This window comes from Rathayibacter sp. AC182 (assembly GCF_979253875.1).
Window position 1 is genome coordinate 110984 of sequence record NZ_CEEDEK010000006.1, and the last position, 52760, is coordinate 163743.

A 52760-nucleotide genomic window follows, 5' to 3' on the forward strand; every position below is an offset into this window, starting at 1 on the left:
GCGAGAGGTAGGCGTCGGTGTTGTGCGCAGAGCACCAGCCCGGCGGCCTGGGTGAAGGAGACGGGGTTCGCGTCGACCGTGACGCTGACGGTCGTCCGGTGCTCGGTGAGGGGCTGGGCGATCAGGCTGTGCTCGCGGAGCGAATTCCAGGACCCTGGCGTCCGCGCAGTCCGGATCCATCCGGGTCGTGCGTCCTGGTCGATCCAGTCCCGCAAGGCGGGTGTCACGCAGCGTCCGCCACGGCCAGGGCAGGAGCGATCGCGGGGGCGTCGGACCGACCGCGGAGTGCAGGGACGTCCGGCAGGTCGAGTTCGATCCTCGGATGCCGGCCGCCTCCTTTCCAGCCGGGGCCAGCCGTCCCGCCAGGTCGATCTCCTGCAGGGCGCTCTCCCGGCCGAGGGTGTTGGGTGCGCCGTCCTTGGTGCGGATCGGTCGGCTGACGAGGGTGGCCGAGGTACCAGCGCCCTGACCGGCGTCCGGATCCAGTTCTCCGTGCCCGGCCTTCTGCTGGGGCCAGGATCGAAGAGCGTCGCGGGTCGTGAGCAGGGGGACGTCGTCGACCTCGTAGAGGTCCGTGGAGTGAGCGGCTCCGGGCCATGAGGACACCGTGCTCGATCCCGAAGTTCCCCCCTCGGCGAGGGTCGAGCCACGAACCAGCCGTCGTGGTGGATGATCTTGGGTCCACTCGACGAGGTCGGGACGCTGCAGGAGGGCGAGGTCGGGCCCGTCGTTGTGGAGGACCCCGCCGTCGTCCGCCGGCTCGGTGAGGACGATGCCGTCGAAGCGGTTCCACTCCGGGGCGGTGGTCGTTCTGGATGTTCGCCAGCCAGTGCCGACCCTCGTGATGGAACAGCGACGGATCGAACCCGAGACCGCTCACGCGCTGCGGCTCCGGACCACTCGCCGGGGAGACCGTCCACGTCCGGAGCGCGAGCGATGTAGGTCGCGGAGTTGAAATGCGGGCTCTGCAGCGGCTCCACGATCGAGTAGACCACCCGGAACACGCCGTCCGCGGAGGAGCGAAGGCGGGCGCCCAGATCCCGGCCGAGTCCGGGTAGCCCGTCAGCGACCGGCCGGGTGCCGCCGACTCGACGGCACCGTGGAACTCCCACGTCGTGAGGTCCCGCGATCGCTGGATCGGGATCGTGGGGAACCGCTCCGAAGGAGCTGACCGCGAGCAGGTACCAGTCCCCGACGCGGAGGAAGGAGGGATCCGGGCGAGAACCCGCGGACTACGGGGTTGGCCGTCGTCCCCATCACGCCCTCCTGTCGAGGTGGAGGATCCGGGCGCTCGGGCCGGGAGCGAGTGCGCACCTGCGCGAGGCCGTCCGCGGAGCCGATGGCCCGCTCGGCGTCACCGCGCGGGAGGCGATCGTCGGGCTCCCGTCGACGCGGAGGGAGAACTCCGTAGGCGTGCTCGCCGCGATCCGAGACGAACAGCGGCACGTCGTCACCGTCACGGAAGCCCGGCGACGACGAGCTCGTCCTCCACACTGGGCAGCCCGAGGGCCAGGGCGGCGTGGAAGCGCGCCGGGAGCAGCCGGTGCTCCTTCGCGAAGGCCACCGCGCCGGCGACCAGCGCGGACTGCGACGGCCGCAGCCGGTCGAGGAAGCCGGAGAGGATGAGCGTCCCGGCAGTCCCGTGACGAGGGTGGCTACACCGTCTCCTCCTCGGTCATCCCGGCGCTCCGGATAGGCCCGGTTGCCGCTCTGCTCGGGGAGGACCACGCCGCGGGACGATGCGGCGGCGATGACGGGGTAGCGGAGGAGGAAGTCCTGCTGGTCCGACGTCGACTGCAGGTCGTTCTCGACGAGGTAGGCGTAGTCCATCCGCATCGCTCCGGAGGAGCAGTTCTCGAGGATCAGATCCGGATCGCCGCTCGCGGATACCCCTCCAGCCAGCCGACGAAGGCCCGGCTGTGCGCGGAGGCCGTCGCCGGCCGCCGTGGCGTCCCGCTCGGTTCCCCGCTCCCGGGTTGACGTTGTAGTCGAGCTTGAGGGTATCCGATGCCGTAGTCGCGGACGAGTCCGTCCACGACCGCGTCGAGATCGAGCCCGGGCGGCCGGGTGCCGGTGGAAGTCGAGGTGGAAGCGCTCGTGCTCGAGGACCCGAGTGCCGAAGCGCTGGAAGAACGCCTCCTCGGGGAGGCTGCTCGCCATCGGACTCGTGACTCCGACCACCTCGGGCTCCAGCCACGTGCCGGCGATCCGCATCCCGGCTGACCGGATCTCGTCGAGGATCGAGGAATCCGCCGTCGGAGGCCGGTCGGATTCTCGAGCCCACTCCCCCACCGAGTTCCACCAGTCGCCGGGCCCGGCCGAACCAGCCGGCATCGATGCAGAACACCTCGGCGCCCGCCGCGGCCGCTCCCGCGATGAGGGGCCGGGCTTCCTCGCTCGTCCGGGTCCCCCATCAGCGTGTTCATGAAGTCGTTGTAGATCACCGGCAGACCGCGGATCCCGCCGTGGCGGGCGACGAGCCACCGCCGGTACTGCGTGAGCTCGGTCAGCGCCGCGTCTCTCTCCCCGTCGACGGCGGCTTGACCACTGGCGGCCGGCGCGGCGGTGAACAACGGAGATCCCCGGGGAGGCGAGGCGGTGGGCGAAGTGGTGCTCGAGGTCCGCGGGACCGGCCAGGCTCAAGGAAGCCCCCATCCAGGGCGGAGCCGAGGGACCACTGCCAGGCCGTGCCCGATTCGATCTGCCAGGCCGAGGCTCGACGAGGTGCCCGGATCGACGACGACGCCGAGCGGGAGGGTGCTCTCGGTCGGCCAGGCGCCGTGGCTGGTGAGGGCGAACCGGCCCCGGCCGTCCTGCGCGTGGATGCCCAGCGAGAGCGCGGGGACGCGGTCGCGGAGGAGGTCCTCGTGCCAGCGGCTCTCGGCCAGCCACTCGCTGTCGGCCCAGGCGAGCACCATCCGGGTCGAGGTCGGCTTCGGCGCGGCCGATGCCGATCACCGCCGACGTGACGGCGGTCAGCTCGGCCGGGCGCTGAGCCGGCGTTCGCGACGTGCTGTGTGATCCGGAGCGCGCGGAGACTGCCGCGTGGTCGGGTGAACGTGCTGACGGCGCGTGCTCCCGATCCCGCGGGTCGGACTGGGTGACGGTCACCTCCAAGGCGTCCTCCAGCTCCCTCTCGACGAGGGAGTCCTGTCGGAGACGCTCCCCGACGGCGGAGCGGACGTAGCTCTGGCTCGTCCGGGCGCGCTGCTCGTCGGCGGTGAAGACCTCGACGACGGGCCGCCAGGACACCAGCGAAGGAGTGGTGCCGGCGAACCCGCACTCGAACTCGACCGGGCCGTCGAGGCCTCCCGAAGGAGGATCCGGCACCGCTGCCGTCGCCGGCCGACGGTACGGACGTCTGCTTCCACGGAGTCCCCGCTCATGCGATCGTCCGCGAGCGGATTCGGCGGCCACGGGGAACGCGGGCGGGAGTCCCGTCGCGCAGCCCGCCTCGCCTCCTCCACCACGGCCTCCCCGAGGAGCAGGAGCTCGGTCCCGCGGGACCCGGCGATGTGCGGAGTGACGAGCACGTTGGGGAAGGCGAAGAACGGATGGTCCTCGTTCAGCGGTTCGGGATCCGTCACGTCGAGCACGGCATCCAGTCGACCGCTGCGCAGTTCTCCGAGGAGCGCGTCCTGGTCGATCAGCGCCTGCCGGGCCGTGTTGATGAAGGTCGCGCCGTCGCCCGGGAGGCCGAGCTTTCCCGCCGACCGAGCAGGCCTCGTGTCGAGGGCAAGGTCGGGCGCGTGCAGGGAAGGGCGCGACCCGGGATCGGGTCAGCAGCTCGTCGAGCTCGACCTTCTCGACACCGAGCACGGCGGCCTCTTCGTGTGAGAGATACGGGTCGGACACCAGCACCCGGTACGAGGAACGGGCTGAGGAGACGGATGAGATGCCGTCCTGTGCGCGACGCGCTCGATGATCCCCACGGTGGAGCGGTAGGCGCCGATCTGCGGGTACTCGTTCTCGAGGTCGATGAAGGACTGGCGGCGGGCGTACTTCCTGCGCGATCGGCAGCACCTTCTTCCCCGCAGAGGAGGACCATCGCGAGGGCGTACTCGGCGACCGGGACCGCGTTGGCGTCCGCTGCGGTCGTCACGGGGATCCCGCGGTCCACACGCCTCGGGGGTGGTCGTTCCTTTCTGCGGAACCGCCGGCGTGCAGGATCGCTCGCAGCCGGGGCATGCGGTCGAGGACGCGGCCGTCGAGCGCGGGGCGGGCCATCCTGGGCTTGACGAGCACCTCGATCTCGGCCAGGACCTCGTCGGCTTCGCTCGAAGTAGTCCGAGACGGTCCGGGTCAGATCGATGTCGACGAGCCGTTCGAGCTTCGCGCGCAGAGTCCGTCGTCGAACAAGACGGTACTGCAGGTCGGACTGCATCGCCAATGCCGCTTTCATGCGGATGCTCCTTGTCTTCCAGGCCGCGCAGAAGACGGTCGTGGTGGCTGAGTGAAGGGCGGACTAGCTGCAGGGAGCGGAACGCGCTCTCTTGGTAGAGTCCGCAGAACGAACAAGGGACGAGCGAGGGAACAGATGCCGCACGAGGGAACCGCTATCCGTACCGAAGCCCCGCCACCCTGGAGGACGTGTCGCCGCTCTGGCGGGCGTGTCGAGGGCGGCCGCGTCCCGGAGTCTGAACCACGTCCGCCCCGGACGGTGGGCGCGGCGAACCGGAAGAAGGTGGAGGCCGCGGCGGCCGAGCTGGGATACGTGGTCAACGCCTCCGCGCAGACCGGCCATCGCGAGGAGCCGCTCGAGAGCATCGCGTTCGTCGTGAACGCGATCCCGGACGACTACCTCTCGCCCATCGCCGCCGGCGTCTTCCACGCCGCCGATGCCGCCGACCTCATGGTGACGATGGTCTCCACGAACGAGAGCGCGGCGCGTGCGCGGCGCATCGTCTCGGTGTTCCGCGGGCTGCGTCCCCGCCTCCTGGTCCTCGCCGGCGGTCGGCACGTCGACGACGCGGCCTTCGGGCCCGTCGTCGACGAACTCCGGGCCTTCGAGGCCGATGGTGGCCGCGTCGTGGTCATCGGGCTGGTCGAGGGCTTCCCCTTCGACACCGTCTCGATCGACAACATCGGCGTCGGCCGGGCGATCGCCCGCGCCTTCCTCGACCTCGGCCACGAGCAGTTCACCGTCTTCGCCGGACCGGCCAAGGCCGTCACGCCGCGCGACGCGGCGGACGGCATCCTGGCGGAGTTCGCCGACGCCGGCATCCGCCTCCCGCCCGATCGCATCATCGCCGGCGCCGTTCTCCCGAGAGGGCGGCTACGTCGCGGCCGGCGAGTTCCTCCGGCGCCGCAGCGACGCCGGAGGACGATCCTCGCGACGGCGGACGCCGTCGCCCTCGGTGCGATCGCCCGCTTGCGCGAAGCCGGCGTGAAGCTCCCCGGCGACGTCGCGATCTCCGGGGTGGACGACCTCCTCGCGCTGCGGGACGTTGACGCCCGCGCTCACGACCGTCCGCCTCCCCCTGGGACGAGGTGCGGCGTGATCGCGCTCGAGCTCGGCCTCGAGCCGGCGCCGACGGACGGGCCCCGCACTCGCACGCTCTCCGGTCATGTCGTCCTCCGGGAGAGCAGCCCCCGCCTCGTCCCCGGCGGGTGACGGCTCGTGACGAGGCCCGGTGAGCGCGCTCGATGGCGACCATCGTCGCGCGGAGGTCCGCGCGGTCGCGGAGGGGCGCGCACTCACCGGTCGCCTCACTTCGCCGCGAGGTAGGCGTTCGCCTGCTTCTCGAGCTCGGCCTGCACCTTGTCGAGACCGGCGGCCTCGACCGCCTTCTTGAGGTCGTCGAGGCCCTTGTCGACGTCGACCGCGCCCGCGTAGAGCGGGTTGCCGTACTGCGCCAGCGCCTGGGTGATCTGCGCGTTCTCGGCCTCGACGGGGGCGAGGTCGGGGATGAACGAGGCGAACGGATCCGTCGTGAAGTTCTCGTAGTCCTTCGCCCAGAGGAAGTTCTGCTTCTCGGACTCGGCGATGGTGCTCGGGAGACGCTCGAGCGGGACGCGCCAGCTGAGGGCGTAGCCGGGGAAGTTGTTGTAGTCCGAGATCGACTCGAAGCTGTCCTCGCCCACGGCGTTCCAGTCCTTCCCCTCGACGCCGTACTCGAGCAGGTCGTGGTTCTCGGCGATGGAGACCCAGTCGAGCAGCTGCAGCGCCTGCTCCTGGTTCTTGCTCGCCTTGTTGACGACGACGATGTTGTCCGCCTGGAACAGCTGGTTCGGCTTCGCGTCGAGCCCCTCGGCGAAGGGGCATGACGTCCAGCAGGGAGGCGCCGGGCACGGCCTTGAGCAGGCCGGGCAGGTTGGTGGTGGTCGCGGTGCCGTCCGTGATGGCCCAGGTCGAGGCTGCAGCTCCGCTCTGGAACTGGGACTGGACCGTCGCCGCGTCGATGTTGAGCATGTCGGCGTTGATGATGCCGTCGAGGTAGTACTGGCGGGTCGCGCGCAGGGCTTCGACGTACGGCTCGTGCTCCCAGAACGGGACGAGCTTCGAGGACCCGGTGGCGGTGGCGTCGGCGGCGGGGACGGGCATGAGCGAGTCGGCGAGAAGTAGACCGGGATCATGTCGGGCTTCTCCCAGCCCTGACGGTAGAACACGCCCGTGGGCGCGCCGATGGACGAGAAGGTGCTGAGGCCGCGCCACGTAGGGGGTGATGCCCTCCTTCTGCTTGACGTCGTACCAGAACTTCTCGAGCGCGTCGTAGGAGTCGATGGTGCCGCCTGCGTACGTGTCCGCGAGGTCCCCGCGCACGCTGTAGTGGTGGATGCGTCCGGCCGAGTTGACCGCCGGCAGCCGCACGGCATCTCCGTCGCTCCAGCGGTTGGCTTCAGAGCCTCGGTCGAGATCGTCGACGCGAGGTTCGAGTACGTTCCGGAAGCGAGCTGCGAGCTCAGACCGGTGAGGGCCCCGTCCGAGATCAGCTTCGAGATGTTCAGCCAGCGGGCGCTGAGCGCCGTGGCGAAGTTCTCGCCTGCGGTGAACTTGAGGAGCGACTGGTTGGAGTAGTTCTGCCAGTTGATGAACTCGGGCTTGATGGTGAAGCCCTGGTCCTTCTCGAGCTTCGTGTTGACCGCGGCGAGGACGCTGCTCCAGCCGGTGGGTGCGACGCCCGGCAGCAGCAGGCTGAGCTCGCTCGACGAGCCGGAGGAGCCGCCTCCGCCCGTGCAGGCGGCGAGGGGAGCAGCGCGGCTGCGCCGGCTCCTCCCGCGAGGAAGCCGCGCCGGGAGAAGCCGCGACCAGCAGCAGTGGTGATCGGTGCCATGAGGAGTTCCTTTCGAATGTGATCGCCGGCTGCCGAGCGCAGGCTCGGTCGGCGGGCCTCCGTGAGGGAGGTCGCGTGGGTGGAGAGCAGTGCGAGGGCGTCAGCCCTTCGTCGCTCCGAGGGTGAGGCCCTTGACGAAGTACCGCTGGGCGAAGGGGTAGGCGAAGAGGATGGGGGCGATCGTCACGACCGTCATGGCGAGACGGATCTGGTAGGCGGGTGCCGTTCCGGTCTGCGACAGGTTGTTGGCGTTGCCGATGCTCGCGATGGTTCTGCAGCACGAGCTGGAGCGGAGTACTAGTCGACGTCCGTGATGAACAGCAGGGCGTGGAACCAGTCGTTCCAGTAGGTGACCCCGTAGAACAGGGCGATGACGGCGAGCACCGGCTTCGAGAGCGGAAGCACGATCTGGAAGAAGACGCGCAGCTCGCCTGCGCCGTCGATCTTCGCCGAGTCGAGGATCTCGACGGGCACGGCCCTGAAGAAGGACACCTGCACGAAGACGAGGAAGGGAGCGAGTGCGAGAGGCAGGATCACGGAGAAGAGGGAGTTCTGCAGCTGCAGCACCTGCGTGACCAGGATGTAGAGCGGGACGAGCCCTCCGGTGAAGAGCATGGGGATGTAGGCGAACACGGCAAGCGACGTGCTCAGGCGCGGAAGGCCGCGCGATGACCCGAGTGCCGGAGGCTCGACCGCGGCGATCGCGGTTCCGACGACGGTGATGAAGATCGACGCGCCGTACGCCATCCACAGCCGGCCCCCGCGAAGAGAGTCGCGTAGGCCTCGACCGAGAACGGGGTGGGCCAGAACAGAGTACCCGGTGCGGGAGAGCACGGATTCGTCGGTGAAGGATCCGGCGACGACCATCCAGAACGGGATCAGGCAGGCGAGAGCGAACAGCGACGTCCCCACGTAGCTGATGATCGTGAACGTCTCCGGACGCCGGCGGGGTCGACTCGGCACGGTCGTCGGCGTCCCCTGGTCATCGGGGAGGGCCGTCGGGACATCGGGGGTCAGGACAGTGCTCATAGCAGCGAGGTCTCCTTGGCGTAGCGCCGCTGCACGAGCGTCGCGAGGACGACGAGGACGAATCCGACGACGGACTGGAACAGCCCGATCGCTGCGGTGGTCCCGAAGTCGCCCAGGGTTCTGAGGGAGCGGAAGACGTAGGTGTCGATGACGTCGGTGGACGAGAAGAGGGTCCGTTGTCACCGACGATCGCGTAGATGGTGCCGAAGTCTCCGTAGAAGATGCGTCCGACGCCGAGGACGAGCAGGATCGCCGCGGTCGGCATGAGCAGTGGCGTGGTGATGCGCAGGGCCATCTGCCAGCGCGAGGAGCTCGTCGATCTGGCCGGCCTCGTACACCTCCTCAGGGATTGCGGTGAGCGCCGCGAGGAAGATCACCGAGAGGTACCCGCCCTGCTGCCAGACCTTGACGATGGTGAGGATCCACGGCCACGGACCGAGGCTCGGTGTACCAGCTGATCGACGAGTGCTCGAAGACATTCAGCATGTCGTTGACCATGCCGCCGCGTCCGCCGACTCCGGCGAGGTAGGACTGCAGGAAGATGCTGACCACGATGGGCGAGACGAAGTACGGGATGAAGATCACCGACTGCAGGAACTTCTTCGTCGTCTTCCCGCGGATCTCGTTGAGCATCAGCGCGAGGAGGATCCCGGAGAGGGCGTCGCTGCGAGGAAGAGGACGTTGAGGAACAGGGTGTTGGCGAGGATCCAGCCGGCGTCGCCCGAGGTGAAGAAGAAGGCGAAGTTGTCGAATCCGACGAACGGCGAGCCGAAGATCCCCGAGCTCACGGAGAAGTCCTGGAACGCCACGATCAGGCCGGCCATCGGCGCGTAGGAGAACACCAGGAACAGGATGATCGCGGGTACCGCGAGGATCCGACAGTCCGTAGTCCCGCGGCTGGCGTCCGCCGTTGCCGAGGCGCTTGGGCCGACGACCCTGCTTCCGGCTCACGGCGACATCCGCTCCGAGCGCCGACTGGTGACCGTCCGTGGTGATGGTGGTCGTCATCGCGTCCACCCCGCGCCGGGTCCGCTCGCTCCGCGCTCATGGGCGCGGCACGCGGAGGCGGCCTCGTTGTCTTCAGCATCATTGCTCCTTGTGGTCCTGGGGCGCCGGCCGGTCGGATCTCCTCCGCCGGAATGCGTTTTCCAATAGTGGAGCCGCTCCGTTCCGGATGTCAAGGAAAGCCGCATAAAATAGCGCCGTGACTCTGGAGAGCGGTATCCAGGCGCATCCTACGCCTCCTGCAAACTCCGTCCCGGCGGAGCGAGGTCCGCGTCGGCAGCGCGGCCCTGCGCGTCCACCGCTTCCCGGGCCAGTGGGGCGCCGCTTCGTCCTCGTGCACGGATGGGGCTGCAGCTCGGCGAGCTGGGAGGAGTCGATCGAGGGGCTCCTCGACCTGGGCGACGTCGTCGCGCTGGACCTCCGCGGCCACGGCGGATCGGAGGCCGGTTCCGAGCTGCGCGCCTCGATCCCGCGCGCCGGCGAGGACGTGCTCGAGGTCGTCGACACGCTCGGTCCGGGCCGGGGTCGCGCTGATCGGCCGCTCGATGGGTGGCCGCGGTGGTCACGGCAGCGGCGGTGTCCGAGCCGCGCTCGATCGACTCGCTCGTCGTGATCGATCCCGCCTACGGGGCGGACGACGAGGGAGATGGGCAGTGCGCCGGCGCGGCTGCACAGTACCGCGCCGCCAGGTCCCGGGAAGGCCGCGGCCGACGTCGGCCGAGCCTTCTCCTCCGACGCCCCCGAAGCCCTGATCGGCGGGGCGCGGAAAGACCTGCTGCGTGCGTCTCCTCGCGTCCTCGCCGACGCCCTTCGAAGTCGCTCTACCTCGCTCCGGAGTCGTTCGGCGCGGCTGACGCCGCCGTCGAGTACCTGCACGGAGGCGACGCCAGCCGACGCTCGCGCTGTACCCGACCCGCGACCGCGCGGCGACAGAGCACCGCGCCGCCGACGGGAGCGGCCCGGTCTCGATCCGCATCGCCCCCGATGCAGAGCCACTTCCTCCACGAGGAGGCGCCGACGTGGTTCGTGTCCACCGTCCGCGACTGGACCACTGGTGCAGACCTCCCATCTCCGACCCGGTGATCCGACGACGCTGCCGTTGCCGACGTGAGCGGATCCGCTCCGTGCAGCAACGGCGGCGACGTCAGCAGCGGGCAGCGCTCAGCGAGGAACGGTCTCGTACCCCGCCTACCGCGAGGCGTCGTACGGAGCCGTGAGGGTCCGATCCGCTTCACCGGGGCGCGTGATGACGACGGTCGCTAGCTGCGCGGGAACCGTCTTCTTCTTCGTGGGGATGGTCACGCTCTCGGTGGCGCCCGGAGCGATGCTCTCGATCGTCGTCGTTCCGTAGGCCTTCGTCCGGACGACGGCGCCGACCGCACTCTCCCGGGTTGGTGACGGCGACCACGAGGACGACCTTCTTCTTGACGATCTCCGTGTGCGCGGCCGCCGAGACCGTCAGCGGGGCTGCGGGCTTCGCGGTGACGGTCACCGTCGGAAGGGTGACCGAGATGCCGTCGACGGCCGCGGTGACGATCGCCTCCCCGGGTTCGGCAGCGGCGGTGAGTGGTGCGCGTGCTCGGCGCGTCCGGAGGCATCGGTGGTGCCTGTCGACGTCGTTCCTCCGTCGGTGAAGCGTCGCCGCGCCGCGTCGACGGTGAAGAGGACGTCGCGGCCTGCTGCGGGCGAGCCGTCGGCGCGATGTGCTTCGATCCCTCGAGCGGCGATCGCGGTGCCCACCTCGACGCTCTGGGAAGCCCCCGTGCTGATGGCCGAGGTCGCCAGTGCAGGGGGTCGGGGAGGGCGCGATCGCGCCGAACAGCGGCCGGATCTCGGCGATGTTGATCCAGGTGTTGTTGGCGATCCTCAGATACCGGAACGGAGCCGGGTCGGCGTTGGTCGGCACGCCAGCTGCTGCCCAGGCAAGCGTTCCCTTGGCCGAGGTGGTGATCGTCGTCCAGGGTGAGGTGCGGTCGAGGCCTCGGGTGCAGACTCGGGCCCGGCTGGTGCCGTTGGAGTCCTGGCGCGAGCGGCTCAGCGCGCTCCGGGTCGAAGTTCTCGTCCTCTCCCGCGTCCATCACGAGGTAGTAGGCACCGCCCACCGCGCCGATGTCCGAGAAGGTGCTCGCCACCGAGTCGGTCATGCGCTGCAGGTGCACACGGTCTTCGCCGTCTCGGCCGTGCCGGTGAGGCCGACCGTGGTGACCCGCGAGGAGATCCGAGATCAGACGGTCACCGGCGCTGACGGTAACCGTCGATCCGTCGGTGGTGGTGGTCGATGGTCGCCCTGCCCGCTCCCGGCCGTGGTGTACTCGACCCGCGACGCGACCCTCGATCCCACTGCGGCCGTGGCGGGGACGACCGCGGATGCACTCCACGCCGTTCCGGATCCGGTGACAGCGGCGGGCACTCCCGCGAGGGTGACGCGGGCACCGGAAGAGGTTCGGTACCGGAGATCGCCAGAGTGACGGTGTCTCCGGCAACGGCGAGCTTGGGAACGCTGTTGCTGCTCGTGAGCGTCGAGGAGGTGGCGATGAACGACGCCGGTGGCGCGACATGGGTGCCGAACAGTCGCAGTTCCGCGATGTTGATCCAGTCGCCGTTCGCAATCTTGAGGTAGCGGAACGCCGGAGGTGCTGCTCACCGCGAGCGTCTGCCAGTCGAGAGTGGCGGCCGCGTTCCCCGTCAGCACGTCGTCCACGTGGTGAGGTCGTTCGATCCTTCGAGGTGGAGGCGTCCCGCTCGGCTGGTGCCCCAGGAGTCCCTGGCGGACCTGCAGCTCGACTCGCGAGAGCGCGATCGAGGCCGCCCTCCCGAGTGTCGAGGATCGCGGCGAACGCTACGCCGTTGTCCTGCCCGATGTCGGAGAAGGTCGCGCGGTCGCCGTCCAGGGCGTCTTCGTGATCTGGGAAGCGCGACTCGGGTCGAGCTCGCCGGCGGAGGTTGATCGATGTCGACGATGCCCGGAAGCCCGCGGATCATCGTGGTCTCGTTCGAGGAAGGAACAGTGTGGAGCCGTCGGACGTCACGACGAGCGGATCGGCCGAGGTCCCGTCGGCGAGACGATATCCGATGCTGAACGCGACCGGCCGCCCGGACGTGACATCAGCGAGGCTTGGGACTGCTGTCGCGGGCCAGGAGCGCGGGCCGCCCGAGATGGTCCGCCTCGGCCCCTTCGATCGTCCCTCGGACGTCCGTCACGTTCTGGGACGTGGTGAACGAGAGCGTGACGGTGTCACCGTTCGCCGCCCGCCCCTTCGAAGGATTCGAGGACGTGATCGTCGCGGAGGAGACCGCGGAGGCCGCTTCGACCCGTTCGCCGTCGATCCGGAACTCGCCCACGCTGAGGATGCCCGAGAAGTTCGAGTCCTGGAGCTTGAGGAAGCGGAAGGACGAGTCCCGGTGCTCCTGGGCGACGGCGAGGATCTCGCTCGCGTTCGTGTTCGTCGTCGAGGCAGGGGTCAGCTTCGTCCAGGTGACGTTGTCGTTCGATCCGTAGACAGCGGTACCTGCCAGCCGGCTCCCCACAGGTAGCGGGCCTGGAGGCTGAACGCATCGGCTCGGACGCGGTAGGCGGTTCCGAAGTCGAGCGTCATCGAGTCGACCGAGAGGTCCCCGGAGAAGGTCTCGGCGTCGAAGTCGAGCAGGTTGCCCAGCTTCGCGGACCCGATGGACGAGGTGGCGATGTCGACGTAGTCGAGGGAGCCGTCGGAGGCGCGCGGGGAGAGCAGGGCCAGAGCGGCCGTCGCTTTCTGGAGTTCGAGCAGCGCAGCGTCGGACGCACTGCTGCTGGAGGCCACGAGAGCGTCGGCGGTAGCGAGGGCGCTGTCATAGGCCGTTCGAGTCGTCGAGGTGTACACCGCCTGTTCGTCGAACGCTGCTCGTGCACGGGCGATCGCGGCGGGCCGATCGGCGACGACCTCGATCGTCACTGCGAGGGCGGCTTCGGTGGTTCCGTCGTCCGCCTGCACGACGAGGCGGGACGTGCCTGGAGCGTTCGGAGTCCAGGTGAAGGCTCCGGTCGAGCCGTTCAGCACGGCGCCGCTGGGCAGGTCGTGGCCTGTGTAGGCGAGGGCCTCCCGGATCCTTCGCGGACAGGTCGGCGCTCAGCGCCTGCCTGCGCTCCGATCACCGTGGTCGACGCACCGCGGTCGAAGACCGGCGGGGTCAGGGTGTCGCCGGCCTGGACGTCGACCTTGTCCAGATCGATGGCGCAGTCGGCGTCGCTGGTCGTGCAGCTGCTCGTGAAGGTGTAGTACGCGAGGTGGTTGTCGCCCATCTCGGGGAGAGGACGACGGACTGATTCATGTCGTAGCTGATCCAGCGCCACTGTCCCTCCGTGTCGGGGACGCTGACCGTCTGGTACGGGTCGACGTCGGGGAGCCTGCTGACTTTGAGGGTGGCGGGCTCGGTGGTGCGCACGCGGACACCGACGGGGCTGTAGGAGGTCCGGGGGCCGTAGACGAGCGAGCGGACGGCGACGACCGTCCCGTCCTCACCGGGCGTCACTCGGAGGACTGCTCCGGAATCGACGGCAGTCGCGTCACCGAGATGACCGATCCCTTCTGCTCGAAGGTGACGGGCGACCCGTTCTGAGGGGGATCCGCATCGGCTGAGGCGGCGGCGGGAGCGCGAGCCGGTACTCGGCGCCGGGCATGCTGCCACCCAGAAGGTGCGCCGGCCGTCGGTGTCGCCGCTGACCGCGGTTCCGATCTCGGGCTGGGGAAGTTGTAGAACATCGCAGGGTCCTGCTGCTCGTGCTGCTGGGCGACATACGGGGCGATGGTCGCGGCATCGACGCCGAGCTCGCGCGCGTAGATGTTGTAGAGCTCGCTGAGCGAGTCGGACCAGCGACCGCGGTACCACTGCGAGAGCTTCGCCGGCCCACCGGTGATGTCCACGAAGGGGACGTCGTAGCCCATCATGAAGCCCACGAACTGGTTCACTCCGCGCAGGAGCCGGTAGTCCTTGAAGGCGTATGGAGAGACGGCGTCGGCCACGGTCGAGACGGTTCCGTCCTCCGGGTCGACCTTCGATGCCTTGAGAGTCCACGACGCGGGCGAGTGCGGTGAGGATGTTCACATCGCCGCCGCCGTGCGCCTGATCGCGTGCCATCTCCTGGTGCTGCACGAAGGAGTAGCCGTACGTGTTGTAGGGCGCATCGGCCGGGATCTCGCGGAAGATGCCGGTCAGTGCTCCGTTGATCGCCGGGTCAGGGGCGGTCGAGTTGACGGTGAACCACTCGACGCTCTCGTCGTAGCGGGCCTTGTCGTCGCGGAAGATGTAGCCGGCCATGGCGCCCAGCAGCGGGATGCTGAACTGGTTCATGTAGTAGCTGTTGTCGTGCAGGATCGTCTCCGTCATGGGGACGATGAAGTTGTCGCTCAGCTTCGCCTGGTCCTGGGCAGTCCACTCGAGCGGGTACGACAATGCGGCCTGCGTGAAGGTGGACGAGCGGATCAGCTCTGCAGCGGCGATGAGCTTGTAGAAGACGATGCCGGTCTTGATGTAGGAGTCCGGGTAGCGGACGTAGCCGGAGGGGTTCATGTTCTCCCACACCCGGAGGATCCGCAGCGCGTTCTCGCGATAGACCGCATCTCCGGTGAAGTAGTAGAGGACGGCCTGGGTGTATGCGCCCTCTGCGTCCGTCCAGAGGCCGGCTCGAAGTCGGACGCGTCGTCGTAACGGGCATCAGCCGGAGCGCTGTCCGAGGGCCCGAGGTTCGCCGAGCGCAGCGTCCGCGACGCGAAACTCGAGGAGAGCATCGCCGAGTAGTAGTCAGTCAAGGCGCCTGACCGGCGGGCTTCGCCCGCGTGCCCTCCAGCTCCGGCGCGGTCACGCCGAGGCGCAGGATGCTTGAGCCAGTCGGTCCGGTCGATGTCTGGAGGCTGATCGCGCTTGATATGGGCCGGAGCCTTCGGCAGCGGCGGCCAGAGGAGCGGTGCCTATCAGCCCGGATAAAAGGGAGGCGAGAAGGACGAACGCGCGGATGAGAACTGCAGGATTCGTCGAGATCTAGGGGTGCCATTCTGATCCTCCGTGGGACGGTGTGCGCGACGTTGCGACCGGGTTAAGGAAGCGCTCTCCACCTGTGGTGTCAAGCGTCGGTATGTCCTTGCTTCCGATTCTGCGTCGCGAGGAACTCGTTCTCCGACGCCGCTCAGCGCGGAGATGGCTGAGAGCGCTGAAGAGCGGCTCCGGGGCGATGGCGCGGATGCGGGCGCGGGCGTTCGGCCAGGCACGCGTTCCGGATTTGTGGCGCCCAACGGCTCTGAGGCCGTTGCTCGGCGGGGTGGAAGCGATGGTGACCGCGCAACGCCTCCCCCCGAAGAGTTTCGGAATCTCCCGGCTGCCTCACCTGGTGTCAGTCTGGTCCGCACTCACTCAAGGGAGTCTGAGAGGCATCGTCGCCTTCGCTACGTCGTGCACTCGGCTCATTCCGTCACCGCGCCCCGCCAGCTCTGCTGTTGGGTTCGCAGCTCGCGAATTGGATCCGACTAATGAGAACACTGCAAGCCACAGCCCTCGCCGCTACCGTCGCCCTCGGCCTGACCTCGCTGCGGCGGTCCCCGCCACGGCGTCGACCGACACCGGTCCCACCTCCGCGCGAACTGGCTGGGCCGGCCGAGGCTCGCGATCGGCTCCGGATCGATCAAAGCCCGCCGAGTGGACGACCGATGAGTCGCCCGTCCAACTACCTCGCCGAGCCGGCGTTCGCCGACACCCTCTCCGAGCAGTTCAGCGGCCTTTCCCCCGAGAACGAGCTGAAGTGAAGCTAACTTCACTCAGCCCCAGGAAGGGGTGTACGACCTTCGCTGGGCTCGATCGCCTGGTGGCGTTCGGCTGAGGAGCACGACATGGCCGTGAAGGCACACGGTCTGCCAGTCTCCACCTGCTGTAACCCCAGTGCGTCGAGGCGATCTACCGATCCCGACGAAGATGCGGGCCGCGATGACCGACCTTCACCACTGCGTGATGCAGCGCTGCGACGGGAAGATCGACCGCTGGGATGTGGTCTCCGAAGCCACTCGAGGTTCAGGGCACCGAGCTCCAGCCCCACGACCTTCTACAAGGTCCTCGGCCCGGGCTACATCGCGGACGCCTTCCGCATCGCTCGAGCAGCGGACCCGGACGCGCGGCTGTTCATCGATGAGAACCAGGTCGAGTTCGACCCGGCTAAGCGCCAGGCCTTCCTCGGGCTGCTGACCGGACTCGTTGCCGAAGGTGGTGCCCATCGACGGCGTCGCTCTTCAGATGCACGAGACCCTCGCGAGCCCGGTCTCCGGTGTCATTACCGAGATGGTCGGCTACCGCCACCCCGAGCTCTCGGGCTACGGCGTCGAGATCGCCGAGCTCGACGCTCACCGCGTGCGATCCGGTCCAGCAGGCGCAGGTCTACGGCGACGTCCTCGCCGGGGCTCTCGCTTGCCGGGGTGACCGAGGTCAGCACGTGGGGATTCACGGACAAGCACCTCTACACCTGGCTCCCGGGGTCCAGAAGCCGCTGCTGTTCGACGAGGAGTACAACCCCAAGCCCGCCTACTTCGCCTTCCGCGACGCTCTGCGGCAGGACTGGTGCAGCTTCGGCCGCTGCGCCCGGCGTGGCCACCCTGTCCAACACCGGATGGAAGTTCGGGCTGAGCGATGGCAGCTACGACGTCCAAGATGAGCCTCCGCAACGGTGCACCCGGTGGCTACTACCGTCTCTACGAGAACGACGTCCTGGTGTCGGCTCGGCGACTCGACCTCCATCAACGCCTCGTCGCACGTCGGCGACGACGTCCTTCTCCGACAAAGCCGACGGCAAGCGCAAGTACCGCGCCGAGCTCATCAGCTCGCAGGGTGTGACGTCGACAAAGACCACCACCGTGCTGGTGAAGAACCTCGCACCGACCAAGCCCGTAGTCAGCGTGGACAACAAGGATCAGGACGGAACGTTCGTAGCGACTGCGACACTGAAGTTCGGGATCAACGGGACCTCGTACGCCTTCAAGCTGGATGGCCAGGTCGTCGGATCGGGTCCGCTGAAGGCCGCCACGCCGAACAAGCAGACCGCGCGGGTGTCCCTCTCGGGCATCGCCGCCGGCCCGCACACACTCACCGCCGTCTTCACCAATGCGAAGGGATCGACGGAGTCCAAGAAGCCGGTCACCGTGACGGTGCGCTAGCCGTCAGACACGGGCCACTCCCGCCGCGCCGCTCGGTGACTACACGTCGCCGGGCGGTTCTTCGTCCCCCGCACATTACGAACGATCATGTTGCAGGGGCGGCTGCCGCCGACCCTCTAACGTCGAGATCGGTGGCCAGCTCGAGATCGACGGCTGACAGGATGCCCGCCTCTGATGTCCAGCAGGCTGCAGCAGCACGGCGGCTCCGATCTCCGCGATCGGCTGCCGGACCGTGGTGAGCGGGGGCGAGGCAAGTTTGGCTTCGACGAGGTCATCGAGCCCGATGACGCTGAGCTGCTCGGGGATACTCAGACCGAGTGCGTGCGCCGCGGTGTACACGCCCAGGGCCATGTTGTCGTTGCAGGCGAAGACAGCGGTGGGCCGGGCGCTCGACCGCAACAGCTCCGCGGCCACCTGAGCGGTGGCCTCTCACTAGCTCACCATCCGCCGTAGAGGACCATCGGTCGCGCGTCGGGCAGGCGTTCGCGGACGCTGGACAGGAGTCCTCCTGTGCGTTCGCGACGGTTGAGTGAGATGCGGATCTCCGGCGACCACCGCGAGGTGTGGCCGTGGTCGATCAGGTAGCTCGCGGCGTCGTGACCACCGGCCCAGTTCGACGCCCCGACGCTCGGTGCAGAGCGAACAGGAGTGCCGGCAGGGTCGATGAGGACGAACAGGATGCGCGCTCGGTCGAGGAGCCGTCGTTCGACGGCGGTCGGCTGCTCGACGGCAATCAGGGCACCACGTGAACGATGGTCCACCGAGCCGCTCCACCCACGAGCGCCCTCCCGGCTGTCCCCGTTGCGAACCATGATGATGACCAGGTCGAGCGCGCTATCCGCTGCCACACGCTCCAGCGCGCCTCCGATCAGCGCGCTGGCCCGGGGTCCCGGACTTGGCGGGGAGAACGAGGTCGACCAGCTGCTCGGCGTTGAGCGCGTCGACTGCCGCAGACGGCACGCGACGGTATCCGACCTGCGCGGTTGCCTCCTGAACGCGGCTCGCGAGTCTACCGGCGAGACATCACCGCGATCCGTTAGAGAACCTTCGAGACGGTAGGAACGGACACCCCGGCGACTCGGGCGATGTCACGAAGAGTCGGAGCTCGTGCGCCGGATGGTGTTCCCATGAGGACGAGGTATCCCCGCCGAAAGCTTGCGCAATGCCGAGTGTCCGCTTCCTTCCAAGTACTGAGAAACCCAGAGCTGACAGCGCGAAATTATTTCGGGAACGGGTTGCTCGATATCGCCGTCGCCCTACGGTGAAATCGTCTTCCCGCCGCCCCCGAGCGGGGCGGGAACCGCGCCCGAAGCCGCACCTCACGACACCGGAGTCCTCGATGAATCACCACTTGATCGCTGCGAGCGACCTCTTCGTTCCTCGGGGATTCACTCTGGGGGCAGCGACCGCGGCCTATCAGGTCGAGCGCAGCGGCGAAGGATGGCCGAGGCCCCTCGATCACGGGACACACCTTCAGCCACACCCCTGGTGCCACCTCGGGCGGCGCGACGGGTGATGTCGCTGCCGGACACTACGGCCACGTCGAGACCGACCTCGACATCATGACCTCGCTGAAGCTCGACGTGTGCCGATTCTCGATTCTCCATGGTCGCGGGTCATGCCGACCGGCGAGGGGGCTGTCTGGCTGAGGCGGGCCTGGCGTTTTACTCCAACCTGATCGACGGACTTCTTCACCGCGAAATCAGCCCTGTGGTCACGCTGAACCGCTGGGATCTCCCTCCAGGCCGCTCGAGGACGAGTACGGCGGCTGGCGAGGACGCGAGACCGCCCACGCCTTCGAACGCTACGCAGAGATCGTCGGGGCGGGGTTGCGGGAGACCGCCGTGGCCAGCGTCTGGTCCGCTCACAGCGAGACCCTGGAACAACTCGTTCGCAGGATACGGGCCGCGGCGTGTTCGCCCCCGGGGATGAAGAGTCCTTGAGGATGCGCTGAAAGCAGCTCCTCACCTCAACCTTGCGCACGGCCTCGCCGTTCAGGCACTGGGGCGCACGATCACCAAGGACGACGCGAAGGTGTCGATCGTCCTCAACATCTTCCGCGTCGAACCGGAAACGCCCGACGACGCGGAAGCTGCTGGCGCTGTTCGACGCCGTCGCCAACCGCGTGTTCACCGGACCAGTCCTCGAGGGCGCATACCCAGCAGATCTGCTCGAGGACACCAAGGCGTTTCACGGACTGGAGGTTCCTGCGTTCAGCCGGGCGACGAAACGATCTGCCACCAGCCCATCGATCTTCTCGGAGTGAACTACTACCGAGATCATGCATATCCGTAGCCGAGCCGACTACGACCCGGCTCGCGAGCAGAAGGGCGGGACCGAGTTTCCCGGCTCTGAGCGTGTCGAGCCGTTCCGGCCGGAAGGCTTTGGCCGCACAGCCATGGGCTGGACCGTGGAACCGTGGGGGCTCGAGAATCGCCTCGTCGCGCTCTCCGCGCAGTGGCCCACCCTTCCCATCATGGTGATGGAGGGCGGCGCGGCCTTCGATGACGTCGTCACCGAAGTCGACCCGGTCGGCCCGCGGCGCTTCGACCTCAATCGCACGCAGTACCTCGCCGAATCACCTCGCCGCCACACTGCGTGCGCGGGATCGAAGGCGCGAACGTAGCCGGCTATCTCGTGCTGGCCGGCTCTTGGACAACTTCGAGTGGGCGGCCCGCGGGTACGAGCACCGCCGTCGAGATCGTCCGAGTGGACTACGACACCCTTCGCCGCACCCCCAAGCTCCAGCGCCCACTGGGTCGCCTGGAAGTGTGCCGCACGCGCACCGTGCCGGCGCTCGCGACCGTCGACCTGAGCGCCTGAAGCGCCTTCACGCGTGGGGTTCCACGGTTCGCATCGGATCTCCCGTCGCGGACGAGGTCCGGCGCTGTCAGAGCGTGATCGGTGGGAGGGTGAAGCTCCTTGTGGGGCCGTTTCCTCCGCGGGCTCGGTGAGCCCCGCTCGTCTCGTCAACTGCGGGGCTGAGGACGGGGCCGCAGCGTGGAACGCGTTTCTGAAACGACGTCCGGGTTCTGCGCGGTGAGCGCCCACCAGGATCGGGCGGCGGCGACGAGCTTCCCAGTAGGCGTCTGACAGCTGCGACCGGATCCAGGTCGGGACGATACTGGCGCTGAACCTGGAGGCCGTCCATCACGGCGATCCCCAGCGCCGTGACCAGCTCGAGGGCGCACCCCGGGAGGAACCACGCCGTCATCGGTACCGGGCTCACGCGTTTGCTCCTGAGCAGCGCGATAGTGAGTCAACGAAATACTTGTGCGCCGGGTGCGCCAGGTCGATCGCCTCCGCGGCCAAGGCGATGTACAGCGACGTCAGACCCTCGTGCTCGGCCGCGCTGGCGAGCAACCTTCCGAGATCGCGTCGCAGCGATCTTGGCGTCAGCTGATGTCGGCGCAGTTGCTCGGCAACGAGACGCATCCCGGAGGTTCAGCACCTCCACGAGCAGGTCCTCTTTGGTCCGAGAAGCAATGCAGGAGCAGGGCCTGAGACAGACCGACGCGCTTGGCGAGCTCCCGCATGGAGGCGTGGGTGTACCCGGACTCGCCAAACAGCTGAGCCGCCGCCGTCACGATCTCACGACGGCGCTCCACGCCCTTGCGGTACGGTCCGCGCGTTCTCGGGCTGGTGGGCATGTCCCCCACGATAACCCCCGCTCAGAAGATCTCCACGAAAAGCTTGTCATGCGACCAGGTTAGGGCGCACACCTCATCTCCGTCACCACCGAACGGCACCCGATTGAACGTTGGGCCAAGCTCGAGGATCGGGGCGTCCATCGCAACAGCTCACGCATGGACACGGCTGCCCGAGCGACGCAGTTCCGAACGGTGTGGCCCCTCGCACACAAAGGAGCGGGAATGCGATCAATCCCGAAGGCCCTCGTGCTGCTAGCCGCGGCGCCCCTGGTATCTTCTGGCTGGCTGCTACAAGCCCGGCGGCTCGAAGAACGACTCCGGCGCGGACGGCGCGGTCACCCTGTCCGCGATCTCGACGTTCAGCGAGTGGGGGTACGACGACCTGATCAAGGAGTACCAGGAGCTCAACCCGGACATCACCATCGAGCAGAACAAGTTCGCCACCAGCGGCGAGGCAGGGCAGGAGGAAGTTCCAGACCTCGCTCGGCGCCGGATCCGGCCTCTCCGACATCGTCGGCGTGGACAACAGCTGGCTGCCTCAGGTGCTCGAGAGCGGCGACCGACTTCGTCGACCTCTCCTCGCCTGATGTCGAAGGCCGCTGGAGCCAGTGGAACGTCGACCTGCAGCCACGTCCACCGAGCGGCAAGCTCTCTGGGCTACCGCGACCGACATCGGCCCGTCGTCCATCACCTACCGTGCAGACCTCTTCGAGGCGGCCGGGCTGCCCAGCGACCGCGAGTCGGTCGCGGCGCTCTTCGGCGGAGACGAAGCGACCTCGGGAACGTTTCTTCGCCGTGGGCCGAGCAGTTCCAGGCCGCGGGCGCTGGAGGTGCCGTTCTACGACGCTTCGGCCTCGATGATCGCGACCAGCTGGGGCGACCGGTGCGAGGTGCTTGTGGGAGGACCCCGACAATGGAGATATCATCGCCGGCACCAACCCGGATCTGAAGAAGATCTACGACGCGGCGATGGAGCACGACGACCTCTCGGCTCACCTCGCGCGCTGGACCGAGGACTGGGACAGCTCGTTCCAGGGCGACGGCTTCGCCGTGATGCTCTCACCGTCTTGGATGCTCGGCGTCATCGAGGGCAACGCGGCCGGCGTGACCGGCTGGGACGTCGCCGACGTCTTCTTCCCCGGCGGCGGCGGCAACGGCGGTGGCCTCCTACCTGACCGTGCCGACGCAGTCGGAGCACCTGATGAGGCCAAGGCCCTCGCGGGACTGGCTGACCGCTCCCCGAGCAGCAGCTGAAGGCCTTCGAGTCGACCGGCAACTTCCCCAGCCAGGTGGAAGCCCAGCAGAGCGAAGAGCTCCAGCAGGTTACGAACGAGTTCTTCAACAACGCGCCCGTCGGCCAGATCCTCACTAACCGTTCCGCGGCGATCACGGAGATCCCCTTCAAGGGCGACAACTACTTCGCGATCACCGACGCTTTCAATAAGGCGATCAACCGCGTCTCCGTCGACAAGACACAGAATGCGCAGGAGTCCCGCCAGGACATGTTCCTGGATGAGCTGGGCAACCTCGAATAGGCCCTGACATCCCCCGTAGGTGAGGGGCCGCGCTGACGCGCGCGCCCCTCGTCGCTTGAAAAGAGAGTGAACTCCATGTCCGACCCTGTTGCGAACGCGACAATGCCGCCCGAGTCCGCACCACAGCCGATCTCCCCATGGAGAAGAGCGGCTCGGCCGCTGGGACTTCAAGGCGCCCCTACGCGTACATCGCGCCGTTCTTCATCGTGTTCGGCATCGTCGGACTCTTCCCACTCCCTCTACACCGCCTACGTCTCGCTCCACGACTGGGACCTCATCGGCGGGCAGGGCGACTTCGTCGGCCTCGACAACTTCACGTTCGTCCTCAGCCGGCCGGTCTTCTGGACCTCCCTCGGCAACACTCCCTGAGCATCTTCCTGCTCTCCCGACCATCCCGCAGATCGCGATCGCCCTGGTAGCTATCGCGAGCGTGCTGAACGCCAACATCCGCGCAAAGACGTTCTGGCGCATGGGTGTCCTGCTGCCCTACGTCGTCGTCCCCGTCGCACGTCACCCTCATCTTCTCCCGCCTGTTCGCCGATCAGTCAGGACTCGTGAACGCTGTCCTCGAGCTGGGTAGGTGTAGACGCGATCGGCTGGCACCGCGACAGCCTTCCCTCGCACGTCGCGATCGCCACGATGGTCAACTTCCGTTGGATCGGGTTCAACACCCTCGTCCTGCTCGCCGCGATGCAGGCCATCCCCCGCGAGGCACTCTACGAAGCGGCAATCATCGGCGGCGCCGGCCGACTGCGGCAAGTTCGTCTCGCCGATCACCGTCACCCTCAGCGTGCGACCGACCATCTACATCTTCACCGTGACCATCACGTCCACCATCGGCGGCCTCCAGATCTTCGACGAGCCCAGAGCTCTACGGCCGCCCAAGGCCTCGGCGGCAACTCCGGACAGTGGAAGACCATCCGCCACTCTACCTCCACGAGCTCGGCTGGAACCAGCAAGCGACTCGGCCGCGCGGCAGCCGTGGCCTGGCTGCTGTTCATCCTCATCGTCGTCTTCGCCCTGGTGAGCAATTGGCTCTCCCGCCGCATCGCCTCCGGCGACGCACCGCGCCCACCCGCAAGACCCGCCGGACGTCTCGGGTGAACGAGGCCGCCAGCGCCACCCCGATCGTCAGCACCAGCCTCAACATCTCGACCGACGAAGTTCTTGAGGAGGACGCCATGACCGCCCCCTCCGTCCCCTACATCCACCAGACGGCCGGCCCAGGCGCCGCGAAAGCGGCCTCCCGTCGACGCGACAAAGGCACCACGGGGGACAAGCCGAAATGGGTGACCTACGCGCTCCTCGGAGCCGTCATCCTCATCTCGGTCCTGCCGCTGGCCGCCACACCGGCGTCCTCCTCGCGTCGAATGCACTCGGCCGAGGTGTCACAGGAACCCCATCCCCTCCGTCATCTCCCCGGCGGAGAACTCGCCAGCAACCTCGTCCAGACTCTTTCCCGAGTCCGACATCGACCTGGTGAGAGGCCGCCTGGAGACTCGTTCTTCGTCTCGGCTGTCCACCGCCGTGGCCGTCGTCTTCTTCTCCACCCTCGCCGGCTTCGCGTTCGCGAGGCCTCCGCTTTCCGCACCGGCCAGGTCCACACCCTGCTCGCCTTCGTCGTGGCCACCCTTGCCGTCCCGACCCAGCTCGGTGTCGTCCCGCTCTACATCGTGATGCGCGAACTCAGCGGACTCGTCGGCAACCTATGGGCGGTCATCCTGCCCGGCATCGTCACCGCATTCGGTGTCCTACCGGATGACGCAGTACCTGTCGGCTGCCCTCGCTTCGAACTCATCGAAGCGGCCCGTATCGACGGCGCGTCCACCTTCCGCACCTTCTGGTCGATCGCCTCTTCCCGCGGATTCGCCCCGCCGCCTCGATGCTGGGCCTGTTCGCCTTCATCGGCGCGTGGACGGGGCTACTTCTGGCCGGCCATCGTCCTCGGACCCCAAAACCCCACCCTGCCGGTCGCGCTCCAGCTCCTGCAGACCGGGTTCTTCAAGGACATCCCGCTGATCGCGACCGGCGTCCTCGTGTCGATCGTGCCGCTGCTGGTCCTCTTCCTCATCCTCGGCAAGCTTGCTCGTCGCCGGCGTCATGCAGGGCGCAATCAAGGGCTGAGAGGCCTCAGCCGCCCTCTCCGCTCGGCGTCGATGCCGACCTGACAGCACGAAGCGGATTGCCGCATGACCACCACCACCGCACGCACCGAAGAGGCCTGCCGAGACCTCAACGGAAACGGCCAGATGGACCGCTTCGAGAGACCCGCTACTGAGCGCCTGCAGGAGCGCACCGAGGACCTCCTGGTTCGCCTCGAGCCTCGAGGAAAAGATCGGTCTGCTCTTCCACACCGTCGGTGAAATCGGGCCGGACGGTGACCTACTGGAGGAGCCGGGCGCGATCGGCAAGTCCCGACCGAAGTCGTCCTCGACCGCTACATCAACCGCACTTCAACGTGCACCGCATCAGCAGCGCGCGCGAAGCCGCACATTGGAACAACGCGCTGCAGCGGCTCGCTGCCCGGAGCGCTACGGTATCCCGGTGACCATCTCCGCCCGACCTGCCACGCTTTCGTCGACAACGTCGGAGCGTCCTTCACCGCCGGCCCCTTCTCGCAATGGCCGGACGCTCTCGGCATGGCCGCGCTCCACGACAGCGACACCGTCCGAGACTTCGCGGAACGCCGCCCGCGACGAATACCGCGCAGTCGGCATCACCATGGCGCTGCGCACCCCGGTCGATCTCGCGAGCGAGCCGCGCTGGACACGCCGGCTCCAATCGCTGGCCGCCGACCCCGACCTCGCCGTGGACTTCACCACCGCCTGCCTCGAAGGCTTCCAGGGACCCGCGCTCGACGCCTCCGGCGTCGCCTGCGTCACCAAGCGCTTCCCGGGCGCCGGCCCCAAAGGACGGCGAAGACGCTCACTTCCCCTACGGACGGGGACTGGATCTATCCCGCCAACGCGTTCGGTGTTCACCTTCGCCCATTCGAAGTAGCCATCGGCAACGGCACCGCGGCGATCATGCCCTGCTACGGCGTGCGCCATCGGCCTGGAAATCGACGGCGAGCCTCATCGAAGAGGTCGGCTTCGGCTACAACAAGCAGATCCTCGCCGGCCTGCTTTGCGGGAGAAGGCTCGGCTTCGAGCGGCGTGATCCTCACCGACTGGGAACTCGTCAACGACAACATCGTCGGCGACCGGGTCCTCCCCCGCCCGCGCCTGGGAGTCGAGCACCTCGACGCTCGCCAGCGGATGGTCAAAATTCTCCGAGGCCGGCGCCGACCCGGTTCGGCGGCGGGCAGTCGCTGCCCAGAACTCCTGATCGAGCTCGTGCACGGCGGCGGCATCTACTGAAGCCCAGATCGGCGAATCCACGCCGCGGCGCGTGCTGCTGGTGAAATTTCAGCTTGGACCGTTCGACAACCTTCCTTCGAAATCGAGCCGAGGAAGCGGCCGCCGCTCTCGTCGGCGGCCGCCACCCTCGCGACGATGCCGGCCTGGAGGCCCGGTCGCGATCCGTCGTCGTACTGAAGAGCGGCCAGTCAGAGGACGCACCAGCCCTGCCGCTGACGCCCGGCATGAAGGTGTACTCGGAGGGAATCGATCCCCGGCGTGCTCGCCCAGTTGGGCTCTCCCGTCGCTCCCGTCGGCGACGCCGATATCGCCGATCATCCGCATCGAAGCACCGTTCGAACCCAGAGATGATCCTGTTCGCTGGAGGAAACTGGCCCTACTTCCACCAGGGATCGCTGGAGATGCGACCGGGACTGGTTCATCGCCTGCGCACCATCGCGAAGACCGTTCCGCTGGTCCTCGGCGTCGCACTCGACCGGCCCGCACTCCTCGCGCCCATCGTGGAGGCTCTGGCCGGGCTCACGGTCACCTTCGGTGTCTCCGACGAAGCACTGGTGACCGCTCTCACCGGCCAAATCAGCCCCGCGGGGCGGCTTCCCCGGTCGAGGTCCCGCTCTCGATGGAAAGCATCCGCGACTCCGCCCCGGATGCTCCCTCGAGCACACGGGACCCGCTCTTCCCGATCCGGGTTCGGGCTCGATCTCGCCTGAAGAGCGACATCGGGTAGGAGCGGTGAGCAGACGGCGCACCGTGCTGCCGACAGCCGCTCCCTACCCGGCCTCTCTCGAACCACACACTCGCTGCAGGCAGCAGCCCGGCGGGAAGGCTCGCCACCGACGCGAAAGTGTGCGCCTGCCCCTCTGAAAGGACGACGATGACCAAGCTCGGCTGACACTGATCGAGGAGCACTCTCTGCAGAACGCGCCCTACCGCAGGACGCCTCTCGCCCATCGCGGACCACGTCGCCGACCTCCTCGGTCGCATGACAGCCGCCGAGAAGGCCGCGCAGCGGTATCCCCCTAGCACGGGCGATGGTCGACACGCGCACCCCGCCGGACACCGGCTGGGGAGTCGTCACCGCCAGCCTGTGCTCACAGCTGCGGATGCCACCGCGCGCGAAGCGCGCGACTTCGCCAACGACCTGCAGCGCGTGCGCGTCGAGAAGACGCGCACGGGGTGTCCCCGTCCTCTTCGCCGAGGAAGCGCTGGTCCTCGGCTTCAAGGTCAGCGTGCACGACGATGTTCCCCGAAGCCATCGCCCAGGCCTCCACCTGGAACCCCGACCTGATCGAGCGCATGGGCACGCCGCCGATCGGTACCCAGATGGTCTCCCTCGGCGCCCGGCAGGCGCTGTCCCCGCTGGCAACGGACGTCACGCCCAGGACCCGCGCTGGGGCCGAGTGAGCGAGACATACGGTGAGGACCGGCTGCCTCGTCGGCCAGATCGCGTCGGCCTTCGTGCGTGGCATCCAGGGGCCGTCCCCGACCGCCCCGTGATCGCGCCACCCTGAAGCACTTCGTCGGATACGGTGCCCGGCGACGGCGGCCCGGAGCGCGCCGAAGCGGCGAACATCCGGAAGGCTGGAGAGCTCCGAGAGGTCTACGGGCGCCCGGTCGAGACGGCGATCCGCGAGGGCGGGGCCGCGCGCCGTGTCGCCCTCTATAACGACCTCGACGGCAGTCCCGTCTCGAGGGTCGACTGATCCTTGCTCGCGGGTCTGCTCCGTGATGAGTACGGCTTCACCGACGCCTACGTCATCTCCGACGCTCGAAGCAGTCCCCCAGCTCCGCACCAAGCGCGGCACCGCCGAGGGCGTCGCCGCCGCCTACGCCCAGGCCTTCACCGCCGGCATGGACGTCGACCTCGCCAACCGCGGCATCCGCGGACAAGATCCTGCAGGCCCTCCAGGAAGGGTCTGCGCTGCGAGGCACCACCCTCGACCGTTGCGGTCTCCAGCGTGTTGGCGGCGAAGTTCGAGCTCGGTCTCTCCGAGAACGCCTACGTCGACGCCGACGCAGTCCGCCAGGCCCTCGACTCGGACGAAGGCACGCGCGCTTGCACGAAGACGGTCGCGGCGGAATCGATCGTGCTGCTGCAGAACGAGGCCCGTCAGCGGGAGGCCCTACTGCCGCTTCCGGCTGATCTCTCCTCCATTGCCGCGTCGTCGGCCCGAACGCCGACCGTCCGCTCGGCCAGCTCGGGCACTACGGCTACCACGTGCTCGACAGCATGACCGTCCAATTCGCCGCCGCCAACGACCCTCAATCCCGAGCCGCAGACACCGAAGGACTCGCCGGCGCCGGTCCCGACGACGCGAAGCTGCTCGTCGAGGTGAGTCCCGGTCGTGACGTTCCTCGACGGCATCCGCCGCGCGCTCGCGCCGGCGCTTCGACGTCGACGTGCTCTACCGCACCCGGCAGCCGCATCGCCAGCGGCGACCGCACCGGCTGCGACGACGCCGGTGCGAGCAGCCCAGTCCGGCCGAAGTCGCGATCGTCCACGTCGTCGGCGACCAGTCCGGCATCAACAGCCTCGGAACCACGTAGGCGAAGGCCTGGACAGCTCAGACCTCACCCTGCCCGGAGTGCGGCGCGAACTGGTGGAAGCAATCGTCGCCAACGGGAACACCCACGATCGTCGTGCTCAGCCACGGTCGACCGTTCACGCTGGGGTGGATGGCCAGGGTCGCGTGCCCGCCATCCTCACCACCTGGTTCGGCGGAGAAGAAGCAGGAAACGCCACCGCCGCAATGCTCTTCGGAGACACCGACCCCGCACAGGCCCCGCCTCCCCATCGCAATGCTGCTGAATCAAGCGGCGCCGCCCCCGTCACCTACGGACGCAGCCTCGAAGGGCCGGCATACGTCGACGGATCCATCCGTGCGCTTTACCCCTTCGGACACGGCCTCGGCTACACGACAGCTTCGACTACAGCGCTCTCACCCTTGACTCCCCCACTGTCCCCACCGACGGAACCATCCGCTTCACGTTCACCGTCAGCAACACGGGTCAAGGTCGACGGAGAGGAAGTCGTCCGGGTCTACGGGCACGACGTCCACGCGCGAGGCTTGTCCGCCCTGCCCGCATCGCTTCTCGCCTTCCCGACCGTGTGTCGCTCCAGCGCGGAGGGACACGACTCCTCTCGATCGAGATACCCACCACTCTGTTCGCCCTCTGGGACAAGCGAGAAGGGTGGCTCGTTGAGCCCGGCCAGGTGGAGCTCTTCGTGAGGGCGGTCCTCGGCGGACATCGCTTCGACGGCAGACGTGCTCCTCACCGGCGAAGGCATACGCCGTGGAACCGTCCCGACGCACACGGCCGGGCCGCGTCGCGCTCCGGCGCCTGAGGGAGACCGAACATGCAGATTCAGAACAAAGTCTTCGTCATCACAGGCGGCGGCAACGGAATGGGCGAGGCGGGTCGCCCTCCGAGATTCTCCGAAGAGGCGGCCACGTCGCAGCGGTCGACCTGAACGAAAGCGGACTCACCGAGACCCGCACGCTCGCGCGGACCACAGCCGATCGTCTGAGCGTTCACACTGGCGAACGTCACGGACACGGCTGCCGTCGCGGCGCTGCGCCACGAGGTTCTCGCTCGGCACACTCACCTCGACGGCTTGATCAACATCGCTGGCATCATCCGCGCAGGTTCGCCCCGTTCGAGGAACTTTCCATCGACGTGACCGAGCGTGTCATGGGCGTCAACTTCTGGGGCACGGTCCAGCGTCTGCCGGGAATTCCTGCCGACCTTGAAAGCCCGTGACCTCCGTACTGGTCAACATGTCGAGCCTCTCAGCGCTCATCCCCTTCGCCAGCCAGACCTTCTACGGAGCCAGCAAGGGCGCCGTCAAGCAGTTCAGCGAGGGGCTGTGCGCGGAAGCGCTCGGCACCGGCCTCACCGTCTCGACCATCTTCCCCGGCAACATCTCGACGAATCTCACCGGCAACTCCGGAGTCGCGATGATCGATGCAAAGGGAAAGAAGGTTCGAGCGACCACACCAGAAGCCGCGGCGCGCGCCATCGTCGACGGGATCCGAAAAAGGCAAGTTCCGGATTCTCGTTGGAAGTGACCGCGCGCCTCCTGGACTGCCTCGTCCGACTGGCCCCGCGGTGGGCGACTGGCATGGTCCGTCTCGCCGGCAGATGGCGGCTGTGCTCCCGACCATCACTTACTCGATCAGTGGCCCCACGGCCATGGCTCCAATTGATCGGTCTAAGTCAGTCCGCGGGTGCCTCGTCGTCGGCCGTTGTCAGCCCTGCTCGTCCGGCGGGAACATCCCGGTCGGCGGGGCTTGGCGTAAGGGAAGCATGTCGCCTGGCCGGTTCTCGTCCGTCGACGTCGCGAAGGGGCCGTTGGGTGAGAGTAGGACTCGCATGTGCGGATCAGATGATTAATCCAGTAGGCGCTCAAAGACCCGGCGCTCGTTCGAATCTCCTCCCACATCCCGCCAGAGGCTTCGATGCGGGTCAGCGCCTCGACACTGCTCCGCCGCTCAGCCGCCCACCGGTCGCCGGCGGCCTGGCCCTTGGCCGTCACCCGGCGCCGCGTGGGAGGGTCGGAGGAACTTGCGGACCCACTCGTCGGCGGATCCGAAGTACGTCGCCGGCCCCTCTTCCTCGTCGACGTCCTCCACCTCGACGGGGTGCAGGCTGACGGGTCGAGGCCGGAGCCGAGAGCGCATCCGTGTCGACATCGAACAGGTCCTCGTCGCTCATTTGCTCACCGCGGGAGAGTCGCGTCCTGGTCTGCGTCGACGTCCGCCGCAGGCTGAGCCTGGCGCGGAGGCATGACCGTCACGACGAGGCGAGACGGGTGCGGCGTTCGCTGAGTCCGCTGCTGGCGTCGTGGGCGGCGATGGAGGCGTTGATCGCGGCGACCTGCTCCTTGGGGCCGTTGTACCAGGGGCACGGTGTCGACGAGGGCGGCGCGGGCGCCGGAGGAGAGCATGATCGCGCGTCCGCGGCCCATGCTGGTGAGGTCGGCGACTTCGAGGATTTTCCTCTCGCCGTAGCGCCGGGTGGTGGAGCGGACGCCCTTGTTGTTAGCTGGCGGAGGTGGTCTGCTTTGTCGTAGGTTGCCGATCAGCTCGGAGAGGGTGCGCAGGGAACTCGTCTTCTGCGACTCCGCCCGCGTACAGCTTCACGTTCGCCGCGGACCACAGCTTGAGCATGCCCTCCTTCCCGAACACGCCGACGCCCTGGGACCAGGACTGGAACACGGCCATGATCGGGATCCCGCGCGAGCCGTAGTGGGAGTACAGGTCGGGGAGGTCCTTCCACGCGGCAGACGTTCGCGGCCTCATCGAGAACGGCAGCGAGCGGCGTCGCGAGGCGCCCGCCCCGGGAACGTGCCGCGTGCATCCTCCGCGGCCTCGATCGTCGCGGCGGTCGGGGCGGTGACGAGGGGGCCGGCGGTGCCGCGCGCCTTCCCTTCGACAGCGAAGTACAGCGTCTGGGTCGACGTGACGAACGTCTCGGGGACGAACTGGGGACGGGTGTCGTTCGGGGCGGGCGTTCACCCAGTCGGCGGTCGCGGCGCTCTTCAAGCCACACGGCCATGCCCTGCGCGGTCGAGGTAGATCCCGTCGCGGGCCTTGTCGGCGGTGTTCATGATGCCGCGGACCGCTCGCGCGTTCGTCGAGGTAGCCGTTGTCGTGCAGGAGCTCGACGGGGGTCTCGTCCTCGACGGAGGTCGAGTTCCCGAGGCACAACTGACTGTTGCTCAGCCAGTCCCACAGGCTGTGCGGGACTGTGTTGCCCAGCTCCGCTGAGGTCGATCGCGGCGATGATGTGCCGCTCGTCTGGCAACGCGAGACGCTCGGCGTCGGGGAGCGCGTCATAGGTGTAGGTCGCCACAGCGATCCGGGGATGCTGCCCGACTGAGGGCGTAGCGGACGATGTGCTCGTCCTTGTCCCCGCAGATGAGGATGCCGATGGTCGGGGCGTGGCTCGGTCGTCTGAGCCGTTCGTCGACGAGCGCGATGTAGCCAGAACCCGAGTTGGCCAGTGAACGCGGGCTCGAAGTCGCCCTTTTTCAGCTCGACGACGACGTAGCGCAGCTGCTCGGTGTGGAAGAAGAGCAGGTCGAGGTAGAAGTCTCGGCCGCTGACGTCGAAGTGAACCTGGCGGCCCGCGAAGGTGGATCCCGGTGCCGGGCTCCTGGAGAGTTTCGGCGATACGGTCGAGGAGGGCGCTCTCCATGTCGCGCTCGGCGGCATCTTCGGTGAGGTTGAGGAAGTCGAAGACGTAGGGGTCCTTCGCGATCTCCCGTGCGAGCGGCGATCTGCGGGCGCGAGCCGGTCGACGTAGTTCGACGGCGCCCGGCCGGCCCGCTCCAGGGTCTGGTTCTTCACGTGGTTGAGCAGCATCGACCGTGTCCACGAGGCTCTCTGCTGCGGCGGCGGCGGCCGGCGCCGCGCGCGTCAGGGGTGGAGAGCTTGTCGAGGAGGAGGCGGACGTGGCCCCGGGGCAAATGTCCCACAGCCTGTGGGACTTTCTCCCGGTCGGGCCAGGCGGCGGCGAAGGCGCGCATCGCCGAAGAGGTTGCTGCGAGACAGACCGGTCATCGCCGGGAACTCTCGGCGCGGGTCTTCCGCGAGCCTGGCCGAGGGACTCTCGTGCCCCACGGCTCCTTCGCCTGCTGGTCGAGGATCGCGCCGACCCAGGCGTCCCAGTACAGGCTGATGAGCTGCGCGTTCACGGTGCGCTGAGCGCGCAGCTGCGCGTCCTGAACGCGCGACGTCAGCGAACACGCAAGAACGGCTCGTAGCCGTTCGGCGGTTCGATGTCGCGTCCAGTCATCCCGCAATTGTCCCGGATCCGCGACGAAGCGCCGGCCGCGGCGATGAGGATGGCGTCCAACAGGCTGTTGGACTCCACGCGCAGTTGCTCCGCCGCGGTCGTCGACGACCGGATGCGACGCGATCTGGATCGACCCGCGGTCGGGATCCTCATCTGGGGTGGCCACGACAAGCACTCCGTCCGCTTCGCCCGCGGCCAGACCGGCTCCCCCATGGCCGTCTCCAGCTACACCCGCGAGATGGCCTCCCACTGGCAGAGCGGGCGGCGAGTCACCGACGGCCGAGCAGATCACTGCAGCCCTCGACGGGCCCGCCTGGGGGAACCGCCGCGGCTAGCGGGGCGAACCCCTCGCCCACCGGCGCAGCATCGGCCTGGGCTGGCGAGATGCCTTTCCTAGCTCCTCGGAGATCGGGTGGTGTCGGAGGCCCGCTTCGAGGTGTCAGCGGCCTGGCTTGGATCGTTCGATCCGAGTCCCCTGGCCGCGGCTGCCGCGGAGTTGAGGGGACACGCGTGCGCTTCGTGGGCTCCGCGCCGCGGGCGTGGGAGTGGCGAAGGATGCGTCGACCGTCATCCGCGCGTTCACCTGCTCCTCCGGCACGTTCTGGGCCTGCATCGTCGCTGCCGTGTGCGCACGGCGCTCGGCGCTTGTCGTACGCAAGTTCCCCTTCGGATCGAGCCGCGACTACGCGCCCCTCCTCAGTCGGCGCCGGAGCGTCGTCCGGGTCGCGGAGCGCGCTGTCGTCGCGGTGAGGGCGACCTGAGCCCTGGCGTCCGCAGCGAGGCTGCGCAGCTCCTCGGAGCATCTGCGTGGGCGTGCCGCCGGCTCTGCATCACGGTCGTACTGGGCGGCCTGCTGCTCGAGCTCGTCAGCGTCGTGCGGAGTCGACGGGGACCTCGGACGCCGTGATCTGGTTTGAAGCGTCATTGGCGCGGTCGAGGCGGTCGGCTTCCTCGATCATTACCTGGGCCTCGGTGACGTCACGGCGGGATTGTGCCGCTCGGCGTCCTGCAGCGACGGTGAGGCCGCCGGCATGGTCGGTGCGCCACTCCTGCACGAGAGCCGCGCGGGCGGCTTCAGCCACCGCCGGGTCCGCCGACTGCGCCCGGCCATGATCATCGAGGCGACGGCTGTCACCAGCGCGGTGATCCTGGTAGCCGACCGGATCGTTGGCGCGCTTCCACTCCTCCGCGACCTCAGCTCGGGCGCGGGGACGTCGCCGGCGACCGCCGCGCGGTAGTCCGCGATGAGCGCACGTTCCGCCGGGGTTGGGCTCGCGGATGTCGCCGACGGGCATCTTCAGCCAGGTCATCGTCGTGTCCGGTGGTATCCATCGAGCGCGGCAGGTGGAGAACCCACTGCTTCGCGAGGTCCAGCTCGGTCGGGGTGTCGCGTGCGATGCCCTGCAGCTCGGCGGTAGTAGGCGCCGTAGCGCTCCTTCGCCTCCGACGCGATCAGTGCGCTGGCGGACGCGATCTGCAGGTCCGCGTCCTTCCAGTGCCGCCGCCGTCTCCGCGACGCGGGCGACGTCGTGCACGGTCGCCTGATCCCACCACTGGGGATCGTTGACGACGGTCACCGCCTGCCGTGCGGACGCCCGCTCGCCCTCGTAACGGGCGGCGAGCTCACGCGCCTGCTATGGCGCTGCGCTGTTGCGCTTCGCGCATCGCCTCCTGGTACGCGCGGGCCAGCTTCTCGCCGAGCTGGATCGCGATGGTGGGCGCGATCCAGTGCGGACGAGGTTGGTGGACTCCTCCACGCCTCCGTCGTCGTCGGCCGCAGTGGATTCCTCCGCTTCACTAGTGTCGGTCTAGCGGTCGTGTCCGTCGCGCTCGCGCGGCTCGGCGCCGCGCTGCGGGGCAGCGGTCCGAGGTGACGTTCGGCTCCGCCTTCGTGAGCTTCGTCGGGACGGGAGTCCCTGTCGCGAAGCTCGCCTGCCGCCGTTTCGCGCGCTCGGCGGGTGTCCTCGGGCAGAGCTTACTCCCGGAGGCGTTCTTCCTGAGGATCTGCGCGCTGTAGCCCTCGTGGACCGTCTTCCGGCTGGTTCCGAGGATCGTCCCGGCGAGCGCTCGCGGGTGCGGCGGGCGTCGCCGGCGGCCTTGTGGGCGTCCATGATCGCTCGCGTGGTGCGCACGATCTGGCGCAGCAGCATGGCTTCCTCGGCGGCGCTTGTTCCGCTTCCCGGCGGTCGCGAGGATCAGCATCGTCGTACCGGCCATCGACGGCATCCCCGCCGGCCGCGGCGTCGGCTCGATGCGCCCGCAGATGCGCGCGGGACGGGCGAGGGTCCGCGATGCTTCAGCGAGCGGCCCGGGTGTCGGCTCGAGGCGCCTCGACCATGCGGCGTAGGCGCCGGATGCTTCGCGGGCCGCGTGTGCTCCAGATCGCGCGATCGGCGGGGTCCGCGCTCGGACTCAGGCAGTCGCTGCGGCCGCCCCCATGTCCTCCGCGTAGGAGGAGTAGAGATCGCTAGAGAGCTCTGGCCGATTCGCGGCCGGGCGCAACGGGCTCGTAGCGCCACGGGTTCTCGCTGTCGCGCGCCACTCATCGACCGCTGTCTGCGCGGACTGAGGTGAGTCCGGCCAACCTTTCCGCAGCTCCGGGAGAGTGAGATCTCGGGCGAGCTTCCCGCCGCCGTGCCACACCACCGGCGTGCCCTTCCCGGGACGCAAGGCGACCGAGTAGCCGGCGACGACATCGTCGCGGCCCGCCGCGTAGCGCGGGCGGATGAGCACCCCGGACTGACGCATCCGGCGCACGAACTCCGCCTCATCCGCTGATGCAGATGCCGACGAGCGGACCGCGCGCTCGAGCCGGCGAGCGTCGACCTCGACAGCGCGCCGCGGCGCTGCGCGGACTCGCGCGCGCCTGGCTGCACACCGCGCTCCCCCAGCTCACGCTCGGGCGCGTGCAACGGTTCGAGCCCGTACTCCTTCTCCAACTGCCGGCTGACCCTCTGCGAAAGCGCCTTGTCATACGCGACGTGCGCCTTCGTCCCGTCGGCGCGCACCGCGGAGACAGCGATGTGGATGTGGTCGCTGCCGTTCTTCGACAGACCGTGCCGCACGGCGATCCACCGGCAGTCGGCCTTTCCAGGAGGACTCGCCGGCGAACCCCATCCGGGTCCACGAAATCGGTCGCGATCCGTCCCCACTGCTCATCGGTGAGCTGCCCCTCCTCCGCACGCAGCGAGAGGGAGCAGTGCCAAACATCAGCGGCGACGCGCTTGCTGCCGATCTGCTCACCGGAGTCCTTGTCGAACACCTTCTCCTGGCGGGTCACCTCGACGCCGAAGAAGTTCTTGTACTCGTTCAACTCCGCCGCGATCGCGGCGGCCTCGGCCCGATCGAGGACGCTCTCACCATGCATCGCCATGATCGCCGGGTCCCCCGCGATCAAGTGCTGCTCGGTGTGCTCGTTCGCTCGCCCCTCCCCCGCGAGGTAGCGCACGAGACCGCCCATGTCCCCGCCGTACGTGACGTTCGGGATCACTGGCCGGCCAGTCGTCGCAGCGTCTCGTTCACCCGCGGCACCAGCGCCCGGTACTCCGCCGCCACCTGCACTGCTTCCTCAGGGAAACGGCCCTCGGTGTTCGCGAAGCGAGCGAGCTGATTCATGTTGCTCGAAAGCCGCCCCATCAGCGTCCGCAGCTGCATCAGCTCCGAACCGACCGACTTCCACTCCACATCCGACCTCACCTGCGGATCGATCGCCGCCTCGAACATCAACCGCGGCACCGTCACATCCAAAACCTCGGCCCGAGCACGCAACATCGCATCCTCATCCGGGGACACCCGCACGACGTACTTCTTCTCCCGCCGCTGCTCCGGCGGAACGTTCGGACGACGCTTCCGACCGAACAATCTGCTCGACTCCGTCATCACATCCCCGTCCTTCGGCCCAGCGCAGCGAACCCGCCAACCAGCGGGGACCATACGTCCAGTATGCGCACCGGGCCAGCGCAGCGCCAGACCGGCAAGCAACTTAGGACACCTAAGACGACAGCTTGCTCTACGACTTCATACGCCCTGTACCAAACAGGTGTGATCATGGTCGAGGTCAACACATGCACCCTCCTCGGTACCCATTTGACTGCCGTTCTCGGTAGTCTCGGGGTATGAACGACGTGACTCGGAACCCTGATGAGGCAGCGGAGGCGGCTCGCCGCCTCCTCGAATCCACCGTCGAGAGGCGGGTCGAAGCGGTGCGGTCCATCGTGAGCGCAGCGAACGACACCGACACCGCGCGGACCGCTCTCTCTGACGCGCAGACCCGCCACGCCAAGGCGTGGTCCGCCGCACTCGCGTGCGGCTGGTCGGAGAAGGAACTCCGCGCAACAGGCGTCCCGCGACCCGAACAGACCCGCGCCCGAGTGGCGCGCACCCGCCGGCTTTCGGCCGGCGACACCGACATTGCCGGATCGACGGACGGCGTCAACTCGGATTCGATGGAGCAGGTCGCGTGACCGACCACAACGACGCGCTCTACGCGCAGGTCCGCGACTGGGCTGAGGGGTCGAACCCGCTCGCCGCAGCGGTCGAGCTGCTGATCCGCTCGGGCCTCGTCTACGCGGGCGCTCCATGGGTCCGGACCGATAACGCCTGGAAGACGAGCGCAGTCGACTTCGACCGCCTCGGCTACGAAATCGGCGTGCTCAGCGGCGGCGAGCAGCGCGTCGCCCGCATCGCCGCTTCACTAGGGCAGGGCATACCCGTCGACCTCCGCGAAGATGTTTCCGGACTCGACTACACGCAGACCCAACTCGTGCTCGCCGCGGTCGCGCACTCCGCCGGATTCACTGAGCCCGGAATGACCATCAAGGACATCGACGGCGTACCCACGCTGACCCCCTACGACGCCCTCACCACCTGGCCCACCGAGTACGTCACTAGCGACGCAGCGACCCCCTCGCTCGTCTCGAAGTAGCCCCGCTCGAGCATCTGCTCGCGGGGGCTTCTTCGTCGCCACTCACCCAGGAGCCACTGCGCCGTCAGTACCAACGGCACACCTCCGAGTCGACCGCACGCACCGTCAATCGAAGACGAGGCAAGTGATGGTCGGGCTAGGCCGTTCGCGGACGCCTCCTGACCACCTGTGCACAGCCCAGCTCTTGCAGGGCTGGCCCGAACACAGATGGACAGCGGGACCCCGACCGGATCGCAGATTGCTGGCAGACCCAGCCTCCGACGCGAGCAGTCTCGTACTGCTGACACGGCTGCCGCGTCCGAGCCGACCGGTGCGCTCGCAGCGTGCGGCAGCCCATGGTTGACAGAGTTGCGAGCGCGAGGTCGCGCGAGGCGCGGTACCCGCTGGCCACACCAGGTAGAGGTCGACTGGACCTATGAGATCGGTGCTGGGTCAGTGTGCCGCGTCGTACGCGGCTTGCACGTCGGAGGGCACTCGACCGGACCGCGGAACCTCGTATCCGTGGCGTCGCGCCCAGTGCCGGATCGCCGCCAACATTTCAGGACTCTTACGCCCCGCGCTCGCAGCAACCGCTGTCACGCGAGGTCGAACTTGTACTGCCGACAGGGGCCGTGCCGCGTCGACGAAACGGGCGAGAGCGAGGTGCAGGCAGCCGATGTTCGCCGCGGTCAGGTCGATCTCGTAGGTGTCATCATCGACGGGAAAACACACCGTTCGACCACGTCCGGCCAGGATCAGCGTGCCAGTCAGATCATCGACAAGATCCACCCGAGAAGCCACGCGATCGAACACCCTTCATCCGCTTGCACCGCAGACGCAGGCGCCTCCCCCACAGTAACGACCGTCATGGCACGGCCCAGGAGCATCAGAGCGCTGCTTCTACAGAGCGGGAGCTGGAACTGTCACGCGAAGAGTCACATCTTCGATCGACGAGAACCTGCACGAAGTGAACATCGCTAGTGCGCGCACCGCCGAAGTCGCCGCCTACCTCCCAAGGCAGCCATCGCACCCAAGCTCGGCGTCGGCCGCACGACCCTCTACCGGACGCTCACACTCCCTCAGGCCGACGAGCTCGCGGCGCCCGAGGTTGAAAGGCGGGTCAGAACGCCTGCTTGTCGAACCCCACCGGAGCTGTGTTCATCGGATCCACCCACTGAAGACCGGCGGCGACCGCGCGGGCCAAGCTCTCAAGGCCGGTGCCGAAGTAGCAGTACCCGTGAGTCGTCTCGACCTGCTGGTGCGGCGGCATGACGACGAGACGCCAGTTGAACAGCATCTTCCACACTTCGACCGTGCAGGTCTCCGTCTCCTGCAGCCGGAAGCCGTTCTCCGTCCGCACGATCCGCTCCCCCACAACATCGGCCTCGGAACGCAGTTGCTGCTCGAGGTCGTCGAGCACTTCGGCGCGGGTGCGCAGCATCGCCGTCTGATCCACTGTTCCAGTGTCCCGATAGCCGTCCCGTCACCGGGCATTTCACCGGGCGGGTCTTACGGGACGCTGCCGCCCACGCCGATGCACGGCGGTGTGGGGTTGCTTGCTCGGTGGCGCCGTTCTCTGATTGATCGGTGGCGCCTACTCGGCGTAGGCGGTCACATACAGATTCCCGCTTGCGCCCCTGCAGCCTCGCTTCCGACCTAGCCGGCTACTGCGCCGAGAGCGCCCACGCGAGCGGGCCACCCCATTGGCGGTGTCACGGTTGGAAGCACCGCTGGGAGAGGTCGGAGCGGACGAGCTTGCCAGGTCGGGTCAGCATGGAAGGCTCTGCGGGTCGGAGTCATGACAGATCTTCTCCCCGCGCTGCGGATCATTCCCTCGACCCCAATACAAACTTTCGCCGCGGCGTCGTCAGGTGACACCACGGTTGCTAGAACCTCAGGGGTCTTGCGCCTCTGCCCCGTCGGAACAGGCCGGGGCAATTCCGCACTCAGGGCTGAGCGCGAGGCGGCGGCTGAGGACGTCGACCGCGAGGTCGGGCACACTGATCCCACGTTCCTGTGCTGTGTCGCTGAGCAGGGCGAGAGCGGCGTCCGCGCTTATGCGAAGACGAGCACTGGTGTCGCCGATCGCGCGGATGACGAGGACGGCTTCTGGCGTCATTTCCGGTGAGCGCATCAACCCAGCTCAGGAAGCGCGCACTCTCCTGGTGCGGTTCAGCCACGTCGCCCTCGCGTGCCGCAGCGTCGCCTCAGGTCAGACGTACGGCTCCTCGTAAGCGGAGGCCGGCGCCTCGTCCTCCACTGCGGGTACTCCACCGCGTGGACGCGGTTGCGGATGAGTGACCGGATCGAGAGCACCGCGTCCGCGACGGCAGCGTCCGGGAAGCCCTCGGCGGGCTCGGATGCGACCGAGACGAGCTGCCGCCGGCGTGGAGGAGCACTGTCGCGTCGACGAGGCGCCCGTCCTCCGTTAGGACGGGGATCGTGACGATCTGCGCGCGTTGACGTGGTTCGAGCGAGGCCACCAGATCCAGGAGCGCAGCGCTCACTGCATCGGGTGTTACCAAGCATCGCGAGGCATACGAGAGCTGCTGCATGGCTTCAGCGTTCCGCGGTTCGGGAACAGACGGGAGTGGGTTGCAGATCTTGATGAGAAGGAGATAGCAGTGCGCAACCGGACGAGACGGACATGGCCGCTGGCGATCCGGCCAGCGATCCCGCTCAACGCGAAGGTCTAGGCGCTGAGCGGGAGGCCCGCCGCCGGTCTTGCGACGAACGAGGACGACGTTACAACCCTTCCTCCCTCATCAAGCACTCTGCGACCGGGCATCTCGGACCCCTCCTACCTCACGCCGGCGGAGCATGCTGTGTGGAGGGTTCCGGGAGGACGTGGAGTCCGTGGACGCTGTTGGCGTCCGCGAGGAGAACACGGACCCATTCGGCACTCGCCGGCGCGGTAGGCGGCCCTTGGAACTCGAATCGAAGAGCGATCGCGGGGTGCATCCAGAGAACATGGCGCCCTCGGCCGACGGCCGAATCGCCACCCAGCGCGAACGCAAACGCCTCGCCGCGACGCAACTTCGTCACGATCGTCAGCTGCAAATGCAGGAGGGTGTAGTCATCGAACGAGAACAGCGCGGGCGGGGACCCGTAAAGCAGATTGCCCACAAAGACATCCTCCAGACGAGAAGCAGAGACACGACCGGCCCGAACGCAGCCTGCCGGGCAGGCTATCCGCGACAACCGACACTGGTTCGATCAGACAGCTCTGCTGAGTGAACACCCATGCAAATGTCGTCCCCGCTTCGAAGCGCCCCACCTCGGGAGGGAAGGAGGACTGATCATGTTCAGCCGCCGACGGGATGTCTCCACGATCCTCGCCCGCATGCGTGCCTCAAACGCCGCGCAGCAGCCCATGCAGCCCCGGAAGCACGTCACCGCCGCACACGTGAGCTCGGTCATATCGCACGAGCAGTCGACACGGGACGCCTCAGCAACCACAAGGCCGCAGCAGCGTTCACCCGCATCGCAGACGAGCTGCAACAGGACGTCCGCGATCTCTGGGCCGTACCCCGCAGTCGGCACCGGTGTGCCCTACTCGGCTGAAGCCTGCGGAGGAATCGCCTGCGTGCGAAGAACGCGAAGGCTGTCGCGCAGATGTGTCTTCACGGTGCCCAGCGGGATCCGAGCTCTCGCGCGATCTCGGCGTGGGTATAACCGTGCACAGAGGCCAGGAACAGCACGTCACGATGGATCAGCGGCAGCCCCTTGATCGCATCAGCTACCGGACCGCCCCACGCATAAGCCTCGGCCACCTCGTCGAGAGGTGACTCCTGATGGCGAAGAGCCTGAATCTCGTCGCGTTCCCGCGCGGCATGAACGGCGCGCACCCGGTCGATCGCCCGCCTCCGCGCCAGCTGACGGATCACCTGCACCGTCGCACGATCAGGAGCGATCCGCTGCACACCGCCACAACTCGAGGTAGACCTCCTGAGTGACCTCCTGCGCACGAGGATGATCACGAAGCAGCGAAGTCGCGATGGACAGGACGTCCTGCACCGTCAGGTCGTACACCCGCGCGAACGCTGCCCGATCCCCGTCCCCGACACGCATGAGCAGCTCACGAACACTGCCGGTATTGTCCTCGTCCACCCCACCATCATCCTCACCACGCGGTCCAATCGCTCACCTCGACTCCGGAACGGGCCTGCCCCGATCGCGGAGCGACCGCAACTGTGGCCCGTCAGCCACTACGCGTCCGTAGGCTCAGGATCGACCTTGCTGAACAGAAAGAAGAAGCGGTCACCGGACTTCGGCGGTCAACCCCGTGACGGACCGAGCGAAGCGGCGTTGGCTAGGACTTTTCGTCGACGAAGGGCAGTCTTGGTGCGCGAAACAGGAGTTGATCACCTCCGAGAGGTCGTGCTCGACCCGATCGGTGATGACGGATGGCGCGTCAGAGACGCCGCCGTAGCGGCGGATGATCCTGCCGCGATCCTAGGATTCATCAGCCCGGCCCCAGACGGCTTCCGCGCCCACCGCACCGGGAATCTCCACGGAGATACCGTCTGCGACACCCTCGAGGACGCACGCGACCTCTACCAGCAGATCCGACAAGACGACGGTCACGCTCCGACGCATACCGATCTGCCGGCCTGGGTTCGTAGTCTGCGGAAAGAACCGCAAACCGGCTTCCTCGGCGACAACGAGTATCTGGTCGGATCCCCCGAAGTTCGCGACCCGCTCCGCGTACTGACCGTTTGGGTCGACGGCCAACCACTCGGAGACGTGCTCGCCACCACACCGACGATGTTCGACTGCGGCTTTCGCCTACCCGACGTACCTCCCGTCATCGTCGAATCCATCGACGGACTACTCACTCCTTGCCATCGCACTGCACCGCAGGACCGCCCGACACTGACATCATCCCGGTAGCAAGCTCGCAATCGCCGTGGGACGCGTGCTCACGGCTGCACTGCCGAGGACGCCGCCCGATCCTTCGGGGTGGGTCGCGTCTAGTCGAGGAGCTCGGCCTGGATTCGAGCGGCGACGGCCTCGCGGAGCGGTCGGACGTTCTCGGTGCTCCAGTCGGTCGGGTCGGGGAACGTCCATTCCAGGAATCGGCCGGTCGGGGTCGCGGGAGCGCGAGGCCTGGCTTCATAGCGACGACGATGTCGGCGTCTTCGAGGTCCTCGACGGTGACGGCGCGGGGGGTGCGGTCGCTGATGTCGAGGCCGAGTTCCGCGACGGTGGATGCGATCGCGGGGTTCACCGTGTTCGCGGGCGACAGCCCGGCGGAGGTGGCGGTGTAGCGGTCGCCTGCGAGGACTTCGAGCAGGCTCTGCGCCGAGTTGGGAGCGGCCGGCGTTGTGCTGGCAGAGGAAGAGGATGGTGGGCTTGTCGGTCATGCGGGGATGCTGCTTCCGGTGTTCGTGCGGGTCCAGGTCTGGGTGGCGGTCTGCACGGCGTCCCAGGGGAGCCGAGCGGGGTGTGTAGGAGAGGTCGAGGTCGGAGACCTGCTCGACGGTGAGTCCGGCGAACAGGGCGGTCGCGTAGGTGTCGACGCGTTTCGCGGTCTCGGTGCCGAGGCGTCCGACGAGTTGCGCGCCGAGGAGGCGACCGTCGCGGGTGTCGCCGGTGATGCGGATGGTGATCGGCTGCGCGCCAGGGTAGTAGCGCTTGTGGTCGTCCGCGACCGCGGTCGTCGTCGCCGGAGCGAATCCGGCGGCGAGGGCCTCGTGCTCGCGGAGACCGGTGCGGGAGGCGACGAGGTCGAAGACCTTGACGACTTGCGTGCCGACGGAGCCGGCGAACCGGGCGTCGCCGCCGAGGGCGTTCTCGCCGGCCACCCGTCCCTGCTTGTGCGCGGTAGTGCCCAGTGGCAGGTAGGTGCTTCCGAGCAGGCGGTGGTGGGTGGTCACGCCGTCGCCCGCGGCGAACACGTGCGGGAGGCCGGTGCGCATGGCCTCGTCGACGACGACGGCGCGGCCGGCGCCGAGGAGGCTCCGGCGCGGGTGAGGAGGTCGGTGTTCGGCTTCACGCCGACGACGAGGAGGACGACGTCGGCGGTGCGGGTGAGGGGTGTGCCGTCGTGGTCGGCGTGCACGGCGAGGCCGGTCGCGGTCTTCTCGATCGAGGCGACAGTCGTCCGGGTGAGCACCTCGACGCCGCGCTCGGTCAGCTCGGCGTGGACGAGGGCGCCGAGTTCGGGGTCGAGGGTGGAGAGCACCTCCGGGCCGCGCTGCAGCTGAGTGACCTGGAGGCCGCGGACGGTGAGGGCTTCGGCCATCTCGAGGCCGACGTAGCCGGCGCCGACGATGATCGCGGTCTGCGGGTCGCGGCTGTCGAGGTAGCGCTCGAGGGCGAAGGTGTCGCCCATCGAGTGCAGCACGTGCACGCCGTCCTCCGGCCCCAGCTCGTCCACTCCGGCGATGCCGGCGGAGGAGGCGAGGGCGCCGGTGCCGACGATCAGTTCGTCGTACCCGATCCGGTCGAGCGTCCCGTCGGGAGTGCGGACGGTGAGCTGCTGTCCGGCGACGTCGATGTCGGTCGCGAAGGTGTCCAGGCGCAGAGTCATGCCGGTGGCTTCGAGGTCGGCGTGGGTGCGGTGCGCGAGCGACTGCCACGGCTGCACCTCGCGGGAGAAGTAGTACGGGATCCCGCAGATCGAGAAGTTCGGGTACGAGTCGGCGACGCGACGACGGTCACGTCGACGGACGGGTCGAGCTCGCGGGCGCGCAGCGCGGCGGAGATCCCCGCGTCGCTGCCGCCGATGGCGACGAGATGCATCAGATGGGCCTTCCGGGTCAGACGTGCGAAGAGGTGGAGGTGGTGGCCGGGACCACGAGGTGCTCGGCCGCTCTGGGCGGCGCCCGGGAAGAGGAACACGGCGATGCCGACGCCGATCGCGGCACCGACGGAGCTGCGCGGCGACGAAGGGCAGGACGGAGGTGGGGGCGATGCCGGCGAAGGTGTCGGTGAAGACGCGGCCGAGGGTCACGGCGGGGTTCGCGAACGAGGTCGAGGACGTAAACCAGTACGCCGCACCGATGTACGCGCCGACCGCGGCCGCCGCGAGCGGGCCGCGGTTCGTGCGAGCGAGGGAGAGGATCACGAGGACCAGGCCCGCGGTGGCGACAACTTCTCCGAGCAGGTGCCCGGCGGTGACGCGCTCAGTCGTCGCGATCGCGGTCGGAACCTCGAACATCGCGTTCGCGAGGACCGCGCCGCCGATGCCGCCGAGCAGCCGAGCGCCGACGAACACCGCCGGCTCCCGCCCCGACAGGCCGGTGCGGTCGCGGCGACCGAGGAACGCGTCGACGGCGGAGACGAGCGGGTTGAAGTGCGCCCCCGACACCGGACCGAGAGTGAGGATCAGCACCGCCAGCCCCAACGCGGTCGCGAGGGAGTTCTCCAGCAGTTGCAAACCGACGTCGTTCGGAGAGAGCGACTGGGCGGCAATGCCGGAGCCGACGACGATCGCGACGAGCAGGACCGTGCCGAGGAACTCGGCCACGGCCCGACGAGCGAGCGGAGGAGGGAAGTGGTGTCCATGTCGTCGGCCATCTTGACCGCTTCCAATCACTCAGTCAAGATTGAGTCAATGAACACCGAGCGAACCGAACTCGAAGCGCGCGCTGCCCGGCACGCGGCCCTCAGCGACCCTGCCCGCCTGCGGATCGTGGACCTGCTCACCCTGGGGACCTGGCGCCGCGGGAGTTGCAGGACCGGCTCGGGATGCCCTCGAACCTCGTCGCGCACCACCTCGCCGTCCTCGAGCGCGAGGGCATGATCCTCCGTCGCCGTTCAGAGGCGGACCGGCGCCGCAGCTACGTCCACCTGATCCCCGGCGCCTTCGATCAACTCGGGCCCTCGACTACCGCCGCGGCGCGGCGGGTGCTGTTCGTGTGCACCGCGAACTCCGCCCGCTCCCAGCTCGCCGCGCAGCTCTGGGCGCAGCGCAGCCCCATCCCCGTCGCCTCCGCCGGCACCCACCCGGCCACCGCGGTGGCCGCCGGAGCCATCGCGACCGCCGAACGTCACGGCCTCCCGCTACCCGAAGGTATCCCGCAGCAGTTCGCGGACGTCGCCGCGGACACCGACCTCGTGATCACCGTCTGCGATGCCGCGCACGAGGAACTCGGCTCGGAGGCGCTGCACTGGTCGATCCTCGACCCGGTGCCCGCTGGCACAGACGCCGCGTTCGATGCCGCCTACGACGAGCTGCCGCCGCGCGCGTCGAGGCTCTCGCCGCGAGAGTGACGGCCGCACTGATCAGACGCGGGTGAGCATCCCGGCGAGGGAGTCGAGCGCCCCGGGAACGAGGGAGAAGTACGCCCACGTGCCGCGCTTCTCGCGGGCCAGGATCCCGGCATCCACGAGGATCTTCAGAGTAGGCGCGACACCGTGGGCTGACTCAGCCCAACCGGCTCCGTGAAATCACACACGCACACTTCGCCCGAGCTGCTCGACGCCACGATCGACACCAGGCGAAGCCTCGCCGGATCCGCCATCGCCTTCAACGCCCGCGCCAGCAGCTCCGCACCCTCCGCGCTCAGCGGCTCGCGCGCGAGCGGCGCGCAGCACGCGGCTGCCGCCGCGGTGAGGGTCAGCTCGGTCGTCGCCATGCTCCACTCTCCCTCAGTTGACAGTCATCGATATACCGGGGCAGACTCCGGTCCATCGATGACCGTCGATGTTGAGGAGTGCACCCGATGACCCTGCTGCTGACCGTCCCGCCCCGCACCGACGAGCGCCGCCTCACCGGCCTCCCCGTCGCCGTCATCGGCGCAGGCCCTGTCGGTCTCGCCGCCGCCGCGCAGCTGCTCGAGCGGGGCCTGGACGTCATCGTCTACGAAGCAGGTGAGAGTGCCGGCGCCGCGGTGCAGCAGTGGGGACACACCCGCCTGTTCTCCCCGTGGGAGTACCTGGTCGACGCCGCTGCCGGACGCCTGCTCGACGCCGCCGGCTGGGAGGCGCCCGCGGCGAAGAAGCTGCCCACCGGGCACGATTTCGTCCGCGACTACCTCGCACCCCTCGCCGCAACCCCGCAGCTCGCCCCCGTCATCCACTACCGATCCCGCGTGACCGCCGTCTCTCGTGAGGGCATGGACCGCACCCGCTCCACCGGTCGCGCTGCGACACCGTTCCTACTGCGCCTGGACACCCCGGAGGGCGTCACCGACGTCACCGCCCGCGCGGTCATCGACACCTCCGGCACCTACTCCACGCCCAACGCGCTCGCCTCCGCGGGCCTTGACCCAATCGGTGTCCTCGATGTCGCTGAGCATCTCAGTCACGCGCTGCCGGACGTGCTCGGCGCCGACCGTGCCCGGTTCGCCGGGAAGAGCGTCCTCGTCGTCGGCGCGGGCCACTCCGCCGCGAACACCCTGATCAAGCTCGCCCGTCTCGCCCGCGAGGAACCGCAGACGAGGATCACGTGGGCGATTCGAGGCACCAGCCCGCTGCGCGCTTTTCGGATCCGGCGATGACGAGCTCGAGGAGCGCGGCAAGCTCGGCGGCACCGTCCACCAGCTCGTCCGCGACCGCGCGATCACTCTCTTGGACCGTTTCGAAATCGACCGCCTCGAGAAGACCCCCTCCGGCGGTGTCACGGTGATGGGGCGGCGCCGGAAGGAGCGCGAGAGCGTGGAAGTCGATGTCGTGGTGCAGGCCACCGGGTTCCGGCCCGACCTCGACATGCTGCGCGAGATCCGCGTCCCCCTGGACGAGATCGTGGAAGCGCCGCGCGCGCTCGCGACCCTGATCGATCCGAACCTGCACTCCTGCGGCACCGTCGACCCCCACGGTGTCGCGGAACTCGCCCACCCCGAGCCGAACTTCTTCATCGCGGGGATGAAGTCGTACGGCAGGGCGCCGACTTTCCTGCTCGTCACCGGTTACGAGCAGGTCCGCTCGATCGCGGACGAACTCGCCGGCGATCACGCCGCGGCCCGGCGCGTGCAGCTCGTCCTCCCCGAAACCGGAGTCTGCTCCACCGACATCGGATCCGCCGGAGGGAGCTGCTGCTCATGACCGCGATCCGGCCGATGACCCCCGAGGACTGGGCGGCGGTCGAGACGATCTACCGTGACGGGATCGCGACCGGGCACGCCACCTTCGAGGCCGAACCGCCGACGTGGGAGGCGTTCGATGCGGGGAAGCTCGACGTCGGGCGCCTGGTCGCCGTCGACGGAGCAGCGGATCCTCGGTTGGGCCGCGTTGTCGAAGGTCTCGCCCCGGCCCGTCTACCGGGGCGTGGTCGAGCACTCCGTCTACATCGCGGCCGCTGCACGCGGCCGCGGCGTCGGTTCGACGCTGCTAGCCGCGCTCATCGCCGCAGCGGACGACGCGGACCTGTGGATGATCCAGTCGAGCATCTTCCCCGAGAACACCGCCAGTCTCGCCCTCCACGAACGCGCGGATTCCGGCGCGTGGGCATCCGGGAGCGCATCACGCAGATGACGTACGGGCCGGAGGCCGGTCGGTGGCGCGACACGATCCTCATCGAGCGGCGGCGCCCGTGAGGCCGTGACTCGTTCGGGATCCGCGTGTATCGTGATCGTCACAACGGGCCGGTTCCCGGAACGTTGCCAGCCCAAGACCCCGCCTCGGTGGGGTCTTGAGCTTTTAAGGCGTCCAGATCCAGTCGTGCGACGTCGACGCGGCGACCAGTCCGCTCAACCGCGCCATCGTCACCGCGGACTTCGGGTGCGTCTCCGTCACCGTCTGGCGGCGCCGATGCAGATAGACCGCGAGGTCTACCGCCTGCAACCCGGCGGCGTTCCTCGAGGACGCGAACTGGATCGGGGAGGAAATCAGGTCGAGCTTGCTCGGCCGGTAGCCCGGCGTTCCCAGCAGCTGGTAGCTCTCGAACTGCCGCCGGTGCTCTTCCTGCGTCGCGATCTCGTCAGCGACGACGATCACCTCTTCCGTGTTGGAAGAGAAGACGTAGCGGCGGTACTCGTTCACCCGCTCGAGCAGGTGCTGCAAGACGACCTTGTGCGGCTGCTCCGGGTATCGGTACCGGGCGTTCAGGCGCTTCACGTCCACGCCCTGGAACAGGTAGCGGACTTCGGCCTCCTGCGCGATGCGCAGCGCGGCCGCGTAGATGCCCGCCGCCTCACGATGCCTACCCCGCAGAGGAGCCCACTCGCCGGCGCCACCCATCAGTTCGTGCCCATGGAACTCGACATCCGCCGGCACCCCGTGGTCTGCGGCGATCTGCTTCCGGAGAGCGGCGTAGCCCTGCTCGAGCTGCTCCCACTTCTCCTGCGTGGTCACGGCAGCGCCGATGAAGTAGAAGTCCTGTGTGTAGGACTCGTCCAGGTACGCGATCAGCACCCGGTCATCATGTCAGCGACCTCCGCCACCACCGGCGGTAGAACGGCCCGAACGAACCACCTCGAACGGCTCACAGCCCCCAAGTACGTCGAGGGAGCGCCGCTGCTCGGGGTGCATGGAGGGCACCCGATCGACCAGCTGTCACGGGGTGTTAGTGAGCGGACGAGGCGGGCGATGGCGTCGGAGGCTTCTTGTAGCTTGATTTTCGCTTCGTCGCCGCCGCGCCGCGGCGGCTTCGAGGACGGTCAGGTTGAGGTGGTCGTTCAGCAGACCCAGTGCCACGGATTCCAGAGCGCTGGTCATCGCGGAGATCTGGGTGAGGATCTTGATGCAGTACTGCTCGTCTTCGACCATGTTCTGCAAGCCGCGGGCTTGCCCTTCGATGCGGCGCAGGCGGCGGAGGTACTGGTCCTTGTCGGAGATGTAGCCGTGGGGTGCGGCGGTGTCGTCATGCTCGGTCGTCTGCTCGGTCACGGTGTCCTCGTCCCCCCGGGTGCTGATGCAGCTCATCCGCCGCGGGTGCTCGTCGGACGGGTACGGAGAGGGTTTTCAGCCGCTCCGGCTGCTTTCTGCATACTCTAGGGGGTATGCCCGAGCGTCCTCTCTGTCGCTCGCGGAGGAGTGACGTGCGGTTTCGGAGGTGTGGATCATGAGCGACAGCGTCGTTTTTAGACGGTCCGCCCCGCTGACGCGCGCGGTCGTCGTGGTGCTCACGCTGGCGGCTCTGCTGCTGGGCGTGTTCGCGATGCACTCGATGATGGGCAGCCATTCCGACGCCTCCCTGTCCGCGGGGCACACGCACGCGCAGACCGATGCGCACGCCGACCCGGTGGCCGGCTCGACCGGCGCGATGACCTTCTCGGCCGGCGCCGATCAGGGCGCGGTCGTGCCGATGGTGCCCTGTGATGACAGTTGCGCGATGGGGTGCGCGCTGATGGCGGCGTCGTGCGTCATCGTGTTCTTCCTCGCGTCCCTGATCCTCCTGGCCCGGGTGCCGGCGATGTTCGCGCGTGTCTTGGATGCGGGTCCGCGTCTTCTGCTGCTGGTGCCGCGCGCGCGGTTCCACGTGTATCTGCCGTCGTTGACGGTGTTGTCGATCAGTCGCACCTGATTCGCCCTGGTGTCGCAGCGTCCGCTGCGACTTCCTCACCGCGCCTGTAGGGCGTGGTTCCGGCGATTTCTGCAACCGACTGAATGGATACGACCACTCATGAACACCAAGCGCACTCTTCTGGCCTCGACTCTCGCTCTGGCGACCGCGATCACTCTTTCCGCCTGCTCGGACAGCTCCTCCGGGATGAGCGGCATGGAGGGGATGGGCGACAGCAGCTCGTCCGCCTCTGCCGCACCGTCCTCGACCTCTGCCGCGTCGTCGGAGGACTTCAACGATCAGGACGTGATGTTCGCCCAGATGATGAAGCCCCACCACGAGCAGGCGGTGGAGATGTCCGACATGATCCTCGCGAAGGACGGCATCAGCACTGAGGTGACCGACCTGGCGACGCAGATCAAGGAAGCGCAGGGTCCGGAGATCTCGCAGCTCGAGGAGTGGCTCACCGCGTGGGGCTGGAGGACTCGATGTCGGGCATGGATCACAGCATGGACGGGATGATGTCCGACGAGGACATGTCCGCGCTGGAGAGCGCGACCGGTGCCGAGGCGGAGAAGCTGTTCCTCGAGCAGATGATGATGCACCACGAGGGTGCTGTGGAGATGGCGCAGACCGAGGTCGATGAGGGCCAGAACGCGGACGCGATCGAGATGGCCGAGATGATCGTGCAGACGCAGACGGAGGAGATCGCGACCATGCAGGACCTCCTCGCGTCCCGCTGACCCGCTTTCCCTTCCACCCCTCCCCTCTCCTGGGCAGGCGCAGCGCTGCTGCGTCGCGCCCCGGGCGTGCGCGTTACCGCCGCGCTCTCGGTGGGGGTCGCCGTACCTGGCGATCCCCACCCTCTTCTTCTTCGCGCCCGTCGAGGGCGCTCGAACCAGAAACGTTCCCCATGCACCACACCCCTCTTCACCCCCGTCCGCTTCGGTCGGGAGCTGCCCGGTGAACGCCGCGTCGATGAGTGACCCGCGCCGCCGTGACCTGCACCGCACCCGAACCCGCACCCGCGAGATGTCCCCGCGGCAGGCTGCGCTGACGCTCGGACGCCGGGTGACGTACACGGCGCCCTCCCGCGCGGAAGCGCACGCGATGCAGCAGGCCGCGCGCGCGCCGCGGCCCGCCCGCGACCGCTCCCGCCGGGCACGGCCACGATGCGGCCGCGCGTCTGGCCGGGGTGTCCGCGATGACTCTCGTCACGATGATCGCGGTGACCTCCTCCATGCCCGCGTTCGCCGTCGAGGGCACCCCGACCACGACCGCGGCCCTTACCGCCGCGAGCGAGGTGCAGCCGCAGACGTTCGTCGCGGCCGGCGCCGTGCAGCTCACCGTCACCCGGGACGCGTTCGGCGCGGAAGCCAAACCCGAGGTGCTGGTGACCGCCGCCGTCGCCACCGAACTCGTGGACGACGCATCAGAGGACTCCGCCGCGTCCATCGAGGACAGCGGTATCGCGGCTGCCGCCTGGCGGGTGCCGGTCGCGGGCCGCATCTCGAGCACGCCTCGGTCCGCGCCCGGATGCCCCGGTCGCAGGGGTGAGCGCGTTCCACAAGGGCACCGACCTCGCCGCCCCCTGCGGTACCCCCGTGGTCGCCGCGACCGGCGGCACCGTCGAGGAAGCCGGGTACGCCGGCAGCTACGGCAACTGGATCTTGCTGGAGAGCAGCGGCGGCATCGAGACGGGCTACGCGCACAACAGTGACCTGCTCGTGGACGTGGGCGACACGGTCGCCGTCGGCGACCTCATCGCGCTTGTGGGCTCCACCGGGGCCTCGTCCGGCTGCCACCTGCACTTCGAGACCCGCGTCGACGGCAGCCCCGTGGACCCGGAAGGGTTCATGAGCGATCTGGGTGTCGGTCTTGGCTGAGCCGCGCACCACGCCCGCACGCCGGGTAGGCGCTGCGGCGGTGCTCGTGTTCGCCGTCATCGCATCCCTGTTCCTCAGCGCGCCGGCCTCGCAGGCGGCGGAGTACCCGAGTTGGGAGCAGGTGCAGAGCGCTCGCGCGAGCGAGGCGAGCACGCAAGCGCAGATCACCGAGCTGACCGGCCTGCTGCAAGGTCTGGAGGCGGAGGTCGCCGCGGCGCAGCGGGAGCAGCAGCAGCGCGGCGAAGCGTACGAGCGAGCTCAGGGCGCCTACGACCGGGCGAATCACCGCGCGGCGACGTTGCAGGAGCAGGCGGACGCCGCCACCGTCCGCGCGGACACGTCGCAGGTGCAGGCGGGCCGTCTCGCCGCGTCCCTGTCCCGCACCGCCGGCTCGAACCTCACCCTGTCGCTGCTGACCGGGAAGGACAGCAGCAGCCTCCTGAACCAGCTCTCGACGATGAGCAAACTGGCCGAGACGACGGACACGATCTACGCGACGGCGACCGCGGACGCGAACACCGCCCAATCGCTCACCGAGCAGGCGGACGTCGCGACAGCGGAGCTGGGCGAGCTGGCGAGCGCGTCGCAGAACGCGTTGGCCGACGCGATCGCGGCCAGCGACGCGGTGCAGCAGCGCCGCGACGAGCAGGCGGTGAACGCGGCGACATTGCAGGCGCAGCTCAGCGTCCTCACCGAGGACCGCGAAGCGACCGAGGCCGACTATCAGCGCGGCGAGGACGCCCGGCGTGCAGCCGAAGC

The 52760-nt window shown here is 68.4% G+C and carries 72 protein-coding genes and 8 pseudogenes (2 of these 80 running past the window's edge); 42 read left to right on the forward strand and 38 right to left on the reverse strand.

Translation table 11 applies throughout. The features are described from left to right. The 6 genes and pseudogenes from AC0CII_RS25235 to AC0CII_RS25260 all read right to left on the reverse strand — a co-directional run. Positions 1-227, reverse strand: a pseudogene (locus AC0CII_RS25235) (beta-xylosidase family glycoside hydrolase) (its annotated part extends 349 nt beyond the left edge of the window); the annotation flags it as partial. Next, positions 224-880 (reverse strand): glycoside hydrolase family protein, encoded by a 657-nt coding sequence (locus tag AC0CII_RS25240; protein WP_465231250.1) that lies wholly within the window; start codon positions 878-880, stop codon positions 224-226. The gene AC0CII_RS25240 and the pseudogene AC0CII_RS25235, both read right to left, overlap by 4 nt. Before the next feature lie 182 nt (positions 881-1062). Then, positions 1063-2643, reverse strand: coding sequence for an alpha-amylase family protein (locus tag AC0CII_RS25245; RefSeq protein ID WP_465231251.1), 1581 nt, complete (start codon positions 2641-2643; stop codon positions 1063-1065). Further along, positions 2640-2918, reverse strand: a complete 279-nt coding sequence (locus AC0CII_RS25250) for a hypothetical protein (protein ID WP_465231252.1) — start codon at positions 2916-2918, stop codon at positions 2640-2642. Before AC0CII_RS25250 ends, AC0CII_RS25245 begins: the two co-directional genes overlap by 4 nt. Positions 2919-3107: 189 nt before the next feature. Continuing rightward, positions 3108-3755 (reverse strand): NAD(P)-dependent oxidoreductase, encoded by a 648-nt coding sequence (locus AC0CII_RS25255; RefSeq protein ID WP_465231330.1) that lies wholly within the window; start codon positions 3753-3755, stop codon positions 3108-3110. A gap of 343 nt (positions 3756-4098) precedes the next feature. Beyond that, positions 4099-4245, reverse strand: coding sequence for a hypothetical protein (locus AC0CII_RS25260; RefSeq protein WP_465231253.1), 147 nt, complete (start codon positions 4243-4245; stop codon positions 4099-4101). A 439-nt stretch (positions 4246-4684) separates the two neighbouring features. Between AC0CII_RS25260 and AC0CII_RS25265 the strand changes: the two genes are divergently transcribed. Beyond that, positions 4685-5614, forward strand: coding sequence for a substrate-binding domain-containing protein (locus AC0CII_RS25265; RefSeq protein ID WP_465231254.1), 930 nt, complete (start codon positions 4685-4687; stop codon positions 5612-5614). A gap of 95 nt (positions 5615-5709) precedes the next feature. On the opposite strand, the gene AC0CII_RS25270 is transcribed toward AC0CII_RS25265, so the two are convergent. After that, complete coding sequence (locus AC0CII_RS25270) at positions 5710-6609, reverse strand: DUF3502 domain-containing protein (protein WP_465231255.1); 900 nt, start codon at positions 6607-6609, stop codon at positions 5710-5712. A 16-nt stretch (positions 6610-6625) separates the two neighbouring features. On the opposite strand from AC0CII_RS25270, the gene AC0CII_RS25275 reads away from it, so the two are divergent. Together AC0CII_RS25275 and AC0CII_RS25280 are read left to right on the forward strand one after the other, a co-directional pair. Further along, positions 6626-7018, forward strand: a complete 393-nt coding sequence (locus tag AC0CII_RS25275; protein WP_465231256.1) for a hypothetical protein — start codon at positions 6626-6628, stop codon at positions 7016-7018. Positions 7019-7042: 24 nt separating this feature from the next. After that, positions 7043-7264, forward strand: coding sequence for a hypothetical protein (locus AC0CII_RS25280; protein ID WP_465231257.1), 222 nt, complete (start codon positions 7043-7045; stop codon positions 7262-7264). Between the two features lie 307 nt (positions 7265-7571). Here the strand turns inward: AC0CII_RS25280 and AC0CII_RS25285 are convergent, their stop codons facing one another. From AC0CII_RS25285 to AC0CII_RS25300, 4 genes are all read right to left on the reverse strand, one after another. Further along, complete coding sequence (locus AC0CII_RS25285) at positions 7572-8303, reverse strand: carbohydrate ABC transporter permease (protein ID WP_465231258.1); 732 nt, start codon at positions 8301-8303, stop codon at positions 7572-7574. 179 nt (positions 8304-8482) lie between these two features. Next, entirely contained in the window at positions 8483-8641 is a 159-nt protein-coding gene (locus AC0CII_RS25290; protein WP_465231259.1) for a hypothetical protein, read from the reverse strand. Positions 8642-8645: 4 nt separating this feature from the next. Then, positions 8646-8936 carry a hypothetical protein gene (locus tag AC0CII_RS25295; RefSeq protein ID WP_465231260.1) on the reverse strand — a complete coding sequence of 97 codons (291 nt, stop codon included), beginning with the start codon at positions 8934-8936 and terminating at the stop codon, positions 8646-8648. Beyond that, positions 8936-9145, reverse strand: a complete 210-nt coding sequence (locus tag AC0CII_RS25300) for a hypothetical protein (protein ID WP_465231261.1) — start codon at positions 9143-9145, stop codon at positions 8936-8938. Before AC0CII_RS25300 ends, AC0CII_RS25295 begins: the two co-directional genes overlap by 1 nt. 497 nt (positions 9146-9642) lie before the next feature. Between AC0CII_RS25300 and AC0CII_RS25305 the strand changes: the two genes are divergently transcribed. Beyond that, a complete protein-coding gene (locus AC0CII_RS25305; protein ID WP_465231262.1) occupies positions 9643-9921 on the forward strand; it encodes an alpha/beta fold hydrolase in 279 nt (92 codons plus the stop codon). Positions 9922-10539: 618 nt separating this feature from the next. On the opposite strand, the gene AC0CII_RS25310 is transcribed toward AC0CII_RS25305, so the two are convergent. After that, on the reverse strand, positions 10540-10800 hold the full coding sequence (locus tag AC0CII_RS25310; protein WP_465231263.1) for a hypothetical protein: 261 nt from the start codon (positions 10798-10800) through the stop codon (positions 10540-10542). Beyond that, entirely contained in the window at positions 10797-11048 is a 252-nt protein-coding gene (locus AC0CII_RS25315; protein ID WP_465231264.1) for a hypothetical protein, read from the reverse strand. The genes AC0CII_RS25310 and AC0CII_RS25315 overlap by 4 nt, the downstream gene beginning before the upstream one ends. A 44-nt stretch (positions 11049-11092) precedes the next feature. On the opposite strand from AC0CII_RS25315, the gene AC0CII_RS25320 reads away from it, so the two are divergent. Then, a complete protein-coding gene (locus AC0CII_RS25320; protein ID WP_465231265.1) occupies positions 11093-11776 on the forward strand; it encodes a hypothetical protein in 684 nt (227 codons plus the stop codon). A gap of 743 nt (positions 11777-12519) precedes the next feature. Then, positions 12520-12807: a hypothetical protein gene (locus tag AC0CII_RS25325; protein WP_465231266.1), complete on the forward strand. Its 288-nt coding sequence runs from the start codon at positions 12520-12522 to the stop codon at positions 12805-12807. Here the strand turns inward: AC0CII_RS25325 and AC0CII_RS25330 are convergent. Then, positions 12770-13393: a putative Ig domain-containing protein gene (locus tag AC0CII_RS25330; RefSeq protein WP_465231331.1), complete on the reverse strand. Its 624-nt coding sequence runs from the start codon at positions 13391-13393 to the stop codon at positions 12770-12772. The two genes, AC0CII_RS25325 and AC0CII_RS25330, sit on opposite strands and share 38 nt — an antisense overlap. 82 nt (positions 13394-13475) lie before the next feature. Then, complete coding sequence (locus tag AC0CII_RS25335) at positions 13476-14855, reverse strand: hypothetical protein (RefSeq protein WP_465231267.1); 1380 nt, start codon at positions 14853-14855, stop codon at positions 13476-13478. A 1310-nt stretch (positions 14856-16165) separates the two neighbouring features. Between AC0CII_RS25335 and AC0CII_RS25340 the strand changes: the two are divergent. The 3 genes and pseudogenes from AC0CII_RS25340 to AC0CII_RS25350 form a co-directional block, all read left to right on the forward strand. Next, a pseudogene (locus AC0CII_RS25340) lies at positions 16166-16522 on the forward strand (endo-1,4-beta-xylanase); the annotation flags it as partial. Positions 16523-16562: 40 nt separating this feature from the next. After that, on the forward strand, positions 16563-16745 hold the full coding sequence (locus tag AC0CII_RS25345) for a hypothetical protein (protein WP_465231342.1): 183 nt from the start codon (positions 16563-16565) through the stop codon (positions 16743-16745). After that, positions 16742-17476: a hypothetical protein gene (locus tag AC0CII_RS25350; RefSeq protein ID WP_465231343.1), complete on the forward strand. Its 735-nt coding sequence runs from the start codon at positions 16742-16744 to the stop codon at positions 17474-17476. The genes AC0CII_RS25345 and AC0CII_RS25350 overlap by 4 nt, the downstream gene beginning before the upstream one ends. Positions 17477-17551: 75 nt before the next feature. Here the strand turns inward: AC0CII_RS25350 and AC0CII_RS25355 are convergent, their stop codons facing one another. From AC0CII_RS25355 to AC0CII_RS25365, 3 genes are all read right to left on the reverse strand, one after another. Further along, a complete protein-coding gene (locus AC0CII_RS25355; RefSeq protein WP_465231268.1) occupies positions 17552-17890 on the reverse strand; it encodes a substrate-binding domain-containing protein in 339 nt (112 codons plus the stop codon). Between the two features lie 23 nt (positions 17891-17913). After that, on the reverse strand, positions 17914-18237 hold the full coding sequence (locus AC0CII_RS25360) for a type 1 periplasmic-binding domain-containing protein (RefSeq protein WP_465231269.1): 324 nt from the start codon (positions 18235-18237) through the stop codon (positions 17914-17916). Between the two features lie 275 nt (positions 18238-18512). Then, positions 18513-18605: a LacI family DNA-binding transcriptional regulator gene (locus AC0CII_RS25365; RefSeq protein WP_465231270.1), complete on the reverse strand. Its 93-nt coding sequence runs from the start codon at positions 18603-18605 to the stop codon at positions 18513-18515. Positions 18606-18933: 328 nt separating this feature from the next. Here AC0CII_RS25365 and AC0CII_RS25370 point away from each other — a divergent pair, with 328 nt between their 5' ends. The 5 genes from AC0CII_RS25370 (at position 18934) to AC0CII_RS25390 (ending at position 20299) form a co-directional block, all read left to right on the forward strand. After that, positions 18934-19125 carry a family 1 glycosylhydrolase gene (locus AC0CII_RS25370; protein ID WP_465231332.1) on the forward strand — a complete coding sequence of 64 codons (192 nt, stop codon included), beginning with the start codon at positions 18934-18936 and terminating at the stop codon, positions 19123-19125. Then, complete coding sequence (locus AC0CII_RS25375; RefSeq protein WP_465231271.1) at positions 19082-19408, forward strand: family 1 glycosylhydrolase; 327 nt, start codon at positions 19082-19084, stop codon at positions 19406-19408. The genes AC0CII_RS25370 and AC0CII_RS25375 overlap by 44 nt, the downstream gene beginning before the upstream one ends. Positions 19409-19477: 69 nt before the next feature. After that, positions 19478-19771, forward strand: coding sequence for a hypothetical protein (locus tag AC0CII_RS25380; protein WP_465231333.1), 294 nt, complete (start codon positions 19478-19480; stop codon positions 19769-19771). Continuing rightward, positions 19758-20102: a hypothetical protein gene (locus AC0CII_RS25385; protein WP_465231272.1), complete on the forward strand. Its 345-nt coding sequence runs from the start codon at positions 19758-19760 to the stop codon at positions 20100-20102. The genes AC0CII_RS25380 and AC0CII_RS25385 overlap by 14 nt, the downstream gene beginning before the upstream one ends. A gap of 11 nt (positions 20103-20113) precedes the next feature. Then, on the forward strand, positions 20114-20299 hold the full coding sequence (locus tag AC0CII_RS25390; protein ID WP_465231273.1) for a hypothetical protein: 186 nt from the start codon (positions 20114-20116) through the stop codon (positions 20297-20299). 572 nt (positions 20300-20871) lie between these two features. On the opposite strand, the gene AC0CII_RS25395 is transcribed toward AC0CII_RS25390, so the two are convergent. Further along, entirely contained in the window at positions 20872-21126 is a 255-nt protein-coding gene (locus AC0CII_RS25395) for a TetR/AcrR family transcriptional regulator (RefSeq protein ID WP_465231274.1), read from the reverse strand. Between the two features lie 894 nt (positions 21127-22020). Here AC0CII_RS25395 and AC0CII_RS25400 point away from each other — a divergent pair. The 15 genes from AC0CII_RS25400 (at position 22021) to AC0CII_RS25470 (ending at position 30090) form a co-directional block, all read left to right on the forward strand. Next, a complete protein-coding gene (locus AC0CII_RS25400) occupies positions 22021-22380 on the forward strand; it encodes a hypothetical protein (RefSeq protein ID WP_465231275.1) in 360 nt (119 codons plus the stop codon). A gap of 35 nt (positions 22381-22415) precedes the next feature. Continuing rightward, positions 22416-22661 carry a hypothetical protein gene (locus AC0CII_RS25405; RefSeq protein WP_465231276.1) on the forward strand — a complete coding sequence of 82 codons (246 nt, stop codon included), beginning with the start codon at positions 22416-22418 and terminating at the stop codon, positions 22659-22661. A 102-nt stretch (positions 22662-22763) separates the two neighbouring features. After that, complete coding sequence (locus AC0CII_RS25410; protein ID WP_465231277.1) at positions 22764-23030, forward strand: hypothetical protein; 267 nt, start codon at positions 22764-22766, stop codon at positions 23028-23030. A gap of 270 nt (positions 23031-23300) precedes the next feature. Then, positions 23301-23765 (forward strand): hypothetical protein, encoded by a 465-nt coding sequence (locus tag AC0CII_RS25415; protein WP_465231278.1) that lies wholly within the window; start codon positions 23301-23303, stop codon positions 23763-23765. Then, complete coding sequence (locus AC0CII_RS25420; RefSeq protein ID WP_465231279.1) at positions 23762-24829, forward strand: ABC transporter permease family protein; 1068 nt, start codon at positions 23762-23764, stop codon at positions 24827-24829. The genes AC0CII_RS25415 and AC0CII_RS25420 overlap by 4 nt, the downstream gene beginning before the upstream one ends. Before the next feature lie 21 nt (positions 24830-24850). Beyond that, a complete protein-coding gene (locus AC0CII_RS25425) occupies positions 24851-25024 on the forward strand; it encodes a hypothetical protein (RefSeq protein ID WP_465231280.1) in 174 nt (57 codons plus the stop codon). Between the two features lie 181 nt (positions 25025-25205). Continuing rightward, a complete protein-coding gene (locus AC0CII_RS25430; protein WP_465231281.1) occupies positions 25206-25661 on the forward strand; it encodes a glycoside hydrolase family 3 N-terminal domain-containing protein in 456 nt (151 codons plus the stop codon). 155 nt (positions 25662-25816) lie between these two features. Further along, positions 25817-26020: a hypothetical protein gene (locus AC0CII_RS25435; protein WP_465231282.1), complete on the forward strand. Its 204-nt coding sequence runs from the start codon at positions 25817-25819 to the stop codon at positions 26018-26020. Positions 26021-27259: 1239 nt separating this feature from the next. Continuing rightward, positions 27260-27424 carry a hypothetical protein gene (locus AC0CII_RS25440; RefSeq protein WP_465231283.1) on the forward strand — a complete coding sequence of 55 codons (165 nt, stop codon included), beginning with the start codon at positions 27260-27262 and terminating at the stop codon, positions 27422-27424. A 125-nt stretch (positions 27425-27549) separates the two neighbouring features. Continuing rightward, a complete protein-coding gene (locus AC0CII_RS25445; protein WP_465231284.1) occupies positions 27550-27723 on the forward strand; it encodes a hypothetical protein in 174 nt (57 codons plus the stop codon). 3 nt (positions 27724-27726) lie between these two features. Continuing rightward, positions 27727-28254, forward strand: coding sequence for a hypothetical protein (locus AC0CII_RS25450; RefSeq protein ID WP_465231285.1), 528 nt, complete (start codon positions 27727-27729; stop codon positions 28252-28254). A 166-nt stretch (positions 28255-28420) separates the two neighbouring features. Continuing rightward, entirely contained in the window at positions 28421-28567 is a 147-nt protein-coding gene (locus AC0CII_RS25455) for a hypothetical protein (RefSeq protein WP_465231344.1), read from the forward strand. Between the two features lie 8 nt (positions 28568-28575). Beyond that, on the forward strand, positions 28576-29250 hold the full coding sequence (locus AC0CII_RS25460) for a glycoside hydrolase family 3 protein (RefSeq protein ID WP_465231334.1): 675 nt from the start codon (positions 28576-28578) through the stop codon (positions 29248-29250). Next, positions 29184-29366 carry a hypothetical protein gene (locus AC0CII_RS25465; protein ID WP_465231335.1) on the forward strand — a complete coding sequence of 61 codons (183 nt, stop codon included), beginning with the start codon at positions 29184-29186 and terminating at the stop codon, positions 29364-29366. Before AC0CII_RS25460 ends, AC0CII_RS25465 begins: the two co-directional genes overlap by 67 nt. A gap of 412 nt (positions 29367-29778) precedes the next feature. Beyond that, positions 29779-30090, forward strand: coding sequence for an SDR family NAD(P)-dependent oxidoreductase (locus tag AC0CII_RS25470; RefSeq protein WP_465231286.1), 312 nt, complete (start codon positions 29779-29781; stop codon positions 30088-30090). 423 nt (positions 30091-30513) lie between these two features. Here AC0CII_RS25470 and AC0CII_RS25475 read toward each other — a convergent pair whose 3' ends face one another. From AC0CII_RS25475 to AC0CII_RS25495, 5 genes are all read right to left on the reverse strand, one after another. After that, positions 30514-30714: a hypothetical protein gene (locus tag AC0CII_RS25475; RefSeq protein ID WP_465231287.1), complete on the reverse strand. Its 201-nt coding sequence runs from the start codon at positions 30712-30714 to the stop codon at positions 30514-30516. 26 nt (positions 30715-30740) lie between these two features. After that, complete coding sequence (locus AC0CII_RS25480) at positions 30741-30989, reverse strand: hypothetical protein (RefSeq protein WP_465231288.1); 249 nt, start codon at positions 30987-30989, stop codon at positions 30741-30743. 73 nt (positions 30990-31062) lie between these two features. Further along, entirely contained in the window at positions 31063-32388 is a 1326-nt protein-coding gene (locus AC0CII_RS25485; RefSeq protein ID WP_465231289.1) for a PDDEXK nuclease domain-containing protein, read from the reverse strand. A gap of 194 nt (positions 32389-32582) precedes the next feature. Then, positions 32583-32720: a hypothetical protein gene (locus AC0CII_RS25490; protein WP_465231290.1), complete on the reverse strand. Its 138-nt coding sequence runs from the start codon at positions 32718-32720 to the stop codon at positions 32583-32585. Positions 32721-32761: 41 nt separating this feature from the next. Next, positions 32762-32899, reverse strand: coding sequence for a hypothetical protein (locus tag AC0CII_RS25495; RefSeq protein WP_465231291.1), 138 nt, complete (start codon positions 32897-32899; stop codon positions 32762-32764). Positions 32900-32933: 34 nt separating this feature from the next. Here AC0CII_RS25495 and AC0CII_RS25500 point away from each other — a divergent pair, with 34 nt between their 5' ends. Beyond that, the gene (locus tag AC0CII_RS25500; protein ID WP_465231292.1) at positions 32934-33218 is read left to right on the forward strand and encodes a hypothetical protein; all 285 of its coding nucleotides are present in this window, start codon (positions 32934-32936) and stop codon (positions 33216-33218) included. A 469-nt stretch (positions 33219-33687) separates the two neighbouring features. Here the strand turns inward: AC0CII_RS25500 and AC0CII_RS25505 are convergent, their stop codons facing one another. Both AC0CII_RS25505 and AC0CII_RS25510 read right to left on the reverse strand, forming a co-directional pair. After that, positions 33688-34398, reverse strand: coding sequence for a hypothetical protein (locus AC0CII_RS25505; protein ID WP_465231293.1), 711 nt, complete (start codon positions 34396-34398; stop codon positions 33688-33690). Positions 34399-35016: 618 nt separating this feature from the next. After that, positions 35017-35973, reverse strand: coding sequence for a relaxase/mobilization nuclease domain-containing protein (locus AC0CII_RS25510; RefSeq protein WP_465231294.1), 957 nt, complete (start codon positions 35971-35973; stop codon positions 35017-35019). Positions 35974-36072: 99 nt separating this feature from the next. Between AC0CII_RS25510 and AC0CII_RS25515 the strand changes: the two genes are divergently transcribed. After that, positions 36073-36264 (forward strand): hypothetical protein, encoded by a 192-nt coding sequence (locus AC0CII_RS25515; protein ID WP_465231295.1) that lies wholly within the window; start codon positions 36073-36075, stop codon positions 36262-36264. 43 nt (positions 36265-36307) lie between these two features. Here the strand turns inward: AC0CII_RS25515 and AC0CII_RS25520 are convergent, their stop codons facing one another. Then, a complete protein-coding gene (locus AC0CII_RS25520) occupies positions 36308-36700 on the reverse strand; it encodes a plasmid mobilization protein (RefSeq protein WP_104292870.1) in 393 nt (130 codons plus the stop codon). A 236-nt stretch (positions 36701-36936) separates the two neighbouring features. Between AC0CII_RS25520 and AC0CII_RS25525 the strand changes: the two genes are divergently transcribed. Continuing rightward, entirely contained in the window at positions 36937-37284 is a 348-nt protein-coding gene (locus tag AC0CII_RS25525; protein WP_465228174.1) for a hypothetical protein, read from the forward strand. Further along, on the forward strand, positions 37281-37745 hold the full coding sequence (locus AC0CII_RS25530; RefSeq protein ID WP_465231296.1) for a hypothetical protein: 465 nt from the start codon (positions 37281-37283) through the stop codon (positions 37743-37745). Before AC0CII_RS25525 ends, AC0CII_RS25530 begins: the two co-directional genes overlap by 4 nt. Positions 37746-38177: 432 nt before the next feature. Here the strand turns inward: AC0CII_RS25530 and AC0CII_RS25535 are convergent, their stop codons facing one another. From AC0CII_RS25535 to AC0CII_RS25550, 4 genes are all read right to left on the reverse strand, one after another. Next, the gene (locus AC0CII_RS25535; RefSeq protein ID WP_465231297.1) at positions 38178-38537 is read right to left on the reverse strand and encodes a histone-like nucleoid-structuring protein Lsr2; all 360 of its coding nucleotides are present in this window, start codon (positions 38535-38537) and stop codon (positions 38178-38180) included. 307 nt (positions 38538-38844) lie between these two features. Beyond that, positions 38845-39165, reverse strand: a complete 321-nt coding sequence (locus tag AC0CII_RS25540) for a hypothetical protein (RefSeq protein ID WP_465231298.1) — start codon at positions 39163-39165, stop codon at positions 38845-38847. 1364 nt (positions 39166-40529) lie between these two features. Then, the gene (locus AC0CII_RS25545) at positions 40530-40850 is read right to left on the reverse strand and encodes a DUF7882 family protein (RefSeq protein ID WP_465228168.1); all 321 of its coding nucleotides are present in this window, start codon (positions 40848-40850) and stop codon (positions 40530-40532) included. 497 nt (positions 40851-41347) lie between these two features. Continuing rightward, positions 41348-41704 carry a sigma-70 family RNA polymerase sigma factor gene (locus AC0CII_RS25550; RefSeq protein ID WP_465231299.1) on the reverse strand — a complete coding sequence of 119 codons (357 nt, stop codon included), beginning with the start codon at positions 41702-41704 and terminating at the stop codon, positions 41348-41350. A gap of 400 nt (positions 41705-42104) precedes the next feature. Here AC0CII_RS25550 and AC0CII_RS25555 point away from each other — a divergent pair, with 400 nt between their 5' ends. Then, positions 42105-42617 carry a hypothetical protein gene (locus AC0CII_RS25555; RefSeq protein ID WP_465231300.1) on the forward strand — a complete coding sequence of 171 codons (513 nt, stop codon included), beginning with the start codon at positions 42105-42107 and terminating at the stop codon, positions 42615-42617. Here AC0CII_RS25555 and AC0CII_RS25560 read toward each other — a convergent pair. From AC0CII_RS25560 to AC0CII_RS25570, 3 genes and pseudogenes are all read right to left on the reverse strand, one after another. Next, positions 42559-43020: an arsenate-mycothiol transferase ArsC gene (locus AC0CII_RS25560; protein ID WP_465231336.1), complete on the reverse strand. Its 462-nt coding sequence runs from the start codon at positions 43018-43020 to the stop codon at positions 42559-42561. The two genes, AC0CII_RS25555 and AC0CII_RS25560, sit on opposite strands and share 59 nt — an antisense overlap. Before the next feature lie 66 nt (positions 43021-43086). Next, positions 43087-44471 (reverse strand): annotated as a pseudogene (locus AC0CII_RS25565) (FAD-dependent oxidoreductase). 205 nt (positions 44472-44676) lie between these two features. Then, positions 44677-45267 (reverse strand): annotated as a pseudogene (locus tag AC0CII_RS25570) (aquaporin); the annotation flags it as partial. A gap of 152 nt (positions 45268-45419) precedes the next feature. Between AC0CII_RS25570 and AC0CII_RS25575 the strand changes: the two are divergent. After that, entirely contained in the window at positions 45420-45944 is a 525-nt protein-coding gene (locus AC0CII_RS25575) for an arsenate-mycothiol transferase ArsC (RefSeq protein ID WP_465231301.1), read from the forward strand. Between the two features lie 12 nt (positions 45945-45956). Here the strand turns inward: AC0CII_RS25575 and AC0CII_RS25580 are convergent. Then, positions 45957-46309 (reverse strand): annotated as a pseudogene (locus tag AC0CII_RS25580) (ArsR/SmtB family transcription factor). Positions 46310-46396: 87 nt separating this feature from the next. Here AC0CII_RS25580 and AC0CII_RS25585 point away from each other — a divergent pair. From AC0CII_RS25585 to AC0CII_RS25595, 3 genes and pseudogenes are all read left to right on the forward strand, one after another. Beyond that, on the forward strand, positions 46397-47173 hold the full coding sequence (locus AC0CII_RS25585) for an FAD-dependent oxidoreductase (RefSeq protein ID WP_465231302.1): 777 nt from the start codon (positions 46397-46399) through the stop codon (positions 47171-47173). A gap of 157 nt (positions 47174-47330) precedes the next feature. After that, entirely contained in the window at positions 47331-47717 is a 387-nt protein-coding gene (locus AC0CII_RS25590) for a hypothetical protein (RefSeq protein WP_465231303.1), read from the forward strand. Beyond that, a pseudogene (locus AC0CII_RS25595) lies at positions 47714-48208 on the forward strand (N-acetyltransferase family protein). Before AC0CII_RS25590 ends, AC0CII_RS25595 begins: the two are co-directional and overlap by 4 nt. Positions 48209-48311: 103 nt before the next feature. Here AC0CII_RS25595 and AC0CII_RS25600 read toward each other — a convergent pair. Together AC0CII_RS25600 and AC0CII_RS25605 are read right to left on the reverse strand one after the other, a co-directional pair. After that, a complete protein-coding gene (locus tag AC0CII_RS25600; RefSeq protein WP_465231304.1) occupies positions 48312-49025 on the reverse strand; it encodes a DUF3800 domain-containing protein in 714 nt (237 codons plus the stop codon). A 155-nt stretch (positions 49026-49180) separates the two neighbouring features. Further along, positions 49181-49535 (reverse strand): annotated as a pseudogene (locus tag AC0CII_RS25605) (metal-sensitive transcriptional regulator); the annotation flags it as partial. A 139-nt stretch (positions 49536-49674) separates the two neighbouring features. Between AC0CII_RS25605 and AC0CII_RS25610 the strand changes: the two are divergent. Both AC0CII_RS25610 and AC0CII_RS25615 read left to right on the forward strand, forming a co-directional pair. Then, positions 49675-50136, forward strand: a complete 462-nt coding sequence (locus AC0CII_RS25610) for a hypothetical protein (RefSeq protein WP_465228158.1) — start codon at positions 49675-49677, stop codon at positions 50134-50136. 342 nt (positions 50137-50478) lie between these two features. Continuing rightward, positions 50479-50858 (forward strand): annotated as a pseudogene (locus AC0CII_RS25615) (DUF305 domain-containing protein). Positions 50859-51045: 187 nt separating this feature from the next. Here the strand turns inward: AC0CII_RS25615 and AC0CII_RS25620 are convergent. Then, entirely contained in the window at positions 51046-51468 is a 423-nt protein-coding gene (locus AC0CII_RS25620; RefSeq protein ID WP_465231305.1) for a hypothetical protein, read from the reverse strand. A gap of 200 nt (positions 51469-51668) precedes the next feature. Between AC0CII_RS25620 and AC0CII_RS25625 the strand changes: the two genes are divergently transcribed. Continuing rightward, on the forward strand, positions 51669-52001 hold the full coding sequence (locus AC0CII_RS25625; RefSeq protein ID WP_465231306.1) for a M23 family metallopeptidase: 333 nt from the start codon (positions 51669-51671) through the stop codon (positions 51999-52001). Between the two features lie 46 nt (positions 52002-52047). Further along, a protein-coding gene (locus AC0CII_RS25630) for a peptidoglycan DD-metalloendopeptidase family protein (RefSeq protein ID WP_465231307.1) crosses the window boundary here: on the forward strand, positions 52048-52760 show its 5' portion. 565 nt of this gene lie beyond the right edge of the window; only the first 713 of its 1278 coding nucleotides appear in the window; it begins with the start codon at positions 52048-52050; its stop codon lies beyond the right edge, outside the window.

What these genes read in the sequence shown, in the direction of transcription:
- AC0CII_RS25250 (WP_465231252.1), bottom strand. Translation starts at nt 2,918, where the DNA reads ATGGTGCTCGCCTGGGCCGACAGCGAGTGGCTGGCCGAGAGCCGCTGG.
- AC0CII_RS25500 (WP_465231292.1), top strand. Translation starts at nt 32,934, where the DNA reads ATGCGACGCGATCTGGATCGACCCGCGGTCGGGATCCTCATCTGGGGT.
- AC0CII_RS25480 (WP_465231288.1), bottom strand. Translation starts at nt 30,989, where the DNA reads ATGGGCCGCGGACGCGCGATCATGCTCTCCTCCGGCGCCCGCGCCGCC.
- AC0CII_RS25410 (WP_465231277.1), top strand. Translation starts at nt 22,764, where the DNA reads ATGCCGCCCGAGTCCGCACCACAGCCGATCTCCCCATGGAGAAGAGCG.
- AC0CII_RS25540 (WP_465231298.1), bottom strand. Translation starts at nt 39,165, where the DNA reads ATGCTGCGCACCCGCGCCGAAGTGCTCGACGACCTCGAGCAGCAACTG.
- AC0CII_RS25585 (WP_465231302.1), top strand. Translation starts at nt 46,397, where the DNA reads ATGACCCTGCTGCTGACCGTCCCGCCCCGCACCGACGAGCGCCGCCTC.
- AC0CII_RS25345 (WP_465231342.1), top strand. Translation starts at nt 16,563, where the DNA reads ATGCACGAGACCCTCGCGAGCCCGGTCTCCGGTGTCATTACCGAGATG.
- AC0CII_RS25475 (WP_465231287.1), bottom strand. Translation starts at nt 30,714, where the DNA reads ATGTCGACACGGATGCGCTCTCGGCTCCGGCCTCGACCCGTCAGCCTG.
- AC0CII_RS25275 (WP_465231256.1), top strand. Translation starts at nt 6,626, where the DNA reads ATGGACGAGAAGGTGCTGAGGCCGCGCCACGTAGGGGGTGATGCCCTC.
- AC0CII_RS25575 (WP_465231301.1), top strand. Translation starts at nt 45,420, where the DNA reads ATGCCCTCGAACCTCGTCGCGCACCACCTCGCCGTCCTCGAGCGCGAG.
- AC0CII_RS25335 (WP_465231267.1), bottom strand. Translation starts at nt 14,855, where the DNA reads ATGAACCCCTCCGGCTACGTCCGCTACCCGGACTCCTACATCAAGACC.
- AC0CII_RS25385 (WP_465231272.1), top strand. Translation starts at nt 19,758, where the DNA reads ATGCATATCCGTAGCCGAGCCGACTACGACCCGGCTCGCGAGCAGAAG.
- AC0CII_RS25365 (WP_465231270.1), bottom strand. Translation starts at nt 18,605, where the DNA reads ATGGGAACACCATCCGGCGCACGAGCTCCGACTCTTCGTGACATCGCC.
- AC0CII_RS25485 (WP_465231289.1), bottom strand. Translation starts at nt 32,388, where the DNA reads ATGCTGCTCAACCACGTGAAGAACCAGACCCTGGAGCGGGCCGGCCGG.
- AC0CII_RS25415 (WP_465231278.1), top strand. Translation starts at nt 23,301, where the DNA reads ATGGTCAACTTCCGTTGGATCGGGTTCAACACCCTCGTCCTGCTCGCC.
- AC0CII_RS25525 (WP_465228174.1), top strand. Translation starts at nt 36,937, where the DNA reads ATGAACGACGTGACTCGGAACCCTGATGAGGCAGCGGAGGCGGCTCGC.
- AC0CII_RS25285 (WP_465231258.1), bottom strand. Translation starts at nt 8,303, where the DNA reads ATGAGCACTGTCCTGACCCCCGATGTCCCGACGGCCCTCCCCGATGAC.
- AC0CII_RS25375 (WP_465231271.1), top strand. Translation starts at nt 19,082, where the DNA reads ATGGTCGCGGGTCATGCCGACCGGCGAGGGGGCTGTCTGGCTGAGGCG.
- AC0CII_RS25440 (WP_465231283.1), top strand. Translation starts at nt 27,260, where the DNA reads ATGTTCCCCGAAGCCATCGCCCAGGCCTCCACCTGGAACCCCGACCTG.
- AC0CII_RS25395 (WP_465231274.1), bottom strand. Translation starts at nt 21,126, where the DNA reads ATGCCCACCAGCCCGAGAACGCGCGGACCGTACCGCAAGGGCGTGGAG.
- AC0CII_RS25520 (WP_104292870.1), bottom strand. Translation starts at nt 36,700, where the DNA reads ATGACGGAGTCGAGCAGATTGTTCGGTCGGAAGCGTCGTCCGAACGTT.
- AC0CII_RS25295 (WP_465231260.1), bottom strand. Translation starts at nt 8,936, where the DNA reads ATGCTCAACGAGATCCGCGGGAAGACGACGAAGAAGTTCCTGCAGTCG.
- AC0CII_RS25425 (WP_465231280.1), top strand. Translation starts at nt 24,851, where the DNA reads ATGACCACCACCACCGCACGCACCGAAGAGGCCTGCCGAGACCTCAAC.
- AC0CII_RS25610 (WP_465228158.1), top strand. Translation starts at nt 49,675, where the DNA reads ATGAGCGACAGCGTCGTTTTTAGACGGTCCGCCCCGCTGACGCGCGCG.